Here is a 56259-nt window from a genome sequence, read left to right on the forward strand (position 1 = left end):
CCTTTCGCCCATTGGGCGTGGACCGCTGCGTTCTGGTCCAGCCCAGCGTGTATGGCTGCGATCACGGCCTTCTCAAGCAGACGCTGCGCCATGCCGAGGCGGGCCGCATGCGGGGCGTGGCCGTGATCTACGAGGACACGCCGGATACAGAGATCGAAGCGCTGCACGCCCTGGGCGTGCGGGGCGCACGGTGCAATGCGCTGTTTTCGGGCGGGGTCTCCGTCTCCAGCCTGCAGGCCGTGGCCGACCGCATCCGGGGCCTGGGCTGGCATGTGCAATTGCTGGTGAACGTGGATGAAGACCCTGGCCTGGCGCAGCGCGTGGCCGACATGGGCGTGGCCGTGGTGGTGGATCACTTCGGCCACCCGTCGCGCCAGCTGGGCGCCGGCGGGCCGGGCAGCCGAAACCTGCAGGCGCTGATGAAGGAAGGCCGGGCCTGGGTGAAGTTCTCGGGCGCCTACCGGATATCGGCAACGGCATCGGCCGTGGACCCGGCCGTGACTCCCATTGCACATGCCCTGGTGCAGGCCAATGCGCACCGGATCGTATGGGGGTCGGACTGGCCGCATCCCGGAATAAAGGCCCGTTCGAATTCTGTTGGCGAATTGGCGCAGGCATTGGTGGATTGGGTTCCAGAGGAATACAGGCACACGGTATTGGTCGATAACCCCGCGCGCCTGTATTGGGGTCATTGATTTTCAAATAGCAGGAGACAGAGAAAATGAATCGAATCACATCGGGCCGCAGAGGCTTTATCCGCACGGCGGTATCTTTCGCGGCGCTGGCGGCGGCATCGGCGGCATCGGCTGCATCGGCAGTGCAGGCGCGCGCATTTCCCGCCAAGCCGCTCACGCTGGTCGTGCCCTTTGCGCCGGGCGGCAACGTGGACATCGTGGCCCGCACGCTGGGCATTCCGCTGGCCCGGCATGCGGGGCAGTCCGTGATCGTGGACAACCGTGCGGGCGGCGGTGGTGCCGTGGGCTCGGGCTGGGTGGCGCGCGCCGAGCCGGACGGGCATACGCTGCTGGTGGCCACGCCGGGCCAGTTGGGCACCTTGCCCGAGATGATCAAGCTGCCCTACCGCGCCGACAGCTTTGCGCCCATTGCCGTGGTCAGCCGCACGCCTGTGGTCGTGGTGGTGCGCGCCAACGACGCGCGCTTCAAGACCGCTGCCGATTTCATCAAGGCGATGAAGGCCAAGGATGGCAGCGTGACCGTGGGCCATGCCGGCCCGGGCTCGCCCAATCACCTGGCCGTGCTGCAGCTGGAAGATGCGGTGAAGGTGCGCGTCAATCCCGTGCCCTACAAGGGATCGGGGCCGGCCCTGGTCGATTTGATCGGCGGGCAGATCGATGCCGTGGTGGACCAGATCACCAGCTCCACGCCGCATATCAAGAGCGGCGCCCTGCGCGCGCTGTTCGTGCTGGGGCCGCGCGCCGGGGGCGGGCTGGCCGATGTGCCCGACCTGGCCCAGCTGGGCCTGCCGGTGTTCGATGCCACCACCTTCGTGGGCGTGTTCGCGCCCAAGGGTGCGCCCACGGCCAGCGTGGACAGCCTGTATGGCTGGATCTCCCAGTCTGTGGCCGACCCGGAGTTCAGCCGCCTGATCCGCGAGCTGGGCAGCGAGCCCTTCCCGGCCAGCGCGGCCGTGCTGCAGCGCCTGGTCAGCGAAGAGGCCGCGCTGGCGGCGCGGCTGACCCGGCAGGGGCGTCTGCGCGCGGAGTAGCCGCCGCGCGCACTTTCCCTTTCCTCTAGTACCCGGCCGCCAGCCCGTCGCGGCGCGGGTCGCTGGCGATCTGGTAGCCCTCCACGGCGGGATCGCCCATGCGCCAGATGAACTGGCCGGCGCCGAAGTCCTGGTAGGGGTCGTGGATGACCTCCACCTGGTGGCCCAGCGCCTGCAGGCCGGCGATGGTGGCCGGCTCCATGCCGCCTTCCACGTTGATGGCCAGGCCTTCGTTGACGCGCCAGCGCGGCGCATCGCAGGCCGCCTGGGGCGACTGGCGGTAGTCCAGCATGCGCACCACAGTCTGCATGTGGCCCTGGGGCTGCATGTTGCCGCCCATGACGCCGAAGCTCATCACGGGCTGGCCGTCGCGGGTCAGGAAGGCCGGAATGATGGTGTGGAAGGGGCGCTTGCCCGGGCCCACCAGGTTGGCGCGGTTGGGGTGCTGGGGGTCGGTGCCGAAGCCGTGGCCGCGGTTTTGCAGGCTGATGCCGAAGGTCGGCTCCACCACGCCAGAGCCAAAGCCCGAGAAGTTGCTCTGGATGAAGCTGACCATCATGCCGTTCTCGTCGGCCGCAGTCAGGTAGATGGTGCCGCCGCGCACGGGGTTGCCGGCCTTGAAGTCCTGCGCACGGCGCGGATCGATGAGCCTGGCGCGCGAGGCCAGGTAGGCGTCGTCGAGCATCTGTGCGGGCGTCACCTCCATGTCCGCGTCGGCCACGTAGCGGTAGATGTCGGCAAAGGCCAGCTTCATGGCCTCGATCTGCAGATGCTGGGAGGCCACGCCATCCACGGGCAGGCTGGCCAGGTCGAAGTTGGACAGAATGCCCAGCGCGATCTGCGCGGCAATGCCTTGCCCGCCCGGCGGGATCTCGTGCAGCGTGTGGCCGCGGTAGTCCTTGGCCAGCGGCTGCACCCATTGCACCTCGTGCGCGGCCATGTCGGCCATGCCCAGGCAGCCGCCGTGCTGCTGCACGAACGAGGTCACGGCCCGGGCAATCTCGCCTTCATAAAAGGCCTTGCCGCGCGTGGCGCCAATGGCGCGCAGGGCGCGCGCTGCGGCGGGAAAGCGGAACAGCTCGCCCACTTCCGGCGCGCGGCCTCGGGGCAGGAAGCTTTCCCTGAACCCCGGCTGCGACTGCAGCTCGGGCGCGCCTGCGGCCCATTTCTGCTGGACCACGGGCGGCACCAGGTAGCCGCGCTCGGCGATCTCGGCGGCCGGCTCCATCAGCGCGTCAAAGGGCAGCTTGCCGAAGCGCTCGTGCAGGGCCACCCAGGCGCTGACGGCGCCCGGCACGGTGATGGAGTCCACGCCCCGGCGCGGCGGCTTGTCCTGGCGGCCATAGCGCTGGTGGAAGTACTCGGGCGCCCAGCCCTGCGGTGCGCGGCCGCTGGCGTTGAGCCCGTGCAGCTCCTTGCCATCCCAGAGGATGCAGAAGGCGTCCGAGCCCAGGCCGTTGCTCACCGGCTCGACGATGGTCATGGCCGCCGCCGCCGCAATGGCCGCGTCCACCGCGTTGCCGCCTGCCCACAGCATGCGCAGGCCGGCCTGCGCCGCCAGCGGGTGGGAGGTGGACACGGCATTGCGCGCGAACACGGGCACCCGCCTGGAGTCGTAGGGATTGCCGGGAGTGAAGGGAGAGGAAGAGGCGTGCATGAAAGAACCTGCCTCAGTCGGCGGTGATGCCCATGGTCTTCACGTCGCGGCTCCAGCGCGTCAGCTCGCGGTCGATCTGCTGCTTGAAGGACTTGGGGTCGCTGGTCTCGGGGTCCAGGCCCTGGGCCTCGAACTGGGCCTGCACTTCGGGGCGCTCCATGATCTTGCGCACTTCCTGGGCCAGCCGCTCGACGATGGCCGGGTCCGTGCCGCCCGTGGTGAACAGGCCGTACCAGGACGTGAAGGCATAGCCGGGCAGGCCGGCCTCGGCGACGGTGGGCACGTTGGGCAGGTTCTTGACGCGCTGCTTCGTGGTCACGGCCAGGATGCGGGTCTGGCCGGTCTTGGCCGAGGTGATGGCGGGCGGAATGCCCGAGAAAATGGCCTGCACCTGGCCACCCGACACATCGGTGATGGCCGGGCCGTTGCCGCGGTAGGGCACGTGCACCAGGTTCACGCCGGCCTGCTGCGCGAACAGCGCGCCGGCCAGGTGCAGCGTGGAGCCGTTGCCCGACGATGCGTAGTTGATGCTGCCCGGTGCCTTGCGCGCGGCCTCGATCATTTCCTGCACCGTCTTGTAGGGCAGGGCGGCGTTCACCAGCAGCGCGTTGCCGGACTCGGCCACCAGGGTGATGGGCTCCAGGTCCTTGCGCGGGTCGAACGACAGCTTCTTGGCCAGCACGGGCGCCACGGTGTTGCTGCCGATGGAGCCCAGCAGCAGCGTGTAGCCGTTCTTGGGCGCCTTGGCCACCACTTCGCTGGCGATCAGGCCGCCCGCGCCGCCGCGGTTCTCCACCACCACGCTCTGGCCCAGGCGCTGCTGCAGCTCCTTGGCCAGGATGCGGGCCACGATGTCGTTGGCGCCGCCGGCGGCAAAGCCCACCATGATCTTCAGCGGCTGCGAGGGCCAGGCATCGGCGGCGGGCGCGGCCCAGCCGGGCGTGGCGCAGGTCAACAGGGCGGCGCAGCAGACAAGCAGGCGGCGGGACACGGGTGCAGGCATGGAGATCTCCAGAAATCCGGGAAGTGGGAGGTTGCGATCAGGACGATCGGCTATCGGTTGCCAGCGATTTTGATGATAGAAACTGTTTGGTGAAAGCTGGAATTTCTTACGAATCTTGAAAGTAAAACTTTTATGCCAAGCCTGCGCATTCTTCGCACTTTTCTGGCCGTGGCGGCCGAGGGCTCCTTCACCGCGGCAGGCCAACGCGTGGCGCTGACCCAGGTGGCCGTGGGGCTGCAGATGCGCACGCTGGAAAACGACCTCAAGCGCAAGCTGTTCGCGCGCCAGGGCAAGCTGGTCACGCTCAATGAGCAGGGCCGGGCGCTGGTGCCCATAGCAACCCAGCTGGTGGCGCTGTACGAGCAGGCCAAGCACGGCACGCGGGCCGACGCACCGCTGGCCGGCACCGTGCAGTTCGGCTCCATCGTCTCGGCGCTGAGCCAGCTGGTGCGCGCCACGCTGGAGCTCAAGCGCCACCATCCGGCGGTGGACCTGCATGTGGTCTCGGGCAAGTCCAACCGGCTGATCGCCCAGGTGGAGAACCATGAGCTGGATGCGGCCGTGGTGGTCTACAACCCGGCCATCAAGCGCCCCTCGCTGGTCTGGACGCCGCTGTATGCCGAGCCCATGGTGCTGCTGGCGCCGCGCGCCGCCCGGCCCGCGGCGCCCGCCGACATGGTGGAGCGCTATCCCTTCATCCGCTTCGACCGCACCGAGCACACGGGCGAGCTGGTGGAGCGCACGCTGCGCCGCCTGCGTGCCAAGCCCCAGGAGTTCCTGGAGCTCAACTCCATCGAGACCATCGTGGAGCTGGTGCGCGACGGCATGGGCGTGGCCATGCTGCCCAATCTGGCGCGGCATGGCTGGGAGGGTGACCCGCGCCTGCGCGTGCTGCCCATTGCCCAGACTGCCGAGAGCCGGCAGATCGCCCTGGTGCAGCTGCGCACGGCGGCGCGCGCCGAGATCATCACCGCCGTGGGCCAGCAATTCGTGGCGGCGCTGGCGGTGCCGGCCTGAGCGCGGCGCTGTGAGCGTTGCGCCGATCCGCGTGTCCTAAGTTGCGTATTGCGCGAGCCCGTGGCCCATGGACCAGTTCTCCTTGTCCACCTCGACCAAGTTGACGAACACGTCCTCGGGCCGCAGGCCGGGGCTTTCGACCAGCAGCTCGGCGATGCGGCGGAACAGTGCCTTCTTCTGCTCCAGGCTGCGGGTGTTGCTGACCGTGAGCTGCACCAGCACCAGATCGTCGCTGCGCGCCACGCCCAGGTAGGAGGCGCCGTAACGGAAGTTGTCGCCGTCATGCTCGGTGATGGTCATGAACTGGTCGTCCTCCGGCACGTTGAAGGTCTCGCGCATGGCGCGGTAGAGGCTGTCGCAGATGGCCTGGCGGTAGGCGGGGGACTTGCCGGCGCGCATGTTGATCCGGGTCATGGGCATGGTGTGGCTCCTTTGCGTTGTGGGAGCCTCGAAGGTAGGCCGTGCCAGCTATTTTGAAAAGCCATGATTGCTGATATCAGTAATAATGGATTGAAATGATTCAACGACCCCTTGACCTGGATGCCGTGCAGAGCTTCGTGCACATCGCGGAGCTGGGCAGCTTCACGCGCGCGGCCGAAGCCATGCAGACCACGCAGGCCGCCGTCAGCCTCAAGCTCAAGCGGCTGGAGCAGAGGCTGGGCTGCAGGCTGGTCGAGCGCACGCCGCGCCACGTGCAGCTGTCGGCGCTGGGTGCCGACTTCCTGCCCCATGCGCGCGAACTGCTGCAGGCCCATGAGCGCGCACTGGCGCTGGCCGTCAGCACGCGCCAGCGGCTGACCATCGGCATCAGCGACCACGTGGCCGGGCCTGAGCTGCCGGCCCTGATCGCCCGCATGAATGCGCAGGACCCGCAGCTGCTGATCGACATCCGCATCGCATCGTCCGGCCCGCTGCTGCAGGGGTTTGACCGGCGCGAGTACGACACGGTGATCGTTCGCACGCATGCCGGGCGTGACGACGGCGAGCTGCTGGCCGAGGAGCCCTTCGGCTGGTTTGCCGCGCCCGGCTGGCAGCACCGCGCGGGCGAGCCCCTGCCGCTGGCCACGCTGGCCGAACCCTGCGGCGTGCGCGCAATGGCCGGGCAACTGCTGGATTCGGCGCGCATGCCGTGGACCGAGGTGTTCGTGGGCGGCGGCGTGGCCGCTGTCTCGGCCGCCGTCATGGCGGGGCTGGGCGTGGCCGCGCTGGCGCCGCGCATGCTGGCCCTGGGCGCCGTGGACGTGGGCCCGCGCCTGGGCCTGCCCACGCTGCCGCGCCTGCCCGTGCTGCTGCACACCCGCGTGCGCGAAGGCCGGCCGCGCGCGGCGCTGGATGCGCTGGGCGCCGCCTTCAAGTCCGCCGTGCGTGGCTAGCAGCCAACAATCGGCCCGGCATGGTGCGCAGCCGCTTGTGCCTGCGGGGCAACGGGCGATAGACTCGCACCCCTCCCATCCACCCTCACCCTTTCGAGGTGCACCATGCCCCGCCGCACAGCTTCCTGCTGAACGACTTCGTCACACGCTGATCCTGGCCTTGCCCCGGATGTCTTTTGCGTGTGCGCTGCGGTGCGTGGCCTTTTGAGGGCTTGCGGCTGACCGTCCGGTTTGCGGACGGCCCCGACAGTCCTGCCATCTTCCCCTTCGACAGCCTGCCGGCCCGGCCACCACGGGCCAGGCCGCGCTGTCGCTGCATCCCCTGCATTGCGGCGCCTGGCGTCGTCGTCGGCTTTTCCCGCTCCACGGCATGTCGCCGTGGGGTGCTGCATCGTTTTCGGAAAGCACGACATGACCCCATCCATTGCCCAAGGCGCTCACTTTCTTTCGAGCGTCGAGATCCTCAAATACCCCCGCACGCCGCACCTGCGCGGCTCGCGCCTGCAGTCCGGTGACCAGGACGACGCCGTGCCCTATGAGCGGCTGGCCGGCCGTCACATCGTCGTCGAGGAAAAACTCGACGGCGCCAACGCCGCGCTGAGCTTTGCCGGCGACGGCCAGCTGCTGCTGCAGTCGCGCGGCCACTACCTGGACAGCGAGCGGCCCGGCGGGCGCGAGCGCCAGTTCAACCTCTTCAAGCAATGGGCCCAGGCCCATGAGGGCGCGCTTCTGTCCCTGCTGGACGACCGCTACCAGGTGTTCGGCGAGTGGATGTACGCCAAGCACTCGCTGTTCTACGACGCGCTGCCCCACTGGTTCTGCGAGTTCGACATCTGGGACCGCTCGGTGCAGTGCTTCCTGGACACGCCGCGCCGCCATGCCCTGCTGGCCGGCGTGCCCGTGGTCTCGGTGCCCGTGCTCTACAGCGGGGCGGCGCCCCGGCGCATGCAGGACCTGCTGGCGCTGCTGGCCCCTTCGCTGGGCCGCAGCGCGCGCTGGCGCCAGGCCTTCGAGCAGGTGGTGGCCCGCCAGAAGCTGGACCTGCCGCTGTGCTGGCGGCAGACCGACGGCTCCGAGCTGGCCGAAGGCCTCTACCTCAAGGTGGAGGAGGACGGCCAGACCGTGGCGCGCTACAAGTTCGTGCGGCCGGACTTCGTGCAGGTCATCCTCGACTCGGGCTCGCACCACAGCGAGCGGCCCATCGTCCCCAACGGGCTGCGCGAAGGCGCAGACATCTTTGCGGCCGATATTTCAAAAAGCTGGTGAGGCCTGCAGCGCAGACCCATCGCAAGGAGATTTCCATGACGAACTGGAAACAGATCCAGTCCCTGGTGCCGCAGCCCGGCGCCGACCCCGACTTCGCGGCCTGCCTGGCCGCCTTCCCCCAGCTGGAGCAGGCCAAAACCACGCCGCAGGACCCCGTCTACCACGGCGAAGGCGATGTCTGGACACACACGCAGATGGTGGTGCGCGAGCTGCTGGCCGACCCCGGCCATGCGGCGCTCACCGCCACCGAGCGCGAGACGGTCTTCCTGGCCGCGCTGCTCCACGACGTGGCCAAGTGCTCGACCACCGTGGTGGGCGAGGACGGCCGCATCGGCCAGCCCGGCCATTCGCGCCGGGGTGCGCTGGATGCGCGGCTCATGCTCTGGGAAGCCGGCGCGCCCGTGGACCAGCGCGAAGCCATCTGCCGGCTGATCGCCGTGCACCAGGTGCCGTTCTTCGCCTTTGCCGATTCGCGCCGCGGCCTCTCGCCCGAGTTCATCGTGCGCGAGCTGTCCTGGCAGGTGGACCTGCACCTGCTTACCCTGCTGGCGCGGGCCGACATGCGCGGGCGCATCTGCCCGGACATTGCGTCCGTGCTGGTCAACATCGAACTGGTGCGCGAGTTCGCGCTGGAAGAGGGCTGCCTGCGCACGCCACGCCGCTTTGCCTCGGCCGAGACGGCGGTGCGCTACTTCCGCGGCGCGCAGCTGCATCCCGACTATGCGCTGCACGAGCAGGCCGGCTCCCGCGCCATCGTCATGTGCGGCCTGCCGGCCAGCGGCAAGAACACCTGGGTGGCCGCCCACCATGGCGACCTGCCCGTGGTCTCCTTCGACGATGCGCGTACGGAGCTGGGCCTGCGCCACGGCCAGAACGAGGGCGCGGCCGCCCACCATGCCGTGGACAAGGCCAAGGCCCTGCTGCGCGCGGGCCAGCCCTTTGTCTGGAATGCCACCCACCTGTCGCGCCAGATGCGCGGCAAGACCGTGGACCTGTGCCTGGCCTACGGCGCCCGCGTGGAGCTCGTGCACCTGGAAGCCAGCCGCCCAACCCTGCTGGCCCGCAACCGCGCGCGCGACACCACGCTGACCAACGCGGCCCTGCTCAGCCTGCTGCAGCGCTGGGACGTGCCTTTGCCTACCGAGGCACATGCGCTGTCGTTGCTGGTCAATGAGGGGTAGGTCGGGGGTGGGGGGAGGACCCGCCTTTCGCTCAGTCCCTTCGGATTCCGCGCTCCTTCACCAGCCGGCCCCACTTGGCGGCTTCGCTGTCGATGAAGGCGGCGAACTCCTGGCTGCTGCCGCCGCCGAACTCGTTGCCCTGGGAGACGATGCGTTCCCGGACTTCCGGATGGTCCATGGCCTTGGCGAACGCCTTGTGGAGCCGGGCCACGATCTCGGGCGGCGTGCCTTTGGGCGCCACATAGCCCATCCAGTTGGAGACGGTGACCTGGGGGAAGCCGGACTCGGCGAAGGTGGGCACGTCAGGGAGCATGGCCAGGCGCTGTGCCGAGGTCACACCCAGCGCGCGGATCTTGCGCGCCTGTATGGAGGGCGCGGCCGCACCGGTCTGCTCGAACATCAGGTCCACCTGTCCCGACAGCAGGGCGGTGGCGGCGGGGCCACCGCCCTTGAAGGGCACGCCGACCATGTCCAGGCCTGCCGCCGCCTCGAAAAGCTCGGCCGAGAGATGGTGCGCACCACCCGGCCCTGCATTGGCGATGTTCAGCTGCCCCGGCCTGTCCTTGGCGGCCGTCACCACATCGGCCACGCTGCGATAGGGCTTGTCGGCGGGCGTGACCAGCACCAGCGGGCTTTTCTCCAGCAGGATGATGGGGACAAAGGTCTTGGGATCGAAGTTGAGCTTGGGATAGATCCAGGGATTGACGGCCAGAGGCCCGAAGCTGCCCATGGCGATGGTGTAGCCGTCGGCTGCGGCGCGGCCCACGAACTCCATTCCGATGTTGCCGCTGGCGCCGGGCTTGTTGTCCACGATCACGGGCTGGCCCAGTATCTGCGCCAGCTGCCTGGCCACGAGCCGGGTCTTGACGTCGGTGTTTCCGCCGGCCGCGAAGGGCACGACGATGGTGACGGCGCGGACCGGGTAGCCGTCGGGGGCGGTCTGGGATCGGGCCGTGGCCGAAGCCAGGACCAGGATGGCGGCGGCCGTGGCGGCCAGTGCGGGATGAAGCTGCATGTCGTCTCCTGTGGTTTTCTGAAGGGAAAGGCAAATGCCGGGAAAGGGCGCGCGCCCTCACTCGGCCACGATGCGGGCCGAGGTCACGATGGCGGCGTACCTGGCGGTCTCGGCGGCGATGAAATCCTTGAACTGCTGCTGGGACATGGGGGCGGGCTCGCCGCCCAATTCGCGCAGGCGCTGCGCCAGCGCGGGATCCTTGAGCGCATTGACCACCGCCGCATGCAGCCGCGCCTGGACGGCCGGCGGCGTGGAGGCGGGCGCGAAGAGGCCGAACCAGTTGTCCAGGTCGTAGGAGGCCAGGCCCGTGGACTCGGCAATGGCGGCAATGCCGGGGGCGAAGCTGGCGCGCTGCGCTGAAGTCACCGCCAGCGCCTTGACACGGCCGCTCTTGATGAAGGGTGCGGCCCCCGCGTAGCTGACGAAGGCCAGTTCGACCACGCCCGAGGACACGTCCACCAGCTGGTTGGCCGCGCCCCGGTAGGGCACGTGGTTCAGCCGAATGCCGGCCAGCGACTGCAGCAGCTCGCCATTGAGGTGCTGGGGATTGCCCACGCCGCTGGTGGCGTAGCCGAGCTTGCCGGGGCTGGCCTTGGCCAGGCGCACCAGTTCATCGATGTTGCCGGCCGGCAGGCCGGGCGAGGCCACCAGTACGTTGGGCACGCGCGTGACCAGGGTCAGGGGCGCCAGGTCGCGGGACGGCTGGTAGGGCATGCGGCCCTGGTGCACCAGCGGGGCGATGGCGGTTTCGCCGGCCGAGCCCAGCAGCAGCGTGTGGCCGTCGCCCGCCGCGCGTGCCACGGCGCCTGCGCCCAGCATGCCGCTGGCGCCGGGCCTGTTGTCCACCACCACCGGCTGCTTGAGCGTCACGCGCAGCCGCTCGGCCAGCAGCCGGGCCATGGCGTCGACACCGCCACCTGCCGTGAAGGGAACCACGAGAGTGATGCTGCGCTGCGGCGCGTCCTGGGCCGCAGCGGGCAGGTTGCCGATGAGGCTGATGAGGCCAATGAGGCCGGCGAGCAGCGCGGTGCCCAGGTTGCGCAGCAAGCTGCGGCGGGAGGGAGCGGACATGTCAAAACTCCTTGGCGGCCTTGTGGCCGGGGTTTCAGGGAAAGCGAGATGAGGCGTTTGATTGCATTTTAGAAATTCAAAATGCAAAATATCAGCTATGGAAAACACCGAGAACCCCTTTTCCCGCGTCCTTGAACTGGACGGAGTCCGCTACCACGCCGCCGATGTGCCGGGCGTGCTGGGCGAGTGCCTGCCGCGCCTGCCCGTGGTGCTCAGGTTGTTGCTTGAGAACGTGCTGCGCCACATGGAGGGGCAGGAAAGGGACGCTGCCGTGGCTGCCTTGCGGGCCTGGCTGGATCACGGCAGCAGCGAGGCCGAAATCGCCTTCCAGCCGGGCCGCGTGCTCATGCACGACACCACCAGCACGCCGGCGCTGGTCGACATCGCGGCCATGCGCGACGCGCTGCACGAAGAGGGCGTGGATCCGGCCGTGCTCAATCCGGTGCTGCCCGTCGATGTGTCGGTGGACCACTCGCTGGCCGTGGAGGCCTATGCAGCGCCGGGCGCCGCCCAGGCCAACCTGGAGCACGAGATACGGCGCAATGCCGAGCGCTACCGCTTCCTGCGCTGGGCCTCCAGGGCACTGGCCCATGTGACCATCCACCCGCCCGGCACGGGGATCATGCACACCATCAACCTGGAGCAGCTGGCCACCGTGGTGGCTACCGAGGAGCGCGGCGGCAGGCTCTGGGCCGTGCCCGACATGATGCTGGGCACGGACAGCCACACACCCATGGTCAACGGCATCGGCGTGCTGGGCTGGGGCGTTGGCGGGCTGGAGGCGCAGACCGTGATGTTCGGCATGCCCACCATGCTGCGCATCCCCGACGTCATCGGCGTGCGGCTGACCGGCGCGCTGCGCCCCGGCGTGCAGGCCAGCGACCTGGCCCTGGTCGCCACCCAGCGGCTGCGCGCCCTGGGCGTGGCCGGCGAGTTCGTCGAGTACTTCGGCCCCGGCGTGTCCACGCTGACGGCGGGCCAGCGCAGCGTGGTGGCCAACATGGCGCCCGAGTACGGCGCCACCACGGGCTACTTCGCGGTCGATGGCCAGACGCTTGACTACCTGCGCGCCACGGGCCGCAGCCCACAGCGCGTCGCCCTGGTCGAGGCCTATATGCGTGCCCAGGGCCTGTGGTTCGATCCGCAGGCCCAGCCGCGCTACACACGCCAGATCGAGATCGACCTGGACACCGTGGGCTGGCACATTGCCGGTCCGCGCCGCCCGCAGGACCTGCTGGACTATGGCGACAGCGCCCGCGCGCTGCAGGCCGTGGGCTTTGTTGCGTCCGGCGCGAAGGCCGGGCTGCCGCGCCATGCCGTGGCGCTGGCCGCCATCACCAGCTGCACCAACACCTCGGATCCCGCGCTGCTGGTCGCCGCCGGGCTGGTGGCGCGCAAGGCGCGGGCGCTGGGGCTGAAGGTCCCCGCATGGGTCAAGACCTCGCTGGCACCGGGCTCGCCGGCGGCTGCCTCCTATCTGGCGCGCGCCGGGCTGCTGCAGGATCTGGAGGCCGTGGGCTTCGGCATCGTGGGCTACGGCTGCACCACCTGCATCGGCAACCCCGGCCCGCTGACGGAGCCGGTGCGCCAGGCCCAGCGCGCCGGCCAGGCCAAGGCCGTGGCCATTTTGTCGGGCAACCGGAATTTCCCGGGCCGCGTGCATCCGGACATCGAGCTGAGCTTCATCATGTCGCCGTCCCTGGTCATCGCCTTCGGCCTGGCCGGCGACGCGGCCCGCAACCTGCGCCTGGAGCCCGTGCAGCACCTGGCCGATGGCCGGCCCGTGTTCCTGGCCGACCTCATGCCCACCCGCGAGGAAGTCCAGGCGGCGCTGGCGCTGGGCCTGCACCCGCAGGACTTCGGCCGCGACTTCGCGCGGGCCACACTCAACCCGGCCTGGCATGCGCTGAAGGCGCCCGAGGGGCCGTTGTTTCCCTGGGACGCGCGGTCCACCGCGCTGCGCCGCCCGCCCTTTGCCGCGCTGTCCGAGGGCAGCCAGCTGGGCCGCTACCAGGCCCACCCGCTGCTGGTGGTGGGCGACGACATCACCACGGACCATATCTCGCCGGCCAGCGCCATCCCGCCCGACAGCCTGGTGGCCGATTTCCTGGTGGAGCGCGGCGACGACCGGGGTGATCTCAACGTCTTCGCGTCGCGGCGCGGCAACTGGGAGGTGATGGTGCGGGCGGCCTTTCACAGCAAGACGCTGAAGAACCTGCTGGCGCCCGGTGCCCCCGTGGCCCATGGCCTGCATGCGCCATCGGGCGAGATCGCGCCGCTGTGGGACATCGCGCAACGCTACCGCAAGGCGGGCCAGTCCGTGGTGCTGGTGGCCGGCGAGCGCTACGGCACGGGCTCCTCGCGCGACTGGGCCGCCAAGGGCCAGCGCCTGCTGGGCATACGTGCCGTGCTGGCCCTGAGCTTCGAGCGCATCCACCGCTCCAACCTCATCGGCATGGGCATCGTGCCGCTGCGCTTGCCTGCGGGCATGGGGCCGCAGGAACTGGCGCTGCAGCCGGGCGACCGTATCGAGATCGATGCACCGTCCGACGCCCTGGCGCCGCGCTGCGCCGTGCCCGTGCGCATACTGCGCGGCGATGGCAGCGTGCAGGCGCTGCAGGCCACGGCCGCCGTGGAGACGCAGCTGGAGGCCGGGCTGCTGCGCAGCGGCGGCGTGATTCCTTCCATCCTGCGGCAGGCGGCCGGGCGCTGATGTGGCATGGCATGACAATGGGGGCATGAAGACCTCCACCCAGCTGTGCTCGCAAATCCTGGCACTGGCCCGTTCCGAGCAATGGGACAGCGGAACCCACCTGGCCGCCCAGGGGCTGGCCGACCGGCTGCGCGTCTCCCGCCAGCCCGTCAACGAGGCCTTGCAGCAGCTGGAAGAGCAGGGTGTGGTGCGGCGCGAGCGCAACCGGGGGTTTTTCCTGGCCCTGCCGCATGACCGGATTCCGGCCGAACTGCTGGCCGAGGCGGCGGCCGGCGACCAGGACCTGACCGAGGCCATCTACTTTCGCATCGCCGAGGACCGGCTGCGCGCCAGCCTGCCCGAATCCGTCACCGAGGCCGCGCTGCGCACGCGCTACGGCCTGAGCAAGGCCCAGCTGGCGGCCGTGCTCAACCGCATCTCGCAGGAGGGCTGGATCGAGCGCAAGCCCGGCTACGGCTGGACCTTTGCGGCCATGCTGACCACGCCCGACAGCCTGCTGCAGTCCTACCGCCTGCGTATGGCGCTGGAGCCGGCCGCGCTGCTGGAGCCCGGCTACCGGCTGGACCGCGCCGTGCTGCAACGCTGCCGCGCGGCCGAAATCCACTTGCTCGAAGGCGGCATCGCCACCGACCCGGCCGACCGCATCCACGACCGGGGGGTGAACTTCCACGAGTCCCTGGTCGAGGCCTCGGGCAACGTGTTCTTCATCGACACCATCCGCCGCGTCAACCGCGTGCGGCGCCTGCTGTCCTACCGCTCCATGCAGGACCGGGCGCGCTACCGCGAGCACTGCGAGCAGCATCTGAACATCCTGGAACTGCTGGGGCGCGAGCGCAACGAAGAAGCCTCCCTCGCCATGCGCGAGCACCTGGCGAGCACCTTGCGCAACCTGGCCAGCATCAGCGATCTCCTCGGTCCCGGCGCAGCGTCCCCGGAACCTTCGCGTACCCCTTCGCGTACCTCTTCCACGCCCCGGCGGGCATCCCGTTGACCCTTGAAGCGAGCCATCCATGAACCTTTCCTCCCAGCTGCTGTCCACCCTCGCGCCGCTTGGCCGCATCCGCGCATCCATCAACATCGGCAATCCCATCCTTGCGCGGCTGCAGGCCGATGGCCAGCCCGCAGGCGTGTCCATTGACCTGGCCCGGCGCCTTGCGCAGCAGCTGGGGCTGGAGCTGGAACTGGTGGTCTTCGATACGGCCGCCAAGTCGGTGGATGCCGTCACGCGCGAGGAGGCCGACTTCGGCTTCTTTGCCGTGGACCCCGTGCGTGGCGCGGGCATCGGCTTTACCGCGCCCTATGTGCTGATCGAGGGCAGCTACCTGGTGCGCCAGGATTCGCCGCTGACCGACAATGCCCAGGTGGACCGGGCCGGGCACACCGTGGTGGTCGGCAAGGGCAGCGCCTATGACCTGTACCTGAGCCGCGAGCTCAAGCATGCGCAGATAGAGCGCGCCGTGTCCTCGCCCGCCGTGGTGCAGACCTTCGTGGAATCGACGGCCGACGTGGCCGCCGGTGTCAAGCAGCAATTGGAGGCCGATGCCGCACGCCTGCCCGGCCTGCGCCTGCTGCCGGGCCGCTTCATGGTGATCCAGCAGGCCATGGGCCTGCCCAAGGGGCGGGGCGATGAGGCCCTGCGCGTGCTGGCGGCCTTTGTGGAGGAGGCCAAGGCTTGCGGCTTTGTGGCCGAGGCGCTGCAGCGCCATGGCATTCAGGGCGCGGCCGTCGCACCGCTGGCGGGCACATCGGCATGAGCACCTGTGCGTCGCGCCCCCTGTACGCCTACGTGGGTTCGCGCACCACGCGCGAGCGCGACGCACGTGGCGAGGGCATCACCGTCTATCACGTGGACGAAGCCACGGGCGTCCTGCAGCATCTGCAGACCGTGGACGGGCTTGCCAACCCCTCGTTCCTGGCGCTCGATGCAGCCGGCACCCGGCTCTACACCGTGCATGGCGATGGCCATGAGGTCAGCGTCTTCGCACGCGATGCCGCAACGGGCCGCCTGGCGTTGCTGCAGACCCGGGACTGCGGCGGGCGCAACCCGGTGCACCTGGCCATCGCCCCGGGCGGACGGCAGCTGGTGGTCTCCGACCATCTGGGCGAGCCGGCTGCCAGCGACGGCCACCGGGGGTATGGCGGGCCAGGCGGTACGCTGGCCGTGATGTCGATCGCACCGGACGGGCGCCTGGGCTCCGTGCAGCAGCGGCTTGCGCTACCGGGCCAACCCGGGCCGCATCGCAAGGAGCAGCCGTTTGCCAAGCCCCACTTCAACCCCTTCTCGCCGGACGGGCGCTTCGTGCTGGTGCCTGACAAGGGGCAGGACCGGATCTTCATCTTCGCCTTCGAGCACGGGCGGCTGGTGCCTGCGCCCCAGCCCTGGCTGGACTGCCGCGAAGGCTCGGGCCCGCGGCATATCGCCTTCCATCCTGCGCTGGCCTGCGCCTATGTGGTCAACGAACTGGACAACACCGTGCTCACCTGCCGCTTCGATGCGGCCACCGGGGCGCTGCAGGGCTTGCAGATCCTGTCCACCCTGCCGGAGCGCTTTGTGGGCAACAGCCGGGCGGCGGGCATCGAGGTCTTGCGCGACGGCCGGCAGGTGCTGGTGTCCAATCGCGGCGCTGACGGCATTGCGGTCTTCGACGTCGATCCTTTGACGGGGCTGCTGCACGCCAGTGGCGGCTTCGCCTCGGGTGGGCGCACGCCGCGCTTTTTCACGTCCTCGCCCGATGGGCGCCTGCTCTATGTGCTCAACGAGGACAGCGACAGCATCGTCTGCCATGCCCGGGATGACGCCTGGCGCCCGCTGGCCAGCACCCACTGCGCCAGCCCGGTGTGCATGGTGTTCGCGCGGTAGCCGTCCACGCTGCCCTCCGGGGCAGGATCAGGCGCCGCGCAGCACCAGCAGGTCGACGCTGGCCGGCACGCCCAGGCGCACGGCAAAGCCGGCCCACAGGCCTGCGCCGGCGCTGACGAAGAGCTTCATGGCGCCGACCTCGTACTCGCCGCGCACAAAGCCGTCGTTGGCGGGCGCCACCAGCCATTGGTCCATGCCCAGGATCAGGCCGCCGTGCGTATGGCCCGACAGCTGCAGGCCCACGCCGTGGGCAGCGTTGTCGCGGGCGGTCTTGGGCTGGTGGGCCAGCAGCAGGTGGTATTGCGCGCCGGCCTCTTTGGCCTGGCGGGCCACGGTGTCGATGTCGGGCGGCACGCCTTCGGCCACGGAGGGGTCGGTGTTCTGGCGCGAGAGGCGGCCATAGGCCGGATCGCCGATGCCCGACAGCGCCAGGCGCGCGCCCTGCACATCGATCAGCTGCATGCGGTTTTCCAGCAGGTTCAGGCCCAGGCGGCGGAATTCGGCCATCCAGGCGTCGTAGCCGCTGTAGTACTCATGGTTGCCGGGCGCCGCCCACACGCCGTAGCGTGCCTTGAGCTGCGCCAGCGGCGCGACGTTGGCGCGGCCGCTGTCCACGTCGCCGTCCACCATGTCGCCGGGCAGCACGATGAGGTCGGGCCGCGCCTCCAGCGTGCGGTCCACGATGGTCTGCACATAGCGCGCGTTGTTGATGGGGCTGGCGTGGATGTCGGCCAGCACGGCCACGCGCAGGCCTTCCAGGCCGGTGGGCAGGCCGGGCAGGCGCAGCGTGCGTTCGTGCACCTCGGGCGGGCGCAGCGCATTGGCCACGCCCCAGGCCGACAGCAGGCCCGCCAGGGCCAGGGCGCCGGCCGTGAGCAGCGGGGCGTGCAGGCGCTGCTTCCAGTCCTCGCGCCGGGCCACGGCGGCCAGCGCCCAGAGGCCGTCGCGCAGCACGATGAAGACGGCCAGCATCAGCAGCAGGGCCAGCACCCAGCCGCCCGGCACCTGCAGATAGGCCAGCGTGCGGTACTCGACCGTGCCCTCGCGCAGCAGCACCAGCAGCAGGGCGGGCGTGCAGCCCAGGGCCGCCGTGGCGACGGCCGCCATCAGACGTGCCCGGCGCGGCATCAGGCGGACGGGCCACCACAGCCACAGGGCCAATAGCGGGATGACGAGGGCGGCAAGAGTAACCATGGGGAGCAGATCGAGGAAGGCGGGTGAGGCGGCCAGCGCCGGGCGCGGCCGGCAAGGCGAGCGCCGATTGTGCGCAATGCCTTGCATGCGGCCAGCCCGCACTGGCGAAGGCCCTGGCCTGCGGGGGTTTTCATGCGGGCGGCACAGGGCAGGCGTATGGAAATCTGCAGCCGCGTGGCGCCGCCGGCATGGCGCGGGGATAATCCAGCCCCTTATGCCTTTGAAGATCAGCTTCCCTGAATCCCTGCCCGTATCCGCCCGCCGTGAGGAAATCATGGAGGCCATGGACCGGCACCAGGTCATCATCGTGTGCGGCGAGACAGGCTCGGGCAAGACCACGCAGCTGCCCAAGATCGCGCTGGCGCTGGGCCGGGGCAAGGTCAACGCCACGCCCGACGACAAGGGCCAGGTGCGCGGCCACCTGATCGGCCACACGCAGCCGCGCCGCATTGCCGCCAGCTCGGTGGCCAAGCGCATTGCCGAGGAGCTGAACACGCCGCTGGGCGATGTGGTGGGCTACAAGGTGCGCTTCCAGGACCGGCTGTCCAAGGACGCCTCGGTCAAGCTGATGACGGACGGCATCCTGCTGGCCGAGACGCAGACCGATCCGCTGCTCAAGGCCTACGACACGCTGATCATCGACGAGGCCCACGAGCGCAGCCTCAACATCGACTTCCTGCTGGGCTACATCAAGCAGATCCTGCCCCGGCGCCCCGACCTCAAGGTGGTGGTGACATCGGCCACCATCGATGCCGAGCGGTTCTCCAGGCATTTCGAAGGCCCCAAGGGGCCTGCGCCGGTGATCATGGTCTCGGGCCGCACCTACCCCGTGGAGATGCGCTGGCGCCCCTTCGAGGAAAAGCGCGACCACGACCTCAACGATGCCATTGCCGAAGGCGTGGACGAGCTGTGGTCCGGCGGCGTCAGCGGCGACATCCTGGTGTTCCTGCCCGGCGAGCGCGAGATCCGCGAGGCGGCCGACCACCTGCGCAAGCACCTGGCACAGCAGCCCGTGCTGCGCCATGCCGAGGTGCTGCCGCTGTTCTCGCGCCTGTCGCAGGCCGAGCAGGACCGCATCTTCGACAGCCACACGGGCCGGCGCATCGTGCTGGCCACCAACGTGGCCGAGACCTCGCTGACCGTGCCCGGCATCCGCTATGTGATCGATGCGGGCACGGCACGCGTCAAGCGCTATTCCTTCCGCAGCAAGGTCGAGCAGCTGCTGGTCGAGCCCATCAGCCAGGCAGCGGCCAACCAGCGCGCGGGCCGTTGCGGCCGCGTCGCCAACGGCATCTGCATCCGCCTGTACGACGAGGCCGACTTCGGCACGCGCGCGCGCTTCACCGACCCTGAAATCCTGCGCTCCTCGCTGGCCGGCGTCATCCTGCGCATGAAGTCGCTGGGCCTGGGCGACGTGGTGAATTTCCCCTTCCTTGAATCGCCCTCGGGCCGCGCCATTGCCGACGGCTACCAGCTGCTGGGCGAGCTGGGCGCCGTGGACGAGCGCGGCGAGCTGCTGCCCATGGGCCGCGAGCTGTCGCGCCTGCCGCTGGACCCGCGCGTGGGCCGCATGATCCTGGAGGCGCGCACGCGCGGCGCCGTGGCCGAGGTGCTGGTCATCGCCTCCGCCCTGTCCGTGCAGGACGTGCGCGACCGGCCGCTGGAGGCCCAGCAGCAGGCCGACCAGCAGCACGCCAAGTTCGACGACGAGAAAAGCGAATTCAGCGGCTACCTGCGCCTGTGGAAATGGCTGCAGGATGCGCGTGGCGGCAAGGTGGTGGCCAAGAGCCGCAAGGAAATGGCCACGGCCCAGGCGCCTGCCGCCAAGCCATCGGCGCGCAATGCTGCCTTCCTGCCCGTGGCCCAGCGCAGCGGCGGGCAGAGCGTGGCCGCCCCGGCGGCCGAGGCGCTGGCGGCCTTCCATCCCCAGGACACCGGTCCCGGCACGGATGACGAGCCCTCGCACAAGCTCAGCAACCGCCAGTGGGAGCAGCTGCTGCGCCAGAACTTCATCAACATCCGCCGCGTGCGCGAATGGCGCGACATCCACTCGCAGTTGCTGACCGTGGTCAACGAGCACAAGTGGAAGATCAACACCGAGGCCGCAGGCTACGACGCCGTGCACCTGTCCATGCTGTCCGGCCTGCTGGGCAACCTGGGCTACAAGGGCGATGAAAGCGACGCCTACCTGGGCGCGCGCGGCATCCGCTTCTACCCGCACCCGGGTGCCCACCTGTCCAAGAAGCCGGGGCGCTGGATCGTTGCGGCCGAGCTGGTGGAAACCTCGCGCCTGTACGGCCGGGGCATCGCCGCCATCGATCCGCAGTGGCTGGAGGAAGTCGGCGCCCACCTGCTCAAGAAGCAGCTGCTCGATCCGCACTGGTCCAAGAACCAGGCCGACGTGGTGGCGCTGGAGCGCGCCACGCTCTACGGCCTGGTGGTCTACAACGGCCGGCGCATGAGCTATGGCCGCATCGATCCGCAGTCCGCGCGCGAGATCTTCATCCGCCAGGCCCTGGTGGAGGGACAGTGGGATACGCGCTGGCACTTCCTGCCCGCCAACCTCAAGCTGGTGCGCAAGGTCGAGGAGCTGGAGCACAAGAGCCGCCGCCAGGACGTGCTGGTCGATGACGAGCTGATCTACGCCTTCTACGACCAGCAGATCCCCAAGGACGTGTTCAGCGGCGCCACCTTCGACCATTGGTTCCGCGAGGCGGCCAAGGAAAACGCCGACCTGCTGCGCCTGTCGCGCGACGAGCTGATGCGCCACGAGGCGGCCGGCATCACCACCCAGGCCTTTCCCAAGGTGGTCAAGCTCGGCGGCGTGGACTGCACGGCCAGCTACCTGCACAGCCCCGGCGACGCGCGCGACGGCATCACCGTCACCGTGCCGCTGTTCGTGCTCAACCAGGTCAGCGACGAGCGCGTGGAATGGCTGGTGCCCGGCATGCTCAAGGACAAGCTCCAGGCCCTGCTCAAGAGCCTGCCGCAGCGCCCGCGCAGCCGCTTCGTGCCCCTGCCCGAAAGCGCCCAGCGCCTGGCCGAACTCTTCACCACGCCCGAGCGCTGGGGCCAGGGATCGCTCATCGATGCCCTGCTCAAGCAGGTGCGCGACGAGACCTCGCTGGACGTCAAGCGCGCCGACTTCAAGCTGGACATGCTCAGCCCGCACCTGTTCATGAACTTCCGCATCACGGACGAGCATGGACGCCAGCTGGGCCAGGGCCGCAACCTGGGCGCGCTCAAGGCCGAACTGGGCGCCAAGGCGCGCGGCGCCTTCCAGGCGCTGGCCGCGCTGAAGGTGGCGTCGGTCACGGAGGCCCCTTCTGCACCCGCTGCCACCGCGCCCGAAGCCGGCAGGAAGCCTGCGCCCGCTGCCAAGGCGGAAAAGCCCGACCAGGCCCCGCCTGCCAGGAATGCCAAGCCCAGCCAGCCCGCCGACAGCCGCTACAAGGAATGGAGCTTTGGCGAGCTGCCCGAGCTGATGGAGATCGGCCGGGGCGGGCAGACGCTGATCGGCTTTCCAGCACTGATCGACCACGGCGATGCCGTCGGCATCGAGGTCTTCGACGAGCCCGAGGTCGCGGCCGCACGCCACCGCGTGGGCCTGCGTCGCCTGTTCGCGCTGCAGATCCGCGACGCGCTCAAGTACCTGGAAAAGAACATTCCAGACCTGCAGAAGATGGCCGTCGCCTACATGCCGCTGGGCACGCAGGAGGAACTGCGCGAGCAGATCATCGACGTGGCCATAGACCGCGCCTTCCTGCAGGAGCCGCTGCCCACCAACGACGCGCAGTTCAAGCAGCGCGTGCAGGACGGACGCGGCCGGCTGACGCTGATCGCCAACGAGGTGGCGCGCATGGCCTCCACCATCCTGATCGAGTACGCGGCGGCGCAGCGCAAGATCAAGGACACCAAGAACGCGCCTGACGCCACGGCCGACGCCGCCCAGCAACTGCAGCGCCTGGTGCCCAAGAACTTCATCGCGGCCGCGCCCTGGACCCAGCTGCAGCACTACGCGCGCTACCTCAAGGCCATCACCAGCCGGCTGGACAAGTACCGCGCCGACCCTGCGCGCGACGCCAGCCGCCTGACCGAGCTGCGCCCGCTGGAGCAGCGCTACTGGCGCCTGGTGGCTGAGCGCAAGGGCCACATCGATGCGCGCATGCAGGAGTACCGCTGGATGCTGGAGGAGCTGCGCGTGAGCTTCTTCGCCCAGGAGCTGCGCACGCCGTACCCGGTCAGCATCAAGCGGCTGGACAAGGTCTGGCAGCAGCTGCAGAACTAGCGCCGTGCCGGCCTGCGGCCCTTTCTTGAGCGGGAGGGCCGCAGGCCATGTTTCAATGCGGCATCGCCACCTTCCCGGCACGCGGCGGGTTGGAGCGATGCAAGGCCCAAGGCCGTATGCGCCATCACAGAGATGGGGCATTTTTCAAAGCACGGGCGATCTGTGCAGAACCTGCACAGATGCTGGCCGCTCCATGGCGTTGCGGCGGGGCCTGTGCGTTTCTAGACTGCAGGCATCAACCACTTCCCGTTTTCAGGAGCACTGCATGTCACTCGCAGAACAGGCCAGCCAGGCCACCCAATCCACCAGCCATCCCACCCTCCGCGCCCTGTCCGGCGCGCCGGGGCGCAGCCAGTTGCCACGGGGTGCCACGGCGCTGCTGGTCATCGACTTCCAGAACGAGTACTTCAGCGGCCGCCTGCCCATCCCGCGCGGCCCGCAGGTCCTGGAGCAGGCCCGGCGCCTGCTGCAATGGGCCGATGCCGGGCAGGTTGCCGTGTTCCACATCCAGCACATTGCCCCTGAAGGTGCGCCCGTGTTCGCCGTCAATGGCAGCGCCGTCCAGTTCCACCCCGGCCTGCAGCCGCGCGCGGGCGACACCGTGGTGCAAAAGCGCAGCGTCAGCGCCTTCGTCGGCACCGACCTGGCCGACCAGTTGCGCGCGCGTGGCATCACCACCTTGGTCATCTGCGGCCTCATGACCCACGCCTGCGTGGCCGGCGCCGCACGCGATGCCGCGCCGCTGGGCTTCGAGGTCATCGTGGCCAGTGATGCCGTGGCCACACGTGCCATCACGCGCAGCAATGGCGAATCCGTGGACGCCGACAGCCTGCACCGTGCCGCGCTGGCCGAGATCGAGGATGTGTTTGGCGATGTGCTGCCCACGGACGGTATCCTGGAGCTGGCGCTGCGCTGAGCGGGCTGGTCGGCATCAGCGGTCCATGCTCCACAATCCCCGCCAAAGGAGTGCATGAGCAATGGACAGATGGCAAGCCATGCGGGTGTTCTGCGGCGTGGTGGACGCGCAGGGTTTCACGGCGGCCCAGGACCGGCTGGGCATGACGCATTCCACGGCGTCGCGCCATGTCAAATGGCTGGAGTCGGAGCTGGGCACGCAGCTGCTGCAGCGCAATTCGCGCGGGCTGAGCCTGACCGATGCGGGGCGCAGCTACTACCTCAGTTGTGTGCAGTTGCTGGAGCAGCTCGATGCGGCCGAGGCCGCACTGGCGCAGCGCCGTGCGCGCGTGGCGGGTGTGTTGCGCATCACGCTGCCGCTGGCCGTGGGCGCCATCGAGCTGGGCGACTGGCTGCCCGAGTTCGAGCAGCAATTCCCCGATCTGGAGCTGCAGCTGCTGTGCACCGACCGGCTGGTGGACCTGGTGGCCGAGGGCGTGGATGCGGCCGTGCGCATCAGCCGCCAATTGCCGGACAGCGGGCTGCAGGCGCGGCTGCTCACGCATTCGCCGCTGGTGCTGGTGGCGTCGCCCGCCTACCTGATGCGCCAGGGCGTGGTGCAGGCGCCCGGGCAATTGGCCGAGCACCGCGCCCTGGCCTTTGCGGCGGGCCCGGCCCCATTGCGCTGGAGCGTGGTGTCCGGGCAGGGCGCCGTGACCGAGGTGCAGCCGCACACGGCGCTGCGCACCGATTCGGTGGCCACCATCTTCGAGGCCGCACGCGCGGGCCGGGGCATTGCGGCGCTGACTTGGCATACCGTGCGCTCGGCCGTGGAGCGCGGCCAGCTGGTGCGGGTGCTGCCCTGTTTTCATCTGGGGCAGTACAGCTACCACGCGCTGTATCCGCGCACGCGGCATCTGCGCCCGGCCGTGCGCGCGTTTGTGGATTTCATGGCGCGGCGCTATCGGCAAGGGCCAGGCGGCTGAGCATGGTCTTCTGGAGCCGGCCACTGGATGCGCAGGAGCAGGCCTTTGTGCGCACGCATTTCGGCGCCTCGCTCGATGCGCTGCTGCCGCGCCTGCGCGTGTACCAGCGGCGGCTGGGCGATACGCGCAGGGCGCTGTCCATGAATGGCGGGCGCATCTTCATGCCGCGCGCCTTCTTCACGCAGTCCGATCCGCACCAGCCGTTGCGCCTGTCGCATCCGCAGATCGCAGGCATCTTTGCCCATGAGCTGCTGCACCAGTGGCAGCGCCTGCAGGGCATGCCGGTCACGCGGCAGGCCGCCTGGCTGCAGTTCAAGGCGCTGTGCACGCGCGGCGATCCGTATGCCTATGAGCGCTGCGACGATCCCCGGCGCATGCTGCAGCGCTTTGTCCATGCCCAGGTGGAGCAGCAGGGCCAGATGTGGGAAGACCATGTGCGCGCCTGCGTGGCGGGGCAGGGCGATGCGGCGGGCGCCCTGATCGCGGCCCACGTGCGGGGCGCGTGAGTCAGCTGGGCTGGGTGTTCAGTGCTTCGATCAGGTCATGGGCCGACACATCGCGCGCCGCGCCAAAGCCCGCCACGTGCCGGGCGATGGATGGCGTGATGCAGACAAAGCGGAAGTCGCCCAGATCGGTCATGAACGCGGCTTCGGGGAAGCGCAGCACATAGCTGTCACGCGCGCCATCGGCCAGCACGCTGCCGGGCGGCGGTGTGCTGGCCACGCCTTCAATGGCCACGCGCTCCAGTGCATGCACGCCCTCGCCGCCCACTTCGGCCGCGCATACCAGCAGGCTGACGGCCGGGTGCAGCTCCATGGCCCGCGTGTGCGCTGCCAGTGCGCTGACGTGCAGCACAAAGCAGCCAAACTGCGCATTCCAGGCCCAGGGCACCATGGACAGCCGGGGAGCGGGCAGTGCATCGCCAGCCCCGGGGGCAGGGGAGTCGGCGGGCTGGGTGGCCAGGGCCGCGCTGCGGTGGCGGGCCAGCAGATCGCGCAGCGACAGCTGCAGGCGGGACAGGTGGGGCATGGCGGGCGTGGAGGGCATGGCGCCATCGTACCTGTGGCGTACTTAAGGCGTGTCCGTGGCCGGCTTGCGAAAGCACAAGGCGAGTTGCGGTGGCATCGGTATGCCATGGGCGCTCAAGCGTCACTTTGGCGACGATCTCCTGGGGCCTTCCCCAATGCCGGGAAGCGGGTGTGGGCCTAGCCTCGCTGGCAAGGCGGATTGCCGCCGTCCCTTCCACTCACCGACACTTCAAAGCCCATCCACCCATGCCCTCCCAGCCCGCGCACCACGCTTTCTGGCCCAGCCGCCTGCCCCATTCCATCACCGTGCCCGCCACCAGCGTCTGGGACAACCTGGCCGTCAATGCGCGACGCTACCCGGACAAGGCAGCCATCCGCTACTTCGGCAGCTCCATCAGCTACCGCGAGCTGTGCGAGGGCACGGAGCGCATGGCGGCCTACCTGCACAGCCTGGGCGTGCAGCGCGGCGACCGCGTCATTTTGCTGATGCAGAACACGCCGCAACTCATCCTGGCGCACTACGCCATCTTCCGCGCCAATGCGGTGGTGGTGCCGGTCAACCCCATGAACATGGCCGAGGAGCTCAGGCACTACATCACCGACGCCGACGCCAAGGTCGCCATCACCACGGCCGACCTGGCCCCCGAACTGGCCAAGGCCAGCAATGCGCTGGCGCCCGGCCAGCGGCTGGAGCACCTGGTCGTCACCCAGTTCACGGACGCCTTCGATGCCGGGGTGCAGGGCGACGACGCCCCGCCCGTGCAGTGGCACGACTGGCTGCTCACCCGGCGTGAGCCGGCCGTGCTCGATGGCGGCAGCGTCCACACCTGGCAGCAGGCCATGGCCTGTACCGACGCCGCGCCGCCCCATGTGGTGGGCCGCGACGACATGGCCGTGCTGCCCTACACCAGCGGCACCACGGGCCACCCCAAGGGCTGCATGCACCCGCACCGCTCCATCAACCACAACGCCGTGGCGGGCAGCTACTGGGGCAGCGGCACCAGCGAGACCGTAGTCCTGGCCGTCGTGCCCATGTTCCACATCACGGGCATGGTCTCGGTGCTGCACACGGCCATCTTCGTGGGCGCCACCCTGGTCGTCATGCCGCGCTGGGACCGCGAGCTGGCGGGGCGGCTGATCTCTCGCTACCAGGTCACCAGCTGGACCAATATCCCTACCATGGTCATCGACCTGCTGGGCAGCCCCAACTTTGCGCAGTTCGACCTCACCAGCCTCAAGTACATCGGCGGCGGCGGTGCGGCCATGCCACAGGCCGTGGCCCAGCGCCTGCTGGAGCAATACGGCCTGCGCTTCAGCGAGGGCTACGGCCTGACCGAGACGGCCGCACCCACGCACAGCAACCCTTTCGAGCATCCCAAGCAGCAATGCCTGGGCATTCCCTTCATGAGCACCGAGGCGCGTGTCATCGACCCCGAAACCGGCGCCGATGTCCCGCAGGGCGAGCAGGGCGAAATCGTCGTCCACGGCCCCGAGGTCTTCGACGGCTACTGGAAGCGACCCGACGCCACGGCCCAGGTCTTCATGGAGATCGACGGCAAGCGGTTCTTTCGCACCGGCGACCTGGGCCACGTGGACGAGGACGGCTACTACTTCATCACCGACCGCCTCAAGCGCATGATCAACGCCAGCGGCTTCAAGGTCTGGCCAGCCGAGGTCGAATCGCTGATGTTCCGCCACCCCGCCATCCAGGAAGCCTGCGTGATCTCCACGCGAGACGCCTACCGCGGCGAGTCGGTCAAGGCCGTCGTCGTGCTGCGCGCCGGCAAGGAAGACACCACGGCCGAGGACATCATCCAGTGGTGCCGCGAGAACATGGCCGTCTACAAGGCGCCCAAGATCGTGCAGTTCGTCAAGGCCCTGCCCAAGAGCGGCAGCGGCAAGGTGATGTGGCGGCAGCTGCAGGAGGCGGAGGCCCAGGCCTAGGAGCAGTCACAGTCCACAGGCACAATGTCCGGGACCATGGTCTGCGACTTGCCCCTGATCCGCCGCTACGCCCCAGCCGACCTGCGGGGTGCCTATGAACTGCTCATTTCCAATGGCTGGGGCCATCGCATCGCCAGCCAGGACTATCTGGAGCGCCTCATCGGTGCGTCCCAGGCCGTGGAGGTGGCTGTGGCGGGCAACCAGGTGGTGGGTTTTGCGCGCGCCATCACGGACGGGCTGTCCAATGGATACCTGTCCATGGTGGTGGTTGCCCCCGGTTACCGGGGGCAGGGCACGGGGCGAAGGCTGGTCGAGGCAGTGACGGGTGCCGATCCCGGGATCACCTGGGTGCTGCGGGCCGGCCGTGAACAGGCCCCGCAGTTCTTTGCCAGGCTGGGCTTTGTCGCATCCGAAGAGGCGATGGAGCGCCGACGGGCTCGCGGCACATGACGGATTTCCAGGGCCTCAGCCCGTCTATCATCGCGCGCCAGTCCCTCATGAAACATTGATCAATGCGCCGATTCCTTCCCGTGGCTGCCGCAGTGGTGGCCGTGGCCTTTTTCTGCATTCCGGCCACCGCGCACGAACTGTGCACCATCGTCGCCGACGCCGACACGGGCCAGTCCCTGGTGCACAGCGGCCCGGCCTGCGCCGAGCGGGTCACGCCGGCCTCCACCTTCAAGATCGCCATCAGCCTGATGGGCTATGACGCCGGCATCCTGCAGGACGAATCCCGGCCCGCGTGGCCGTACCAACCGGAGTATCCGGACTGGGGCGGCGATGCCTGGCGGCGCGAGATCACGCCCCAGGCGTGGATGAAGGACTCGGTGTTCTGGTACTCGCAGCAGGTGGCGCGGGAGCTGGGCCAGCAGCGGTTTGGCGCCTACGTGAGGGCCTTCCAGTACGGCAACGAGGATGTCTCCGCCGTTGCCGTGGCCCATCCCGGCCACAACGGCGCGTGGGTGGTGTCCTCGCTGCGCATCTCGGCGGCCGAGCAGGTGGCCTTCATGCGCAGGATCGTGCGCCGGGAACTGTCTGTGAGCAGTCAGGCCATCGACATGACTGCGCGCATCACCCGGCACCCCGTGCCTGTGGACGGCTGGACCGTGCATGGCAAGACCGGCACCGGGTCGCCCGGCAGCGACAACCGCTACGATGCCAGCCGGGCCTACGGCTGGTATGTGGGCTGGGCCACCAAGGACCAGCGCAGGCTGGTGTTCGCCACGCTGATCCAGGATGAGCAGGCGCAAAAGCCCAATGCCGGCCTGCGCGCACGCGATGCCCTGCTGCAGCGATTGCCTGCCGCGGACCGCTGACAATGCACGGGCGTTTTCCTTTCCGCACCTTGCCCACATACCTCCCACACATCTCCCGCACCTCTCCCGCATATCTCCCGCACAAGAGCGACAGACCGACACCCGATGAAGACCATTGACGAAATGCTGAACCTGGACCTGCTCACCCCCGAGCAGCACGTTGAGATCAGCGACTGGATTGCCCGCGCGAACTCCCCCGAGGAAATACTGCAGATGCCCGCCCCGCTGTGGCAGGCCGTGGAGCGGGCCAGCGAGGCCATGGGCGTCAATGCCGATCTTCTGCGGCCGCCCTCGCTGGATGCGGGCGGCGCCATTTTCGGATAGACCCAGCAGCGGGGATGGGCCGGCCCACCAGGCAACCGGCCCACCTGCGCACTCCCATGGCGTGCCGGCCAGGTCAGCTGGCCGGTGCCGGTGAGTCCTTGGTGTCCTGATGCGCCGGCTTGTCGCGCGGCGCGGACCACACACTGTCCCGCGGGCCGCTGCGCGTGCGCCGTGCCGTGGCACGCGCCATCCAGGCCAGGGCCAGCACGCCGGCCACGGCCGTCAGGTCCAGGCCGATCAGCGAGGTGTCCACCCACGCGCCGGTGCCTGGCGCCAGCCAGCCCACCAGCGATGACAGCGCGATCGCGGCCGTGCAGGCGGCGGCCAGCCACAGCAAGGCCGGGGCCGCGCGCGCTGCGCCGCGCACGAAGGCCCAGGCCATGCTGGTGAAGAACACGGCGTAGTAGATGCCCATGTGCCATGCGGCCAGGTCATCGACGCGGCCCGGCAGCCACTTGGCGGCGGCAATGGTGGCGGAAATGCCGGCCACGCAGCCCAGGCAGACGCCGACGGTAGCCGAGGCCATGAGGGCCGTGTCGCGCCGCTGCACGGGCAAGTCTGCGCTCTTGCGCTGGGCCTTGCGCCGCGTCTCCACCCACAGCAGATTGCCGCCGTAGAACAGCCATGCGCCCGCCAGGCCCAGCAGGAAGTACAGCCACCAGACCGCGAGTCCGCCGAAGGAGGCCATGTGCAGCGCGAAGAAGCTGCTGATGAACAGGTTGGGCGTGCTCTGTCCGCCTGACAGGTAGTCGGCCGAGATCAGCTTGCCGCTGTACGGATCGAGCATGGCAAAGCCGCCCACGGCGCGCGGCGATACGGCCTGGGGATTCCTGCCCCAGACGCGCACGGTGGGCTTGGGGCCGGTGACCTGGGCGTACTGCAGTCTTTCGGGCTCGAAGCCGGGCGCGGCGGCCCTGACGATCTCCACCAGCTGCGAGGGTTTGAGCATGTCGGCGGGATTGCGTGGCGGCGCGTCCGGGGCCTTGCCCGAGGGGCGCGCAAAGGTCTGGGCCCATTGGCCTTCGTGGATCAGCCTGTCCTGCACGTCGAAGATCTGGTCGTGGTAGGCGAAGACCACGGCGCTCAGGGCCATGACGATGTGAAAGGGCAGGCTGACGATGCCCACCACGTTGTGCGCGTCCAGCCACATGCGCTTGAGGTTCCTGCCCACGCGCAGTGCGAAGAAGTCCTTGACCAGCGAGGGCAGCAGGATCACCACGCCCGAAACCAGGGCCAGGAAGTACAGGGCCGAGATCGCGCCCATGATCCAGCGGTTGGGGTCCGAGTCCACGGGCAGGCCGACCACGCGGTGCAGCACGTCGATGAACTCCACCAGGCGGGACGGACGCTGCTCGCTGATCTGCACGCTGCCGTCGGCCGACAGCTGGGCCGTGTAGTGGCGTACGGCGCTTTCGTCATGGTCGTCGGCCTTGGGATCGCGCACCTGCCATTGCAGGCGCGGGATGGCGTTGTCGCCCTGCAGCTGCACGATGGCGCCGCGCGCGGCCGCCGGCGTGCTGGCCAGGGTCCGGGCGATCAGCGGCTGCACCTCGTCCATGGGCACGGCCTGCACCACGGCGGCAGGCGGCGTGGACCATCGCCGGATGGGTTCCTTGAACACCGTCAGCGCACCCGCGTAGAAGGCGATGAACAAGGCCATGCCGCTGAGGATGCCCGTCCAGGTGTGTACGGATTTGTAGATGCGGATGTAGTCGGCTCTCATGACAGGCCTCCTGCGCTGCTGTGCATTGCCGCGCGCACCAGCCACCAGGCGGCCAGGGCCAGCGCGTTGGCCCCGCCCAGCCAGGCCCAGGCGCGCAGGCCGCTGGAAAAGAAATACACCAGGGACTGCACCAGCAGCCAGACCGGCGGCACTAGCCACATGACCAGCTGCCCGCTCACCGCCAGCGGCATGCCGTGCAGCAGGGCGGCCAGCAGGCCACTGGCGCTGATCGCCAGGCCCGGGCCCAGCAGCAGGCCGGCCAGGGTCTTGGAGATCCAGTCCGGCCGGATGGGGGCCGGCTTGCGCGGGCGGGCCTCAGGGTGTGCGTCGGCCATGGAACAGCGCTCCGATATAGGGCAGCAGGGCGAAGGCCAGCATCAGCAGGGTGAGCCAGGTGAACGTTGCGGCCAGCGTCCGCATGTCCTGGGCGAATGCCAGCCAGCCCGCTGCGAGCAGGCCGCCACCGGCCAGGAGGGCAGGCTGGCGCGGCCAGGCGGCCGCCCATAGCCGCTGGTTGGGCGAGGCGGCGTAGATGCACAGGCAGGCCAGCGAGGTGGCAAGCAGGCCGGCGACGGTGAAGAGCGGCATGGAAATTCGATCGTGGGAAGCAAAAGACCCGGCAGGACACATGCGCCCCGCCGGGTGGCCCGCGCAGTGCGTCAGGCGGTCAGAACGACACGGTGGCCGACAGCCGGAAGGTGCGCGGTGCGCCGGGCATGACGAAACCGTCGGTGAACATGCCGATCCAGTAGTTCTTGTCCGTCACGTTCTCCACGCTGGCATTGAAGCGCACGGGCGTGGCGCCGAACCTGGTCTCGTACTTGGCCATCAGGTCGAAGCGGTTCCAGGCCGGGGCGCGCAGCTTGTTGCCGGAGTCCACCCACTGCGAGCCGGTGTACAGCACGCGGCCGCCGACCGACAGGCCCTGCACGGGCGTTTCCCAGTCGATGCCGATGCGCGCGCGCAGCTTGGGCACGCCGTAGTTTTCACGGCCGGAGTTGATCTGGCGCGACTTGATGTACTCCACCCCGCCCAGCAGCGACAGCGTCTGCGTGAGCTTGCCGAAGGCGCTCCACTCCAGGCCCTTGAGGCGCTGCTCGCCATCGAGCACCTGGGCATTGCCGCTGTTGGTGATGATGGACGGCTTTTCGATGCGGAAGGCGCTCAGCGTGTGCGTGGTCTGGCCCGCCTGCAGCTTCACGCCCACCTCGCCCTGCTTGGTCTGCATGGGCGCCAGGGTCTCGCCGGTGTTGGCAAAGCCCGCGCCCACGGTGCGGCCGGGCTCCAGGCCTTCGGTGTAGTTGGCGTACAGCGAGACGTTGTCGCCCCAGGGCCGCACGACCAGGCCGGCCATGGGCGAGACGCGGCTCTTGCTGTAGTTGGACGACACGCCGTTGACCAGCGGCGTCTTCACCGTCTGGTGGCGTGCGCCCAGCGTCAGCAGCACCTTGTCGTTGGCGAAGCTCATCACGTCGGCCAGGGCAAGCGAGCGGAATTCGTTCTCGGTGGTGTAGCCCTTCCACTGCGGCGCGCCCGGGAAGGTGGGCGTCGTCGGCTCGTACATGTTGGTGGTGTAGCAGTAGTTGCAGGCCGTGTTGTAGGTGCCTTCCTTGTGCTTGAGGATGTTGAACGACAGTTGCAGACGGTGCTGCACGCTGCCCGTGCTCAGCTTGCCGATGACGCCGGCCTCGGCCGTGCGGCGCTCGGACTCGGTGTGCACGTTGTAGATGGCGCCGCGCGTGGTGCCATCCAGGCCCGTGACGATGGCGCGGGTGCCGAACAGCAGGCCCTTGCCCTGCGCCTCGGAGGCGCCGAAGGCGAAATAGCCCTGCCAGTTCTGCGTGAAGTCCACCTCGGCACGCGCCAGCAGGCCGCTGTTGTCGTACTGGCCGTGGGTGCCGCGGAACATGTTCACGTCGCCGCTGGGCGGTGCCAGCAGCCGGCCCACGCCGGGGATGGCCGCGCTGCCCAGGAAGCTGAACATGCCCGGGCTGCCGCCGTCGATCTTGGTGATGCTGTTGTACAGGTCCAGCGAGAAGCGGGCCCTGTCGCCCAGGTAGTCCAGGCCCAGGGCGCCCACGCGGCGCTTCTGGCTCTCGTCCTTGGCGCCCATGTCGCCCGAGCCGTAGACGCCGTTGAAGCGCAGGCCCAGCCGCTGCTCGGGGCCGAAGCGCCTGCCCACGTCGGCATGCATCTGCAGGTAGGAGTCCGAGACGTAGGTGGCCGTCAGGTCCGCCATGGGCTGGGCCAGCGCGCGCTTGGTGACCATGTTGACGGAGCCGGCCACGCTGGCCAGCGGCGGCATGCCGGACAGCAGCACGTTGGGGCCGCGCATCACTTCCACGCGCTCGAACATCTCGATGGGCACCGAATTGGCCGGCGCCACGCCGTACAGGCCGTTGGTGGCGATGTCCATGGCCGTCACATCCAGGCCGCGCAGGTTGAAGTTCTGCAGCAGGTGTCCCTTGTTGGTGGTGAAGACCACGGCCGCATCGTTTTCCAGCACATCCTGCAGCGACAGGGCGGACCAGTCCTCGGCCAGCTCGCGGGTGTAGGCGTTGACATGCACCGGCGCGTCCACGATGGAGGTGGCGCCCAGAATGCCCAGGCGTGCACCCTTGGCGGCCTTGCGCCCCGGTGCCAGCGTGGGCAGGTCCTCGCGCTCGTACTTGTCGCGCACGTCGATCTGCGACAGCGTCGGCGTCGTTGCGGTCGGCGCCTGCGCTGCATCCTGTGCGATCGCCGTGGACCCTGCGCCGGCGGCCAGCATGGCCAGAACAATGGAGTTGAACCGCAGCGTGCGGCCGTTGGTGGTGTGCATGGACTGGACTCTTGATTTGTAGATGTCAATGAGAATCAGTCTTAATTATATTTACGGATTTAGTTAGCATGGGAAGTTGTTGTATCCACGCATCGTCCGGCGGGCAGTTGATCTGCGTCCATGCACGGGCCCGAGGCCCGCCCCATCACCACCCCATCACCACCCCATCACCACCCCATCACCACCCCATCACCACCCCATCACCACCCCATCATCGACCGGTGCGCGCCAATGCCCGCCATGGCGCCATCGCTCACCGCCATGGCCACGTTGCCGGCCGCGCGGGCCGCGTCGCCACAGGCGAACACGTTGGGGACGCTGGTCGCCTGGCCTTCCGCGACCTTGATGAAGGTGCCCATGGGGCCTTCGTCCAGGGCGCAGCCCAACTGCTCGGCCACGGGGCTGGCGATGCGGGTGCGCGGCTGGGTGAACAGGCCGTCCATCACCAGGCGGCGGCCGTCCTGCAGCACCACGTCGGCCCGGCCTTCCAGGCGGGCGATGGGCGTGGCCTCCACCTGGGTGCCCCGGTGCGCAAGGGTGGAAAGTTCTTCGGCGCCGGGCGTGTAGGCGCCGTTGAGCAGCAGCGTGGTCTGGCCCCAGTCGGGCAGCATGACGGCGTGGTGGTGGGCCAGGGCCGAGCTGGCGATGATGCCGATGCGGCCCGCATTCATCTCGTAGCCGTGGCAGTACGGGCAGTGAAAGACGCTGCGGCCCCAGCGCTCGGCCAGTCCCGGCACGGGCGGCAGGCTGTCATGCACGCCCAGCGCCAGGACGAGGCGGGCGGCGCTGATGGCCGTGCCCGCTGCACGGAACTCCAGCCGGCCATCGGTCGCCACGCGGGCGTCTTCGGCCGTGCCGTCCAGCCACTGCACGGTGGGATAGGCCATCAGCTGCTGCCGGGCCTGGGCGGCGATCTGGGCGGGGGCCACGCCATCCTGGGTGAGAAAGCCGTGCGATGTCTCGCCGGCCTGGTCCACGAAGCGGTTGCGCCGCAGTCCGGCATCGACCACCAGCACCTGGCGGCGCGCACGCGCCAGTTGCAGCGCGGCGGACAGGCCTGCATAGCTGCCGCCGATGACGGCGAAATCAACGTGTTTCATGTGTGTGCTCCTGCAGTTGGTGCCAACCCTGGCCGCCTGCTGCGCGATGGCGGGCCAGGCGGGCGTGGAAGTCTTGGGACAGGGCAGCCAGCGTCACCGTGCCCAGGCGTGCGAGCAGGGCGGCCTCGGCCTGCTGCACCGCGTTGCTCAGGGCTTCGTTCACGGCCTGGGCGACCAGGCATTCGGGCCGGTCTTCCCTGAAGCCTAGCGCCACCAGGCCGGGCGCGCCCAGGGCCTCATGCACGTCGCGCAGCGTGGTGCGGTCCAGTTCGCAAGAAAGCACCCAGCCCCCGCCATGGCCCTTGGCGGAAGTGACAAGGCCTGCATCGCGCAGGCCCGACATCAACCGGCGCAGCACGACCGGGTTGGTCTGCAGCGCGGCGGCGAGCATGTCGGAGGTGGCAGGTCCATCGCCCTCGGCCATATGCAGCAGCACATGGAGGACGTCCGAGAATTGGCTGTTCTGTTTCATGCAACATTATTTGTTGCATGAGTGTGGCCTTGTCCCGTGAAGGGGAATGGGCCTGCCGCCGACTGATCAGGACTCGCCCGTGAACCCGATCTGCTTGACCAGCGAACTCCAGCGCTCGAACTCGGCCTGCTGGTCGGCCGCCATTTCCTGCTGCGTGCTGCCACGCGCCAGCAGGCCCAGGGCGGCCAGCCCGTCGATCACGGCCTTGTCCTTGAGCGCGGCCGTGATGGCCGCGTTGGCGTTGGCAATGGTGGTGGCCGGGGTCTTGGCGGGAGCGTAGAAGCCGAACCATTCCTCCACCGTGACATCGGGAAAGCCCAGTTCGGTGAAGGTGGGCACGTCGGGCAGGAAGGGCGAGCGCTGCCTGCCCGAGGTGGCCAGCACGCGCAGGCGGCCCGCCTTCAGGTACTGCAGGTAGTCGCCGCTGGGGTTCATGGTGGCCGCGACCTGGCCGCCCACCAGGTCGGTGATGCTGGGCACGGTGCCGCGATAGGGCGCGTGCTTGAGTTCCACCCCCGAGCGCAGGCTCAGCAGCGCGCCCAGCAGGTGCGGCATGGAGCCCGCGCCCGGCGAGCCGAAGTTGGCCCGGTCGGGGTGCGCCTTGGCCCAGGCCAGGAAGTCCTTGAGGGTCTTGACCTCGGCCGGCACGGCAGGCCCCACGGCCAGGCCGTGGTAGATGACGGCGCCGATGGAGACGGGGATGGCATCCTCGGGCTTGTAGGTCAGCTTGGGGTAGATGTGCGGGTAGACCGAGAAGGCCGACACGGGCGCCAGCGCCAGCACCGAGCCGTTGGGCGGGGCGTTCTTCAGGGCCTCCACCGCGATGCGGCCACCGGCGCCGGGCTTGTTTTCCACAAAGCCCGGCCCTTTGCTGTAGGGCGTGCCGCCCAGCCGCTCGGCCACGCGGCGGGCCACGCTGTCGCCCGAGCTGCCTGCCGGAAAGCCGTACATGATCTTGACCTGGTCCAGCGCCTGGGCCAGGGCATGCAGTGGCGACAGCGACCCCAGGGCGGCGGCGCTGCCCAGGGCCTGGACGAAATGACGGCGATGCATCTGCATGGATGTCTCCTGGTGAAATCGAAAAAAGGAAAAGCTGGAAAGAACAGGCTCAGAACATGTGGCGGATGCCGACGTTGATGCCAGTCTGCGAGCGGCCCGGCGCGGTGTTGCTGCCCGGGGCGCCGCCGCTGACCGAGACGGTGGCCAGGCGGTCGTTGCGGATGTGGCCGAGCTGGGTGTAGACCGCCGTGCGCTTGGACAGGTTGTAGATGGCGCGTGCCACCAGCAGGTCGGAGTCGTAGCCCGAGACGCCGCGGTAGCGCAGCGTCAGCCACTGGGTTTCGAGCACCAGCGCCTCGGTGACCGGGTACGAGGCGCCCACATACCAGAGGTTGCTGCGCGGCTTGACGGCATCGCCATCGTTGTCGCGGCGCAGCAGGCCGCCGCCGACCTTCACGCCGGCCAGCTTGAAGTAGCCGCCCAGGTGCAGGCGCTCGTCATGCTTGGCGCTGGAGGTCATGCCGCCGAACACCGGGTCGGTGGACGAGGCCGGCGTGCGGCCGTTTTGCTGCTCGTAGCCCAGCGCCAGGCCCCAGACGGGCGTGTCGTACTTGGCGTACAGCGACCACTGGCGGCAGGCCTGCGTGTCCGATCCGCTCTCGCCCGGGCAGTTGGTGCCTGCCGGGCTGGGGCCTGCGTTGACGGCATCGCGCCCGAAGCTGTAGCCCGCGCCCAGTGCCAGGCCGCCGAAGTTGCCGCGCCAGGCCAGCATGTTGTCGGCGCGCGAGTTGGGAATGTAGGCGTCCAGCGAGCCCATGGCGAAGACGGCCGGGCCGATGATGTCCGAGTCCAGCAGCGACCAGAACAGCATGGAGTTCTGGCGGCCCATGGTCAGGCTGCCCCAGTTGCCGCCCAGTCCCACCCAGCTTTGGCGCCCAAAGCCGCGCCCGCCCTGGTTGAAGGTGCCCTGGTCGGGCGCAAAGCCCGACTCCAGCGTGTAGATGGCCTTGAGGCCGCCGCCCAGGTCCTCGCTGCCGCGCAGGCCCCAGCGCGAGGGCACCAGGCTGGTGGTCGATGGCATGCGGCTGAGACCGCCGCCCGCCGCCACATTGTTCACGTGCTCCACGCCCACATCGACGATGCCGTAGAGCGTGACGCTGGAGGTGCCTTGCGCGAAGGCGCCGAAACTGGTGCTGGAGCCGGCCAGGGCCAGCACGGCGGCGGCCGCCAGGGTCAGCGGGGACGGGGTTTTTTGCATGGTGATGTCTCCTCTGGTTTGAAAAATCGTTGCCGTCTTGGCGTGGGTGTCCGCACGCCTTTTTTTCAGGCGCAGCGGGGCCCGGCCCCGCCGGGGGGCGGGACTGCGGACAAGGGGTGGATGAGGGCGGAAGGGGGCGGGCCGTTCAGGCGCCGCCCGCCTTCAGTGCACGGTCAGCGGCAGCTGAAGCTGGCAGCGCTTTCCATGTCGCCGCTGCCGTTGTAGCGGGCGGCCAGCGGATGGGGGCACAGCGGCCGGGTGCGCGTGGGCGACCAGGTGGCGGGCAGGTCGGCGTTGGCGCCGCCCGCATTGCCTGCGCCGCGCGCACTGGCGATCACGCGGTCTGGGGCCTGGCCTTTCTCCACCCAGGCCACGAGGGAGCTGAGCATGTCGAACTGCTCGGTGGCCGGGCCGCCGCTGCAGTGGTTCATGCCGGGCACCAGGTACAGGCGGGCGAAGTCGGCTGCGTCGCCATGGTTGCGGCGCAGCGTGTCGTACCACTGCACGGTGTCGTCGCTGGAGAAGATGGGATCGGCCGTGCCGTGGTAGACCATGAGCTTGGCGCCCCGGTTGCGCAGCACGGGCAGCTTGCCGTAGTCGGGCGGGAGCATGAAGGACAGCGCGCTTTCGGTGTACAGCGCCGTCGTGGCCTGGACCTTGGCCAGCATGCTGTCCACGCTGCCTGTCAGCGCGAACTGCGGGCCGTTGAAGCTGGCCGGGTTCTCGGGTGGCGCCTGCCAGACCAGGCCCACGGCGCCGGTGTCCAGGTTCAGCGAGTTGGAGAATTTCCAGCCGGCCCAGCCGGCCGTATCCAGCCCTGCGTCATACGGGAAGCTGCTGTAGATGCGGCTGCCGCCGCTGGTGGTGGCACCCTTGAACAGGCCGGCAATGGTGCTCTTTTGCTCGGCGCTGAGGCAGCTGCCGTCGCGCGCACCGCCGCAGGTGGGCACGTCGCGCGCCAAGTCGAAGCTCGCCTGGCAGGCTGCGCCGGCCTGCACCATGCCGTCGGTGGCGCCGTCCAGCGCATCGCACCGGGCCAGCACGGCCTGACTGACCAGGCGGCGCTCGGCCTGGGTGAAGCCCGTGCCCAGGTCGGCGGGCGTGGTGGCCAGCTTCGCATAGCCCTGGGCGCCGGCAATGTTGGCAATGGCCGCCAGCGGCAGGCGCGTGCCGGGGTTGCCGGCAATGATGCCGTCGTACTGGTTGGCATAGCGCGAGGCGGCCACCATGGCGTGGCGCCCGCCGTTGGAGCAGCCGCCCAGGTAGGAGCGGTCCGGGCCCTTGCCATAGGCCGTCTGCAGCGCGCTGCGCGCCATGGGCGTGAGCTTGCCCACGGCCTGGTAGCCGTAGTCCAGCCGCGCCTGCGGGTCCAGGCCGAAGAAGGGCCCCAGGCTGCCTGCATGCCCGGCGTCGGAACTGAGCACGGCAAAGCCCATCTGCAGCGCATTGCCCAGCGGCCCGCCGCCCAGTGCGCCCACGGCCGTGCTCACGCTGCCGTCCAGGCCGCCGTTGGCCTGGTAGAAAAAGCGCCCGTTCCAGTCGCGCGGCAGGCGCATCTCGAAGCCCACGGCGTAGTTCTGGCCATCGACGGTGCTGACGCGCTCGTGCATGCGGCCGGTCACGCGGCAGTGCTCGGCAATGGGCTTGCCTGCCACCGTCAGCGTGCCGGCGGCCACGGTCTCGGCGGCGGTGATGCGGGTGTTGGGGAAGGATATTTTCGCGGCCAGGTCCGTGCACGACAGCAGCGTGGCGGGGCGGGCCTCGGCCAGCTGCGCGATGCCGTCGCTCGAGCCGCCGCAGGCCGACAGCAGCAGGGCGGGAAGGGCGGCGGCCAGCGTGGCCGGCAAGGCGCGGGAACGGGTCTTGTGGATCTTTCTGTCCATGTCTGTCTCCTCGGAAGGTGGTGTGAAGCCTCAGCGCGAAACCGTTGCGTGGCAGCCGTTGCCCGCATCCGCATCGCTTTCTGATGGCCGCGATTTTGGTTATATTTAATAACCAATTCAAGCGGCCTTTGCGAATTTCTTATTGGGACTTCCCCTTGATGCCGGGGCAGGCAGCAGGCCGCACAGGAGACAGACATGGACCACGAAAAACTCATTGCCATCGACATCCACACGCATGCCGAGGTGAGCTGCTGGAACCCGTTCGACAACTACGGCGAGGAGTACGACCGCGCCGCCGACAAGTACTTCGGCAACGGCAGGCGCCCGACCATCGCCGAGACCGTGGCCTATTACCGTGAGCGCAACCTGGGCCTGGTGATGTTCACGGTGGACAGCGAGTCGCAGCTGGGCCGGCGCCGCATTCCCAACGAGGAGATCGCCGAGGCTGCGCGGGCCAACAGCGACATGATGGTGGCCTTCGCCAGCATCGATCCGCACAAGGGCCGCATGGGTGCGCGCGAGGCGCGGCGGTTGATCGAGGAAGAGGGCGTCAGGGGCTTCAAGTTCCACCCCACGGTGCAGGGCTTCCATCCCTACGACCGCATGGCCTGGCCGATCTACGAGGTGGTGGCCGAGTACCAACTGCCGGCCATCTTCCACACGGGCCACAGCGGCATTGGCAGCGGCATGCGCTGCGGCGGCGGCCTGCGCCTGGCCTACAGCAATCCCATGCACCTGGACGACGTGGCCATCGACTTCCCCGACATGCAGATCGTGATGGCCCACCCCAGCTTTCCCTGGCAGGACGAGGCCCTGTCCGTGGCCCTGCACAAGCCCAATGTCTGGATCGATCTGTCGGGCTGGAGCCCCAAGTACTTTCCCCGGCAGCTGGTGCAGTACGCCAACACCCTGCTCAAGGACCGCGTGCTCTTCGGCAGCGACTATCCGCTGATCACGCCCGAGCGCTGGATGAAGGATTTCCAGGAAGCCGGCTTCAAGCCCGAGGTGATGCCCGGCATCCTCAAGGGCAACGCGGTGCGGCTGCTGGGGCTGGAGCAGCCGGCAGCGGAGAAGGCGGACTGAGCGCGCTCAGTTGTAGATCTTCTGCAGCAGCTGGATCAGCGTCCTGCGCTCGGCGTCGGTCAGGCGGTAGGTGGCATCCATTTCCAATTCCGCCGCCGTTCTTTCCGCCCGGGCCGTGAGTTCGGCGCCAGCCGGCGTCAGGTGCACGCCCACGGCGCGGCGGTCGGTGGGGTGGGTGCGCCGCTCGATCAGCTTGCGGCGCTCCAGCGCTGCGATCAGGCCCACCAGGTTGGGCGGCATCACATCCAGCGCCGCGCACAACTGGCGCGAGGTGATGCCGGGGTTGTGGGACACCAGGGAGAGCACGGAGAACTCCACCATCTTGAGATCGTGGGTGGCCATGCGCTCCACGAACACTTCGATGATGGACAGCGAGGCACGCCGGGCGTTGTAGCCCACGAGGGTGTGCAGGAAGGAGGCGTCGATGGACGTCCCCGGCGCTGCAGTGCTGGACGGGGCTGTGTTCTCTGCGGCAGGAGCGGGCTTGGGTGTGCGGGCGCGGGGCATGTGGACAAGGAACTGAAAGCCGAATCATAGTGGGGCGCGGCTGCCATGTCCCGATGCCGGCGCAGCGGACTTGCCTTGGTGCTAGAAGTCGAAAAGATCGGAGAGAAAGCCTTCGCGCTTCTTGCGGCGGTAGCCATCGTGGCTGGAGTGCTCGCGCCGGTCATGGGATCCGTCAGGGCCCGCGCGCCGTTCCTGCGGGCGTTCATAGGCTGCTGGCGCTGTGGGTGCCTGGGCGGCGGAGCGCTCGATGAGCTTGTCCAGCTCTCCGCGGTCCAGCCAGACTCCGCGGCATTGGGGGCAGTAGTCGATCTCTATGTTCTGGCGCTCGGAGATGATGAGCGTGGCATCTCGGCAGGCGGGACATTGCATGACAGTTTCACCTTTGCCTGTTCAGGCAGTGGCTCCATCGGCAACGATGGAGTGTGGGCCGGGCTGTTATGCGTTGAGGTCTCCAGCGAAGGTCGTTCGACTGCGGGGGCGATGGATAGTTCCGTCGCTCCAAGCGCCATCACCATGTCGTGCCAGTTCATGCCGCCCCCGGGGCCGAGGGCCGTGGCGACTGGCCGCGTTCGCCTTCAGCCTGTCTTCAGGCGCGCTTCAGCGCCCCTTCATCCCCCCTTTAGCCCCCCTTCAGCTTACGCGTGCGCCATGCGCCCGGACGGTCCTACATTGCGGCCTGCCCCCTTGCGGGCATGACTGCATCAGCAACCAGGAGGACCATCCATGATGACTTTTCGCCATTCCCGCGCCTGGCTCGGCGCGGCCGGCATCGCCACCCTTGCCCTGGGCCTTGCGGCCTGCGGCGGGGGCTCTTCGGGCAGCACCAACCCCGGGCCGCGCATCTGGGGCTACATCCAGCTGCCTGACGGCAACAAGATGCGCTATTCGGTGGTCTTTCCCAAGGGGCCGGGGCCGTTTCCCGTGCTGATGGAGTACGACGGCTACGGATCGGGCTCGGTCACGGAACAGACCACCCAGGAGTGGACCAAGGAAGGCTATGCCGTGATGGGCCTGAACGTGCCCGGCACGGGCTGCTCCACCGGCGAGAACCAGTGGGCGGACGCCTCCGTGGGCGCGGCCGGGGCGCATGCGGTGGAGTGGGCGGCACGCCAGGCGTGGTCCACGGGCAAGGTGGGCATGGTGGGCTATTCGTACTCGGGCTACGACCAGCTGTGGGTGGCGGCCCAGCGTCCGCCCAGCCTCAAGGCGATCGCGCCGGGCAAGAACGTGGCCGATCCCTACCGCGACGTGGCCTATCCGGGCGGCATCCAGAACATCGGCTTTCCCGCCAACTGGTGGCGGCAGTTCCCCGCGATATGGCGCAAGGCCGCCGACGACGCCAGGGCGCTGGATGGCGATACCGGATGCGCCCAGGTCGTGGAAGACAACATCCGCAAGATCCAGCGCCCCGACCTGGACATGGCGCGCTGGCTGGACGAGGACCGCTTCTTCGGCGCCCGCTACGCGCTCAAGAGCGCCATGAACTCCACGCACCGCATCGACATCCCCACGCTGGGCACCCAGTCCTGGCAGGACGAGCAGGTGGGCACCCGCATGGGCTACTACGAGGACAGCATCGCCCCGGACAAGATGTGGCTGATCAGCTCCAACGGCGACCACCACACCGACAACGCCCCCTTTCTGCGCGAGACCATGAAGCGCTTTTACGCGCGCTTTCTCAAGGGCGAGAGCAACGGCTTCGAGCACACGCCGCGCGTGCTGCTGGCGCAGGAAATGCAGTGGATGAACGGTGGGGGCGACTATGGGCAGCTGCGCCCCTCGGCCGTGGCCAGCTTTGACCGGCTGCCCGTGCGCGTCACGCCCATGACGCTGTGGCTGCAGCCGGGCGGCGGGCTGGGCGATGCGCCCCCGCAGGCCGAGCGCCAGTCGGCCAGCTACCGCTACCCGCTGCCGGGCGCCGAGGCCAATCATCCCGATGCGGACACCGAGTCCGGCGCGGGCCAATGGACGGCCAGCCCCGCCGGGCAGGGCCTGCTGCGCTTCACCACGGCCCCGCTGCCGCGCGCGCTGAGCTTTTATGGCGAGGCCTCGCTGGACCTGTGGCTCAGCGCCACGGCCGGCGACACTGATGTGCAGGTCACCGTCTCGGAGGTGCGTCCCGACGGCCAGGAGATGTTCGTGCAGCGCGGCTGGCTGCGTGCTTCCATGCGTGCGCTGGACGGCCAGCGCTCCACCGCCTTGCGGCCCTGGGGCGATTTCACCGAGGCCGCCGTGCGCCCGCTGCGCCCCGGCGAGCCCACGCTGATGCGCGTGGAAATCCAGAAATTCGCCCATGTGTTCCGCGCGGGCTCCAGCCTGCGGGTGACCCTGGACACGCCTTCGCAGACCGGGTACTGGGCCTTCGACCATCTGTCCACGCCTTCGACCAACACCGTCTGGCTGGACCGCAGCCGGCCGTCGAAGATCGTGCTGGGCCACATCGCCTATGCCCATGAGCGGCAGCTGCCGGACTGCCGGCGCATGCTGCGCCAGCCCTGCAGGCCCAACGAGGAGGCCGTTCCTTCCGGCGTGGGCCCCCAGCCGCCGCTGTGATTCCATGCCCCGGTGTTGACTATGAATGAACGTTCGTTCATCATTCGGGCATGAAAAAGAAAGAAGACATCAGCGAGCGCCGGGCCGTCATCGTGGAGGCCGCCCTGCAGTGCTTCGTGGAGCGCGGCTTTCACTGCACCAGCATGCGCGACATCGCGCAGGCTGCCTCGGTGAGCCTGGGCAATCTGTACAACCACTTCGACAGCAAGCAGGCCTTGATTGCCGAGGTCGCCACGCAGGAGCAGACCGAGCTGCTGCCCTTGCTGCAGGCGCTGGAGCGGGCCGCAGCCCCTTCGCTGCCTGTGGTGGCGCAATTCCTGGCCGCCTACCAGGCGCTGTGCCGCCAGCGGGAATGGGCCGTGCTCAGCGCCGAATGCCTGTCCGAGATCGCGCGTTCGCCCGGGCTGGCGCCGGCCTTCGAGGCCAACCGCAGGCGCATGCTCGACGGCCTGGCAGGCTTCATGGAGCGCGGGGCGCAGCAGGGCCTCTTGCGGCCCGCCGTGCCCGTGCGCCTGGCCGCGCAACTGCTGCTGGATGCCGTGGAAAGCGATGCGCTGCGCTTTGCGCTGGCGGTGACGCCGCAAGAAGACGCGGGGGGGGATGAAGGGGTCGATGTGCTGCATCCCGCCTTGCTGGCCTGCCTTCTTGGAGGCGAGGCACGGGGGGACGCGACATGAGGCACGCCACCGGCAGAGGCGCCCGCCTGGCGGGGCTGGACCTGGCGCGCTACCTGGCGCTGGCAGGCATGGTGTTCGTCAACTTCAAGCAGGCCATGCATCCCGCGCTGCAGGAGCCGGGCTGGCTGCTGTCGTTCTTCCATTTTCTGGAGGGCAAGGCCTCGGCCACATTCGTGGTGCTGGCAGGCCTGGGCCTGGTGCTGGCCACGCGCTCGCTGGAGCCGGCCACGGCGCGCCTCTGGACACTGCGCCGCGCGCTGTTCCTGCTGGTGGCCGGTGGCATGAACCTGCTGATCTTTCCGGCCGACATCATTCACTACTACGCGGTGTATTTCGTGCTGGCCATCGCCTGGCTGCAGGCCGGTGCACGGGCGCTGCTGGCCGGCATGGCGGCCGTGGCCGTGCTGTCCGTCTGGGCCTTGCTGCAGCTGGACTACAGCCAGGGCTGGGACTGGGCGAGCCTTTCCTACCAGGGCCTGTGGGAGCCGGCCGGCTTTGCGCGCAACCTGCTGTTCAATGGCTTCCATCCGGTGCTGCCCTGGTTTGCGTTCTTCCTCTGCGGCATGCTGCTGGCACGCCTGCCGCTGGCCGAGCCGCGCGTGCAATGGGGTCTGGTGGCTTGCGGTGTTGCGATGGTGGGCTTGGCCTGCGCCGTCTCGGCACTTGCGGCACAGAGTGAATGGGCTGCCTGGCTGGCCACCGGCCCCATGCCGCCCGGCCCAGCCTACCTGCTGATGGGCCTGGGCTGCGCCAGCATTGCCATCGGCGCCTGCCTGCGGCTGGCCGACCGCTGGCCCGCCGGACCGTGGCGCGGCCTGCTGCCGGCCGGGCGCATGACGCTGACCCTGTACCTGGCACACATCCTCATCGGCATGGGCCTGCTGGAGGCCATGGGCGCGCTGGACGGCTCACGCAGCCTGCGCGAAGTGGCCGTGGCCGCCGCGCTGTACGTGATCATCGCCAGCCTGGCCGCCTGGGCCTGGAGCAGGAAGGTGGCGCAGGGGCCCGTGGAGTGGGTGATGCGGCGGCTGACGGCCGTGGGCTGATGCGGCCCGCAGCAGGATTGTCCCGGTCCTGCACCCTTGGCGACCCTGCTGTAAGATAGCCCTCCGCTCCGGGGTGCACGCCAGTGCTGAGATCCACACCCGAGAACTTGAACCGGGTCATTCCGGCGGAAGAAGAGCTTGCACCCCTGCGTGGCCGCCCATGCGCCACGGGCGGGGAGCCTTCGGAGCATCACGTCCCAGCTCTCGAAGGAATTCCATGGACAAGGCCCGGCCCCAGGCGGCTTCTCTGGTCGCAGACCTGCTTGCATTCATCGCCATGGACGGCTGCACCGACGAGCAGTTCGACGCACTGGCCCTGCGGCTGTTCGCCTACCAATACGAATCGAATGCGCCGTTTCGCAGCTTCTGCCAGCGGCGCGGCGCCACGCTGCGCAATGTGAAGAGCTGGAGCGACATTCCCGCCGTGCCCATCGATGCGTTCAAGGCCATGGAGCTGCGCAGCGAGCCGGCCTCGCCCGCGGAGCGCGTGTTCATGACCAGCGGCACCACGGGCCAGGCCAAGGGACTGTCTTCGCGCGGGCGCCACTTCCATCCCGCGCTCGATGTCTACGATGCGTCGATGACGCGCAACTTCGCGCAGCGCTTCATGGCCGGGCACGAGCGCCTGCCCATGGGCATCCTCTTTCCCGACGAGCAGGCCATGCCCAACTCTTCGCTGGCCCACTACCTGGCGCTGGCCAAGACGGAATTCGGCACTCCCGACAGCCGCTACTTCCTCACCCCCGACGGCCTGGACATGCCCGGCCTGTGCGCCGTGCTGGAGGAGTCCGAGCGCAGCGGCCGCCCCTATGCGCTGCTGGGCGCCAGCTTCAGCCTGGTGCATGTGATGGATGCGCTGCGCGAGCAGGGCCGCAGCTTTTGCCTGCCGTCGGGCAGCCGCATTCTGGACACGGGCGGCTACAAGGGCCAGTCGCGCGAGCTGCCGCTGGAGGATTTCTACGCCGACCTGTCTCGGTTGCTGGGCGTGCCCCGCAACCATTGCATCAACATGTACGGCATGACCGAGTTGAGCACGCAGTTCTATGACGACGGCAATGCCACGCTGCCCTCGGTCAAGTCGGGGCCGCACTGGATACGCTCGCGCCTGGTCGAGCCCGTCACCGGCCGCAGCGTGGCGCCCGGCGAGCGCGGCATTCTCGTGCACTGCGACCTGGCCAACTACAACGCGGTCACCACCATCCTCACCGAGGACGTGGGCCTGTGGGCCGGCCATGGCGAGAACAGCGGTTTCCTGTTGCTGGGGCGTGCCGAGGGCGCAGCGGCCAAGGGCTGCTCGCTGGCGGTCGATGAATTCGTGAAGGCCGCTGCTGCATGAACATCGAGCGGATCACGGCCGGCTACCTGCCCGAACTGCCTGGTTTGCGCGAGGACGAGGTGCAGTGGCATGTGCTGCCCTTCGAACGCGGTGGCGTGCGGCTGGAAGTCTCCGTGCCCCTGCTGACCGGCCCGCAGATGCATGCGCTGGCAGCCCATGTGCGCCGTGCCGCCGACCGCCACCTCAGGGCCATGCCCGTGGCCGAGATCATCGACGCCATCGACCGTGCCATCGCCCGCCTGCTGGACCGCAGCGATCCCTATCGGCGCCAGGCCGAGACCTGGCTGCCCGTGGTCAGCGGCTATGACGCCGACATGGTGCGCCTGGGGCTGACGGGCTTCTTCAAGACCTTTCGCGCCGCGCAGCTGCGGCGCTTCGTGGCCGAGGACTTTGCCAACCCGGCCGTGCTGGACGGCTTCCAGCCCGCGCCCAAGGGCGGCGCGGTGCGTGCCTTCGGCCCCGACCTGCTGATGCACAGCTGGGCCGGCAATGTGCCTGCGCTGTCCCTGTGGAGCCTGGTCTGCGGCCTGCTGGTCAAGGCGCCCGCCATTGGCAAGCTGGCCAGCGCCGAGCCGCTGTTCGCGGGCTGGTTCGCACGGCTGCTGGCCGAGGTGCACCCGCCGCTGGCCGATTGCCTGGCCGTGGTGTGGTGGAGCGGTGCTGGGGGGGTGGATGGGGCGGATGGCGCGAATGGAGATGCCGCCGCCGCGCTCCACGCCGAGGCCGACACCGTGCTCGCCTACGGCGGCAACCAGACGCTGCAGGCACTGCGCCAGCGCCTGCCCGTGACCACGCGCTTTCTGCCGCATGGCCACAAGCTGGGCTTCGGCATGGTGGGCGCTGCCGCGCTGGACACGCTCAAGGCGCCCGCCGTGGCGCGGCTGGCGGCCTGGGACGTGATGCGCTACGACCAGCAGGGCTGCTACTCGCCCCATGTCTTCTATGTGGAGCGCGGCGCCCCCGTCTCTGCGCGTGCCTTTGCCGACTATCTGGCGGCCGAGCTGGCCAACCTGCAGCGGCGCTTTGCGCGCCGGCCGTTGGAGCTGGAGGAGGGCGCCGCCGTGGCCCGCTGGCAGCAGTCCGTGGAATGGTCGGGCGACGCGCAGCAACTGCTGGGCCCCGTTGACGCGCCCTGGAGCGTGGCGTATAGCGACAGCCTGCAGCCGCTGGCGCCCACGGCCCTGTACCGCACGATTGCCGTGGTGGGCGTGGACCGCCTGGATGACGCCGTGCCCGTGGTGGCCGCGCAGCGCGAATACCTGCAGACGGCCGGCATTGCCGCCTCGCCCGAGCAGCTGTACCGCCTGGCCGGCCTGCTGGGCGCGGCCGGCGTCACGCGCATCAGCGCCATCGGCTCCATGAGCATGCCCGAGGCCGGCTGGCACCATGACGGCCGCTTCAACCTGCTGGACCTGGTGCGCATGACCGAGATCGAGCAATCTGCCGAGGCGGCGGCGCAGCCGTTCGCCCCGTATGCGGATTGACATCCATGCACACCGGCACGACGGGCATGACGGGCATCACAGACGGGGCTGACGGCATGGCGTTTCTCGATATCGAACAGGTGGTGTTCACCTACCCGGGCCGCCCGCCGGTGGTGGACGGCGTGGACTGGCGCGTGCAGGCCGGTGAGATCCACTGCCTGCTGGGCCGCAGCGGCTGCGGCAAGACCACTTTGCTCAAGCTGGCGGCGGGGCTGCTCAGGCCGCAGTCGGGCCGCATTCTGCTGCGTGGCGCCGAGCTGGCCGAGCCCGGCCCGCAACTGGGCTTCATGTTCCAGGCGCCCACGCTGCTGGAGTGGCATACGGCGCTGGGCAATGTGCTGCTGCCCGTGTCGCTGCAAAGGCGCCCCGCGCCGCAGGACGAGCAGCGCGCCCTGGCGCTGCTGGAGCAGCTGGGCCTGGTCAGCCACGCGCAGCGCCATCCGCGCCATCTCTCGGGCGGGCAGCAAAGCCGCGTGGCGCTGGCACGGGCGCTGGTGCTGGACCCGCCGCTGCTGCTGCTGGACGAGCCCTTTGCCGCGCTGGACGCCATCACGCGCGCCGAGCTGCAGGACGACCTGCTGCGCACCTGCCGCGAACGCGGCACCACGGTGCTCTTCGTCACCCACGACATCAACGAGGCCGTCTACCTGGGCGACCGCATCGCCCTCATGCACGGCGGGCGCATCGTGGCCGACATGGCGGTCGATCTTCCCGCGCCGCGCACCCAGGCCATGCGCCACGGGCCGGTGTTCAACGAGCACTGCGCCCGCGTGCGCGTAGCCATGGACAGGACGGCGGCATGACGGTGTCCTTGTTCCATGCCCGCCTGCTGGCCGCCGCGCTGGCGCTGGTCCTGCTGGGCCTGTGGGAGCTGCTGGTGCGGCAATGGGGCCTGTCCGCCCTGGTGCTGCCGGCGCCCTCGGCCATTGCGGCATCGCTGTGGACAGGGCTGGCCACGGGCTATTTCTGGCCGCACATCCGGGCGACGCTCCAAGCCCTGCTGCTGGGGCTGGCGGCCGGCAGCGCGATCGGCCTGCTTGCGGGCATGGCCCTGGCTGAATCCGAGCTGCTCGAGCGTGTGCTCAAGCCCTATGTGGTGGTCAGCCAGGTCGTGCCCAAGCTGGCGCTGGCGCCGCTGTTCGTGCTGTGGTTCGGCTTCGGCATGCTGCCCACGGTGCTGATCACGGCGCTGATCTGCTTTTTCCCGCTGATGGAAAACACCTTGACTGGCCTGCGCCAGGTCGATGCCCAGCGCCTGCAGCTGTTTCGCATGCTGGGCGCCACGCGGCTGCAGACGCTGCTGCGCCTGAAGCTGCCCACGGGTCTGCCCGCCATTCTTGCGGGCCTGCGCGTGGCCGTGGTGCTGGCCCTGGTCGGCGCCGTGGTGGCCGAATTCATGGGCGCCAGCCGGGGCCTGGGCGCCGTGGTCATTGCCGCCCAGGGAATGATGGACACCACCCTCATGTTTGCGGCCCTGGTGCTGATCGCCGCCATGGGCCTGCTGCTGTACCAGGCCTGCCTGGTGCTGGAGCGCCGGCTGCTGCGCTCGCGCGCCGCCTGACCACCCTGAACACTTCCGAAACCTTTTCCCAAGCGCCATGCACATACCGCAATCTCCCTTCCTCACCCGCCGCAGCCTGCTGGGCGCCACCGCTGGCCTGGCAGGCTTGGCTCTGGCCGGCACCTCGGCAGCCGCCGCGCCCGCCCAGGGCAAGATCCGCCTGGCCGGCTGGAGCAAGCCCATCAGCGAGATCACCAACATCCTGGCCGAGCCCGACAAAGGCTTCTTCAAGGCCCAGGGCGTGGAGCTGGCCTACCTGCCCGGCGCAGGCGGCGGCGACGCCATCCGCAACATGCTCAGCGGCCAGGCCGATGTGGCCTTCACCGATCCCGGCTCCTTCTTCATGGCGCTGGACAAGGGCGAGAAGCTGGTCGCCATCTACGACATCTATCCGCAGAACGTGTTCAACGTGGTCTCGCTCAAGTCGGCCGGCATCCGCAAGCCGGCGGACCTCAAGGGCAAGAAGATCGGCGTCTACAGCCTGTCCAGCGGCACGCGCCAGAACCTGCTGGTGATGCTGCACCAGGCCGGCCTCAAGGAGTCGGACGTGACCATCGTCGTCACCGGCCTGCTCAACTTCGCGCCGCTGATGCAGGGCCAGGTCGATGCCACGGCCGCCACCGACACCGGCCTGGCCGTGGGCCTGCGCAAAGGCATTGGCGAGGTCGATGTGATGCAGGTGCGCGACCACCTCAACATCTCCAGCGACATGTTCGTGGTGCGCGAGGACACGCTGCGCGACAAGAAGGACCTGCTGCGCGCCTTCCTCAAGGGCTACCGCGACAGCGCCGCCTGGATGATGGCCAACCCCGAGGAAGCCGCCACGCTGGCCGGCAAGCACGCCATCGACGGCACGCAGCGCGATATCAACCTGGATGTGATCCGCCTGCGCAATGCGTCTTCGCAGCCGCTGCAGGCCGGCAAGCCGCTGGGCAGCTTCGACCTAGCCGCCCTGCAAAAGGGCGCCGACGCCTACCGCGCGCTGGGCATGGTGCAAAGGCAGATCAAGGTGTCCGACGTGGTGGACACCAGCCTGCTGCCCGGGGCCTGAGATGGCACAGCCGTCTTCCCTGGGCCTGCGCGGCAAGGTGGTGCTGGTCACCGGCGCTGGCCGCGGCATAGGCGCGGCCATTGCCATCGCCTTTGCGCGCGAGGGTGCCCTCGTGGCGGTCAACCACCTGTCCAACGATGCTGCCGCCGCGCAGACCGTGGCGGCCTGCCAGGCTGCGGGCAAGCAGGCCGGAGGCGATGCCTGGGCCATCAAGGCCGATGTGGGCTCGCAGCCTGCGGTGCAGGCCATGACAGAGGCCATTGCGCGCGAGGCGGGCGCCATCGACATCGTGGTCAACAACGCCTTCAAACCCTACGCCTTCGACCCCGAGCGCCGCCGCCTCTTCGACGACCTGCAATGGAGCGACTACCAGGCCCAATACGACGGTGCCGTGGGCGCGGCCTTCAACGTCTGCCGCGCCGTGCTGCCGCAGATGCGCCAGCGTGCGCGGGGCAGCATCGTCAACATTGCCAGCAACCTGGTGGAGCACCCCGTCGTGCCCTACCACGACTACACCACGGCCAAGGCCTCGCTGGTGGCCTTCAGCCGCAACCTGGCCAGCGAGCTGGGGCCCGTGGGCATACGTGTCAACTGCGTCGCGCCGGGGCTGGTCTATCCCACGCAGGGCACCCAGGACACGCGCGAGTCCTTCCGAGAATCGCTGATGGCCGCCACGCCGCTGCGCCGCCTGGCAAGCCCCGAAGATGTGGCGGGGCCGGTGCTGTTCCTGGCCTCGGAACTGAGCGGCTTCATGACGGGACAGGTACTGTTCGTCGATGGCGGCCTGGTGATGCGCTGAGCCTGTTCTAGAACTGCTCCCACTCATCGGTCTCGGCCATTCCGGCCGCCGTGGCGCGGCGGGGGGGCGCCGCTTTGGCGGGCAGCGCCACAGGCGCGCTGGAGGCCGCAGCCGTTGCCGCGCGCAAGGGCTTGGCGGGGCGGGGCACGGCAGGGGCCAGCGCAGGAGACGGCCTGGCGGTCTGTGCGCGCGCCAGCCCGGCCGCTGCAACCGGCGCGGACACGGCCTGTGCCCGGGCCTCCCTTTCATCCAGGCGGAACACGCTGACCAGCTGCACCAGCTGCGCCGCCTGCTTGTTCAGGCTGTCGGCGGCAGCGGCAGACTCTTCCACCAGGGAGGCGTTTTGCTGCGTCACCTGGTCGAGCTGCTGCACGGCGTCGCTGACCTGGGTCACGCCCTGGGACTGCTCCTGCGTGGCGGCACCGATGTCGGAGATCAGTTCGGCCACGCGGTGCGTCTGGGTGACGATGTCGTTCATGGTGTTGCCGGCCTCGGCCACCTGGCGGGAGCCGGCAGCGACCTTGCCCACGCTCTCGCTGATCAGGCCCTTGATCTCCTTGGCCGCGTTGGCGCAGCGCTGGGCCAGGGAACGCACCTCCGAGGCGACCACCGCAAAGCCCTTGCCCTGTTCCCCGGCACGCGCGGCCTCCACGGCGGCGTTGAGCGCGAGGATGTTGGTCTGGAACGCAATGGCGTCGATCACGCCGATGATTTCCTCGATCTTGCGCGAGCTGTGCGTGATGTCCTCCATGGTGCTGACCACGCCATGCACCACCTCGCCGCCGTGCACGGCCGTGGCGCTGGCCGACTGGGCCAGGCCCGAGGCACTGCGCACCGTGTCCACGTTCTGCTGAATGGTGGCGGTCATCTGCTCCATGGAGGCTGCCGTCTCCTCCAGGTTGGCGGCCTGCTCTTCCGTGCGAGCGCTCAGGTCCGCGTTGCCCGAGGCGATCTGGCTGGCGCCCGTGGCAATCGATTCGCTGCTGTGGCGCACCTGGCTGACGATGTCTGCCAGGCTCGCGCGCATGGAGTTCAGCGCAGCCAGCAGGCTGGTGGTGTCACCGGGCCGCAGCGCCACGGCCACCGCCAGGTTGCCCCTGGCGACTTCCTGCGTGATCTGCGCCGCGTAGGCGGGCTCCCCGCCCAGCAGGCCCGTGATGCGCCGCGTGATGGCCCAGCCCACCAGCGCGCCTATGGCCAGTGCGGCCAGCGCCAGGGACAGCATCAGCCGCCCGGCAGCCAGGGATTTGTCCTCGGAGGCCTGCGCCGTTTCCGTGGCGCGCACCTGCTGGTGGGCAAGGATGTCATTGATGGAGTTGAAGAACGCGTCCTGGCGTTTGCGGAACTCCCCGCTTTCGCCGAGCATGGCCGAGACGGCCTGCAGGTCGTGGCGCGTGGCCGCCTCCATGAATTGGTCGAGCAGCGGCAGATAGGCAATGCGCGCGTTCTTCATGTTGTCGTACAGCGCAACGCCCTGCGGGGTGCTCAGGCCTTCGCGGAATTTCTCCATCAACTGGCTGATCTTCTGGCGCTGTGCATCCAGTGCGGCCTTGGCCAGCTTCTTTTCCCCGGCGTCCTCCATCAGCGCCATGCTGCGCACGCCGCGAAAGATGAACTCCACCGAGCCCTTGATCTCCACCAGCCGGAGCAGGCTGGTGATCCGCTTGTCGGCCAGGTAGGCCACATCATCGGAGGCCTGTACCAGCTGGGCGCGGCCATACAGCGCAATCGACAGCGCGATGGCAATCAGAATCGAAAATCCCAGACCCAACATGGAGCCCGTCTTCATGTTTTTCAGGTATTTCATGCGTATTCCTTTCAGTATTCAATATGGCTGCGTGCCACACAATCGGGCCGCATCGCATAAAAATCCGGATCACGCCAATCGATGATGGCGCACCCAGACAGACGGCGGTATTCCATAATGTCCGGAGAAATCTCTGGAAAATGATGAGAGCGAGGAATAACCAAGCTGCGAGGAAATCTGTCCTATGCTCTGGTCGGTGGTCAGCAGCGATTCGGCCGCAAGATGGATACGGCTTTGCCTTATATATTCACCGATACTGCACGACCGGCTATTGCGAAAGGAAACCTCCAAAGTGCGCCGGCTGACGCGGCAATGGTCGGCAATTGTCTGGATCGGTAGTTTCTTGTCCAGGTTTTCTTGTATGTATTGGAGGGCGCGCTTGACATAGGCGGGTTCCAGATCGTGCAGCCGTGCCTCGTCCATGGCCGTGAATCTGGATTTCTCCAGATAGGGGCTGATGGCCATGCTCTTGAGCCGCATGATGTTCAGCGCCTTCAGCGTGGACAGGGCGCCTGCAAAATCGCCCTGCGTTTCCTGTATGTGGTACTCGTAGACCAGGGCATTGCGGCACAGGCCTTCGAGCTGGTAGGTCTGGGCCGTGGACTTTGCCAGCATCACCGCCTGCAGGGCCTGGGCATATTGGCGCTTGCTGCAGTGCACCAGTGCGCTGCTCAGCCAGGCCCAGCCGGCAATCGGCGGGTTCTTGATCTGGTGGCGGACGCCGATGCGTTCAATGGCACGGATCACGCCAGCGGCTTCGCGGCGGCCCGCATCCAGCCCTTTGACCGAGAGCTGCAGCAAATCGCTGTAGGGCCAGGCCAGGCCCGTTGGCAGCTGGCGGCCGACCCGCTCCAGCAGCGCCTGCAGGTCGGCGCTGTCGGGTGCCGCGGCACCGAGCTGGACCAGGCCTGAATCCGGGGGCGGCCCGCACCACAGATTCTGGTGATTCTTGTAGAGATAGATCTTCCACAGAATCTGCGCTCTGGCCCAATTGATCAGGGCGGACAGCCAGGGCGTGATGCCCGGCGCCATCAATGCGAAATCATGGTCCTTGCCTTCGATCAATTGCAAGGCGGTATCGAGCTCGCCCAGCCGGCTGTGCGCCAGCGCCCTCACATAGGTGGCGCAGGCCATGGATTCCGGCTGCAGCAGTGCGGGATTGGCCATTGCGGCAGTGGCCAGTGCAATCGCATTGCGCTCTTCGCCCAGCTGGCAATGGATGAAGGCGGCTGCAATACGGCATGAGACCACGCGGTCGGGCATGCGGTGCAGCTCGAAAATGGCCTGCGCTTCCTGCACATATCTGAGCACCAGCAGGGGATATATGGAAGGCTCTGGCCATTTGCAGGCCTGTAGCAATTCCTCGGCCCGGCTGATTTTGTTATATCCAGTATCGGCTTGCTGGTGATGGGCGGATATTATTCTCCATAATCTGGATGCGCTCTCATCTTGGTGGCCGTGGATGTGGTGCGTCAAAAGATTGAATGAGTAAGAATTCTTATATGAAAAAATCAATGGCCAGGCAGGTGCGATGCATTTTCCCGATGAATGCATCGGCGAGGTGCTTCACAACACCCTCCTGGGGAAACACTGATTGACTGGAAGAATCTTACAGGCCAGATAAACAATTGTTTACATTTGGATTTTATTTTTCTTGCCGGATCACGCAGGCACTTGTCTTTTTGCGAAACTTTCTCTCTTGCAAATCTCCTAATTCGCTGATTGGACAGACTTTTTCTGATTGGAAAAATCCATTCAAATAGGCGAATATTCCCTGGATTTCATGGGGTTGTTACAACGGCCAGACTCCAGCCGGGCCGCCCTGTCGGCATGGCAGGCGCTGGCCGCGCCTGCCCCGGCAATCAGAAGGCGTGCGATATGCCAAGCACCACCGAGCTGGGCCGGCTGCCTGCCTGGACCACCGGCCCCGCATTGCTGGCGGTGTTGATGGTGAAGGCGGCACCCGCCTCGTTGTGGATGCGGCCCACGCCCGCATAGAGCTTGGTGCGCTTGGACAGCGAGTGGTCGTAGCGCACGCTCAGCGCACGCGCATCGCTCTGGGCGCGAGCCTGTCCGTGGTAGGCACCATAGGACAGCAGCCATTGGCCCGCCATGCCCATGGGCACGGTCACGCTGGCCTCGTAGAAACGGCCCTGGCCGCTGGTGGCGGCAGGAAGGTCGTCGCGCCGCGTGGACAGCAGCAGCGCGGCGCGCGCCACGCCGAAGTCATAGGCTGCGCCCAGCAGCGCATAGCGGTCGGTATTCACGGCCGTGGTACGCCGTTGCATCCACGATGCACCCAGTGCCCAGGGCCCGGCCGCATAGTCCACGGAGCCGCCGTACAGGCTGGCCACGCTGGAGCCCGCCGCCTCGCCGAACGAATACATGCCGCGCACCGTGAAGCCGCCCATGTTCGGCGACTGGTAGCGCAGCGAATTGCTGGCGCGCAGCACCGTGCCGTCGCGGAAATAGTTGGCCGCGTTGCCCCAGATCAGGCCGGTGAGCGCATAACTGGCCAGCGAGGTGTGCAGCGTGGTGTAGTGGCGCCCGGCCGTGAGCTGGCCCCAGCCGCCGCCCAGGCCCACGAAGACCTGGCGACCAAAGGCGAGGCCGCCCTGGCCGCTGGCACCCGTGTCGCCGTTGAAGCCGGCCTCCACCACATAGAGCGCGCGCTGGCCGCCGCCCAGGTCCTCCGTGCCGCGCAGGCCCCAGCGCGACCCGGCGATCACGCCGCTTTCCAGCCGCTGCAGGCCGCCATTGCCCGTGCGCGCCGACTCCACCGCCATGTCCACGACGCCGTACAGCGTCACGCTGCTGCTGGGGATCGCGGGCGGGGCCGATGTCTGCGCTTGTGTCTGCGCCTGAGTCTGTGTCTGCGCATGCACCTGGCTTGCCAGGGCCAGGGCTGCGGCGCCCACGGCCCAGCCTCCTCGTTGCAAGGTATTCATGATGTCTCCTCTATGGGGTATGGAAAAAATGGGGCGCTGGCCGTTGCCTGCTGCCAGGTGCTGCCAGGTGCTGTCCCGTGCCGCCTCGGCTGGCGTTGTCCGCTCAGTCGAGCCGGATGTTCTTCTTGGCGATCAGCGCGCCGTAGGTGCGGTTGTCCTGCGCCATGCGTGCGGACAGGGCGGCGGGGCCGACATCGTCCACGCGCCAGCCCTGGGCCAGCAGCTTGTCGCGCACTTCGGGTGAATGCAGGATGCGCTCCAGCGCCTGCGACAGCCGGGCACGGTGGGCTGCGGG

The 56259-nt window shown here is 68.7% G+C and carries 50 protein-coding genes (2 of these 50 cut by a window edge); 28 read left to right on the forward strand and 22 right to left on the reverse strand.

Annotated features, from left to right (window positions below; all coding sequences use genetic code 11):
* Positions 1-695: the 3' portion of an amidohydrolase family protein gene (locus AC57B5_RS29260; protein ID WP_496400817.1), read on the forward strand. The gene continues 190 nt to the left of window position 1, outside the view; 695 of the gene's 885 nt are visible here — the last part of the coding sequence; its start codon lies off the left edge, out of view; it ends in the stop codon at positions 693-695.
* 26 nt (positions 696-721) lie between these two features.
* Positions 722-1726, forward strand: a complete 1005-nt coding sequence (locus AC57B5_RS29265) for a tripartite tricarboxylate transporter substrate binding protein (RefSeq protein WP_496400818.1) — start codon at positions 722-724, stop codon at positions 1724-1726.
* A 25-nt stretch (positions 1727-1751) separates the two neighbouring features.
* Here the strand turns inward: AC57B5_RS29265 and AC57B5_RS29270 are convergent, their stop codons facing one another.
* Together AC57B5_RS29270 and AC57B5_RS29275 are read right to left on the reverse strand one after the other, a co-directional pair.
* On the reverse strand, positions 1752-3383 hold the full coding sequence (locus AC57B5_RS29270; protein ID WP_043822809.1) for a gamma-glutamyltransferase family protein: 1632 nt from the start codon (positions 3381-3383) through the stop codon (positions 1752-1754).
* 13 nt (positions 3384-3396) lie between these two features.
* Positions 3397-4386, reverse strand: coding sequence for a Bug family tripartite tricarboxylate transporter substrate binding protein (locus tag AC57B5_RS29275; protein ID WP_013801719.1), 990 nt, complete (start codon positions 4384-4386; stop codon positions 3397-3399).
* A gap of 132 nt (positions 4387-4518) precedes the next feature.
* On the opposite strand from AC57B5_RS29275, the gene AC57B5_RS29280 reads away from it, so the two are divergent.
* Positions 4519-5403 carry a LysR family transcriptional regulator gene (locus tag AC57B5_RS29280; RefSeq protein WP_043822811.1) on the forward strand — a complete coding sequence of 295 codons (885 nt, stop codon included), beginning with the start codon at positions 4519-4521 and terminating at the stop codon, positions 5401-5403.
* 36 nt (positions 5404-5439) lie between these two features.
* On the opposite strand, the gene AC57B5_RS29285 is transcribed toward AC57B5_RS29280, so the two are convergent.
* Positions 5440-5823, reverse strand: coding sequence for a tautomerase family protein (locus AC57B5_RS29285; protein WP_013801721.1), 384 nt, complete (start codon positions 5821-5823; stop codon positions 5440-5442).
* Between the two features lie 95 nt (positions 5824-5918).
* Between AC57B5_RS29285 and AC57B5_RS29290 the strand changes: the two genes are divergently transcribed.
* The 3 genes from AC57B5_RS29290 to AC57B5_RS29300 all read left to right on the forward strand — a co-directional run bounded on the left by AC57B5_RS29290 (position 5919) and on the right by AC57B5_RS29300 (position 9223).
* Positions 5919-6776 carry a LysR family transcriptional regulator gene (locus AC57B5_RS29290; RefSeq protein ID WP_013801722.1) on the forward strand — a complete coding sequence of 286 codons (858 nt, stop codon included), beginning with the start codon at positions 5919-5921 and terminating at the stop codon, positions 6774-6776.
* Between the two features lie 411 nt (positions 6777-7187).
* The gene (locus AC57B5_RS29295; RefSeq protein WP_496400819.1) at positions 7188-8042 is read left to right on the forward strand and encodes an RNA ligase family protein; all 855 of its coding nucleotides are present in this window, start codon (positions 7188-7190) and stop codon (positions 8040-8042) included.
* A 35-nt stretch (positions 8043-8077) separates the two neighbouring features.
* On the forward strand, positions 8078-9223 hold the full coding sequence (locus AC57B5_RS29300; RefSeq protein ID WP_496400820.1) for an AAA family ATPase: 1146 nt from the start codon (positions 8078-8080) through the stop codon (positions 9221-9223).
* Between the two features lie 31 nt (positions 9224-9254).
* On the opposite strand, the gene AC57B5_RS29305 is transcribed toward AC57B5_RS29300, so the two are convergent.
* Both AC57B5_RS29305 and AC57B5_RS29310 read right to left on the reverse strand, forming a co-directional pair.
* The gene (locus AC57B5_RS29305) at positions 9255-10238 is read right to left on the reverse strand and encodes a Bug family tripartite tricarboxylate transporter substrate binding protein (RefSeq protein ID WP_192366510.1); all 984 of its coding nucleotides are present in this window, start codon (positions 10236-10238) and stop codon (positions 9255-9257) included.
* Positions 10239-10295: 57 nt separating this feature from the next.
* Complete coding sequence (locus AC57B5_RS29310; RefSeq protein ID WP_185070663.1) at positions 10296-11309, reverse strand: Bug family tripartite tricarboxylate transporter substrate binding protein; 1014 nt, start codon at positions 11307-11309, stop codon at positions 10296-10298.
* Positions 11310-11406: 97 nt separating this feature from the next.
* Between AC57B5_RS29310 and AC57B5_RS29315 the strand changes: the two genes are divergently transcribed.
* From AC57B5_RS29315 to AC57B5_RS29330, 4 genes are read left to right on the forward strand one after another with little or no spacing between them, the layout of a single operon-like run.
* Positions 11407-14022: an aconitate hydratase AcnA gene (locus AC57B5_RS29315; protein WP_192366512.1), complete on the forward strand. Its 2616-nt coding sequence runs from the start codon at positions 11407-11409 to the stop codon at positions 14020-14022.
* A gap of 25 nt (positions 14023-14047) precedes the next feature.
* Positions 14048-15013 carry a GntR family transcriptional regulator gene (locus tag AC57B5_RS29320; protein WP_192366513.1) on the forward strand — a complete coding sequence of 322 codons (966 nt, stop codon included), beginning with the start codon at positions 14048-14050 and terminating at the stop codon, positions 15011-15013.
* A gap of 19 nt (positions 15014-15032) precedes the next feature.
* On the forward strand, positions 15033-15776 hold the full coding sequence (locus tag AC57B5_RS29325) for an ABC transporter substrate-binding protein (protein WP_496400821.1): 744 nt from the start codon (positions 15033-15035) through the stop codon (positions 15774-15776).
* Positions 15773-16882: a lactonase family protein gene (locus tag AC57B5_RS29330; RefSeq protein ID WP_496400822.1), complete on the forward strand. Its 1110-nt coding sequence runs from the start codon at positions 15773-15775 to the stop codon at positions 16880-16882. Before AC57B5_RS29325 ends, AC57B5_RS29330 begins: the two co-directional genes overlap by 4 nt.
* A gap of 27 nt (positions 16883-16909) precedes the next feature.
* Here the strand turns inward: AC57B5_RS29330 and AC57B5_RS29335 are convergent, their stop codons facing one another.
* Positions 16910-18076: a metallophosphoesterase gene (locus tag AC57B5_RS29335; protein ID WP_496400823.1), complete on the reverse strand. Its 1167-nt coding sequence runs from the start codon at positions 18074-18076 to the stop codon at positions 16910-16912.
* A gap of 214 nt (positions 18077-18290) precedes the next feature.
* Between AC57B5_RS29335 and hrpA the strand changes: the two genes are divergently transcribed.
* From hrpA to AC57B5_RS29355, 4 genes are all read left to right on the forward strand, one after another.
* Complete coding sequence (gene hrpA, locus AC57B5_RS29340; RefSeq protein ID WP_496400824.1) at positions 18291-22364, forward strand: ATP-dependent RNA helicase HrpA; 4074 nt, start codon at positions 18291-18293, stop codon at positions 22362-22364.
* A 265-nt stretch (positions 22365-22629) separates the two neighbouring features.
* Positions 22630-23280 carry a cysteine hydrolase family protein gene (locus AC57B5_RS29345; RefSeq protein ID WP_496400825.1) on the forward strand — a complete coding sequence of 217 codons (651 nt, stop codon included), beginning with the start codon at positions 22630-22632 and terminating at the stop codon, positions 23278-23280.
* 61 nt (positions 23281-23341) lie between these two features.
* A complete protein-coding gene (locus tag AC57B5_RS29350) occupies positions 23342-24244 on the forward strand; it encodes a LysR family transcriptional regulator (protein ID WP_071956316.1) in 903 nt (300 codons plus the stop codon).
* A 2-nt stretch (positions 24245-24246) separates the two neighbouring features.
* On the forward strand, positions 24247-24750 hold the full coding sequence (locus AC57B5_RS29355; RefSeq protein ID WP_496400826.1) for a hypothetical protein: 504 nt from the start codon (positions 24247-24249) through the stop codon (positions 24748-24750).
* Between the two features lies 1 nt (position 24751).
* Here AC57B5_RS29355 and AC57B5_RS29360 read toward each other — a convergent pair whose 3' ends face one another.
* Positions 24752-25291, reverse strand: a complete 540-nt coding sequence (locus tag AC57B5_RS29360; protein WP_496400827.1) for a pyridoxamine 5'-phosphate oxidase — start codon at positions 25289-25291, stop codon at positions 24752-24754.
* Between the two features lie 227 nt (positions 25292-25518).
* On the opposite strand from AC57B5_RS29360, the gene AC57B5_RS29365 reads away from it, so the two are divergent.
* From AC57B5_RS29365 to AC57B5_RS29380, 4 genes are all read left to right on the forward strand, one after another.
* A complete protein-coding gene (locus tag AC57B5_RS29365) occupies positions 25519-27216 on the forward strand; it encodes a long-chain fatty acid--CoA ligase (protein ID WP_096913489.1) in 1698 nt (565 codons plus the stop codon).
* Positions 27217-27240: 24 nt separating this feature from the next.
* Positions 27241-27666, forward strand: a complete 426-nt coding sequence (locus AC57B5_RS29370; protein WP_225613955.1) for a GNAT family N-acetyltransferase — start codon at positions 27241-27243, stop codon at positions 27664-27666.
* A 62-nt stretch (positions 27667-27728) separates the two neighbouring features.
* Positions 27729-28532 carry a class D beta-lactamase gene (blaOXA, locus tag AC57B5_RS29375; RefSeq protein ID WP_496400828.1) on the forward strand — a complete coding sequence of 268 codons (804 nt, stop codon included), beginning with the start codon at positions 27729-27731 and terminating at the stop codon, positions 28530-28532.
* A 105-nt stretch (positions 28533-28637) separates the two neighbouring features.
* Complete coding sequence (locus AC57B5_RS29380; protein ID WP_013801743.1) at positions 28638-28856, forward strand: hypothetical protein; 219 nt, start codon at positions 28638-28640, stop codon at positions 28854-28856.
* 73 nt (positions 28857-28929) lie between these two features.
* Here the strand turns inward: AC57B5_RS29380 and AC57B5_RS29385 are convergent, their stop codons facing one another.
* From AC57B5_RS29385 to AC57B5_RS29425, 9 genes are all read right to left on the reverse strand, one after another.
* Positions 28930-30579: a PepSY-associated TM helix domain-containing protein gene (locus AC57B5_RS29385; RefSeq protein ID WP_496400829.1), complete on the reverse strand. Its 1650-nt coding sequence runs from the start codon at positions 30577-30579 to the stop codon at positions 28930-28932.
* Positions 30576-30914, reverse strand: coding sequence for a hypothetical protein (locus tag AC57B5_RS29390; protein WP_013801745.1), 339 nt, complete (start codon positions 30912-30914; stop codon positions 30576-30578). Before AC57B5_RS29390 ends, AC57B5_RS29385 begins: the two co-directional genes overlap by 4 nt.
* Positions 30895-31167: a hypothetical protein gene (locus tag AC57B5_RS29395; RefSeq protein WP_496400830.1), complete on the reverse strand. Its 273-nt coding sequence runs from the start codon at positions 31165-31167 to the stop codon at positions 30895-30897. The genes AC57B5_RS29390 and AC57B5_RS29395 overlap by 20 nt, the downstream gene beginning before the upstream one ends.
* 79 nt (positions 31168-31246) lie before the next feature.
* Positions 31247-33400: a TonB-dependent receptor gene (locus AC57B5_RS29400; RefSeq protein ID WP_099733263.1), complete on the reverse strand. Its 2154-nt coding sequence runs from the start codon at positions 33398-33400 to the stop codon at positions 31247-31249.
* Between the two features lie 200 nt (positions 33401-33600).
* Positions 33601-34500 (reverse strand): NAD(P)/FAD-dependent oxidoreductase, encoded by a 900-nt coding sequence (locus tag AC57B5_RS29405; protein ID WP_486641575.1) that lies wholly within the window; start codon positions 34498-34500, stop codon positions 33601-33603.
* Positions 34487-34972, reverse strand: coding sequence for an Rrf2 family transcriptional regulator (locus AC57B5_RS29410; RefSeq protein WP_216294649.1), 486 nt, complete (start codon positions 34970-34972; stop codon positions 34487-34489). The genes AC57B5_RS29405 and AC57B5_RS29410 overlap by 14 nt, the downstream gene beginning before the upstream one ends.
* 66 nt (positions 34973-35038) lie before the next feature.
* Positions 35039-36031, reverse strand: a complete 993-nt coding sequence (locus AC57B5_RS29415; protein WP_071956311.1) for a tripartite tricarboxylate transporter substrate-binding protein — start codon at positions 36029-36031, stop codon at positions 35039-35041.
* 49 nt (positions 36032-36080) lie between these two features.
* Positions 36081-37229 (reverse strand): porin, encoded by a 1149-nt coding sequence (locus tag AC57B5_RS29420; protein WP_123695144.1) that lies wholly within the window; start codon positions 37227-37229, stop codon positions 36081-36083.
* A 173-nt stretch (positions 37230-37402) separates the two neighbouring features.
* On the reverse strand, positions 37403-39112 hold the full coding sequence (locus tag AC57B5_RS29425) for a tannase/feruloyl esterase family alpha/beta hydrolase (protein WP_496400831.1): 1710 nt from the start codon (positions 39110-39112) through the stop codon (positions 37403-37405).
* Positions 39113-39307: 195 nt separating this feature from the next.
* Here AC57B5_RS29425 and AC57B5_RS29430 point away from each other — a divergent pair, with 195 nt between their 5' ends.
* A complete protein-coding gene (locus tag AC57B5_RS29430; RefSeq protein WP_013801753.1) occupies positions 39308-40195 on the forward strand; it encodes a 4-hydroxyphenyl-beta-ketoacyl-CoA hydrolase in 888 nt (295 codons plus the stop codon).
* A 6-nt stretch (positions 40196-40201) separates the two neighbouring features.
* Here AC57B5_RS29430 and AC57B5_RS29435 read toward each other — a convergent pair whose 3' ends face one another.
* Together AC57B5_RS29435 and AC57B5_RS29440 are read right to left on the reverse strand one after the other, a co-directional pair.
* Positions 40202-40702 carry a MarR family winged helix-turn-helix transcriptional regulator gene (locus AC57B5_RS29435; protein ID WP_496400832.1) on the reverse strand — a complete coding sequence of 167 codons (501 nt, stop codon included), beginning with the start codon at positions 40700-40702 and terminating at the stop codon, positions 40202-40204.
* An 81-nt stretch (positions 40703-40783) separates the two neighbouring features.
* Positions 40784-41071, reverse strand: a complete 288-nt coding sequence (locus AC57B5_RS29440; RefSeq protein ID WP_012206334.1) for a TFIIB-type zinc ribbon-containing protein — start codon at positions 41069-41071, stop codon at positions 40784-40786.
* 354 nt (positions 41072-41425) lie between these two features.
* On the opposite strand from AC57B5_RS29440, the gene AC57B5_RS29445 reads away from it, so the two are divergent.
* The 9 genes from AC57B5_RS29445 (at position 41426) to AC57B5_RS29485 (ending at position 51209) form a co-directional block, all read left to right on the forward strand.
* Positions 41426-43255 carry a CocE/NonD family hydrolase gene (locus AC57B5_RS29445; RefSeq protein WP_496400833.1) on the forward strand — a complete coding sequence of 610 codons (1830 nt, stop codon included), beginning with the start codon at positions 41426-41428 and terminating at the stop codon, positions 43253-43255.
* Between the two features lie 50 nt (positions 43256-43305).
* Positions 43306-43932, forward strand: a complete 627-nt coding sequence (locus AC57B5_RS29450; protein WP_496400834.1) for a TetR/AcrR family transcriptional regulator — start codon at positions 43306-43308, stop codon at positions 43930-43932.
* Positions 43929-44978 (forward strand): DUF418 domain-containing protein, encoded by a 1050-nt coding sequence (locus AC57B5_RS29455; protein WP_496400835.1) that lies wholly within the window; start codon positions 43929-43931, stop codon positions 44976-44978. Before AC57B5_RS29450 ends, AC57B5_RS29455 begins: the two co-directional genes overlap by 4 nt.
* Before the next feature lie 217 nt (positions 44979-45195).
* Positions 45196-46314 (forward strand): LuxE/PaaK family acyltransferase, encoded by a 1119-nt coding sequence (locus AC57B5_RS29460; RefSeq protein WP_496400836.1) that lies wholly within the window; start codon positions 45196-45198, stop codon positions 46312-46314.
* Positions 46311-47798: an acyl-CoA reductase gene (locus AC57B5_RS29465; RefSeq protein WP_496400837.1), complete on the forward strand. Its 1488-nt coding sequence runs from the start codon at positions 46311-46313 to the stop codon at positions 47796-47798. The genes AC57B5_RS29460 and AC57B5_RS29465 overlap by 4 nt, the downstream gene beginning before the upstream one ends.
* Positions 47799-47824: 26 nt before the next feature.
* Complete coding sequence (locus tag AC57B5_RS29470; RefSeq protein ID WP_496400884.1) at positions 47825-48601, forward strand: ABC transporter ATP-binding protein; 777 nt, start codon at positions 47825-47827, stop codon at positions 48599-48601.
* Positions 48598-49359 carry an ABC transporter permease gene (locus tag AC57B5_RS29475; protein ID WP_012206326.1) on the forward strand — a complete coding sequence of 254 codons (762 nt, stop codon included), beginning with the start codon at positions 48598-48600 and terminating at the stop codon, positions 49357-49359. The genes AC57B5_RS29470 and AC57B5_RS29475 overlap by 4 nt, the downstream gene beginning before the upstream one ends.
* Before the next feature lie 37 nt (positions 49360-49396).
* A complete protein-coding gene (locus tag AC57B5_RS29480) occupies positions 49397-50410 on the forward strand; it encodes an ABC transporter substrate-binding protein (RefSeq protein ID WP_496400838.1) in 1014 nt (337 codons plus the stop codon).
* A gap of 1 nt (position 50411) precedes the next feature.
* Positions 50412-51209: an SDR family oxidoreductase gene (locus AC57B5_RS29485; RefSeq protein ID WP_496400839.1), complete on the forward strand. Its 798-nt coding sequence runs from the start codon at positions 50412-50414 to the stop codon at positions 51207-51209.
* A 7-nt stretch (positions 51210-51216) separates the two neighbouring features.
* Here the strand turns inward: AC57B5_RS29485 and AC57B5_RS29490 are convergent, their stop codons facing one another.
* The 4 genes from AC57B5_RS29490 to AC57B5_RS29505 form a co-directional block, all read right to left on the reverse strand.
* Positions 51217-53016 (reverse strand): methyl-accepting chemotaxis protein, encoded by a 1800-nt coding sequence (locus AC57B5_RS29490; protein WP_496400840.1) that lies wholly within the window; start codon positions 53014-53016, stop codon positions 51217-51219.
* A gap of 69 nt (positions 53017-53085) precedes the next feature.
* Positions 53086-54570 (reverse strand): helix-turn-helix domain-containing protein, encoded by a 1485-nt coding sequence (locus AC57B5_RS29495; RefSeq protein WP_249320488.1) that lies wholly within the window; start codon positions 54568-54570, stop codon positions 53086-53088.
* A 308-nt stretch (positions 54571-54878) separates the two neighbouring features.
* Positions 54879-55964: a porin gene (locus AC57B5_RS29500; RefSeq protein ID WP_496400841.1), complete on the reverse strand. Its 1086-nt coding sequence runs from the start codon at positions 55962-55964 to the stop codon at positions 54879-54881.
* Positions 55965-56067: 103 nt separating this feature from the next.
* On the reverse strand, positions 56068-56259 hold the 3' portion of the coding sequence (locus AC57B5_RS29505; protein WP_496400842.1) for a Bug family tripartite tricarboxylate transporter substrate binding protein. Its footprint extends 825 nt past the window's final position; only the last 192 of its 1017 coding nucleotides appear in the window; the start codon falls outside the window, past its right edge; its stop codon occupies positions 56068-56070.

This window comes from Delftia sp. BGA-UO-ETr-SB1, from assembly GCF_059567865.1.

Coding starts and splice junctions, on each gene's coding strand:
- AC57B5_RS29265 (WP_496400818.1), top strand. CDS start 722: ATGAATCGAATCACATCGGGCCGCAGAGGCTTTATCCGCACGGCGGTA.
- AC57B5_RS29270 (WP_043822809.1), bottom strand. CDS start 3,383: ATGCACGCCTCTTCCTCTCCCTTCACTCCCGGCAATCCCTACGACTCC.
- AC57B5_RS29275 (WP_013801719.1), bottom strand. CDS start 4,386: ATGCCTGCACCCGTGTCCCGCCGCCTGCTTGTCTGCTGCGCCGCCCTG.
- AC57B5_RS29280 (WP_043822811.1), top strand. CDS start 4,519: ATGCCAAGCCTGCGCATTCTTCGCACTTTTCTGGCCGTGGCGGCCGAG.
- AC57B5_RS29285 (WP_013801721.1), bottom strand. CDS start 5,823: ATGCCCATGACCCGGATCAACATGCGCGCCGGCAAGTCCCCCGCCTAC.
- AC57B5_RS29290 (WP_013801722.1), top strand. CDS start 5,919: ATGATTCAACGACCCCTTGACCTGGATGCCGTGCAGAGCTTCGTGCAC.
- AC57B5_RS29295 (WP_496400819.1), top strand. CDS start 7,188: ATGACCCCATCCATTGCCCAAGGCGCTCACTTTCTTTCGAGCGTCGAG.
- AC57B5_RS29300 (WP_496400820.1), top strand. CDS start 8,078: ATGACGAACTGGAAACAGATCCAGTCCCTGGTGCCGCAGCCCGGCGCC.
- AC57B5_RS29305 (WP_192366510.1), bottom strand. CDS start 10,238: ATGCAGCTTCATCCCGCACTGGCCGCCACGGCCGCCGCCATCCTGGTC.
- AC57B5_RS29310 (WP_185070663.1), bottom strand. CDS start 11,309: ATGTCCGCTCCCTCCCGCCGCAGCTTGCTGCGCAACCTGGGCACCGCG.
- AC57B5_RS29315 (WP_192366512.1), top strand. CDS start 11,407: ATGGAAAACACCGAGAACCCCTTTTCCCGCGTCCTTGAACTGGACGGA.
- AC57B5_RS29320 (WP_192366513.1), top strand. CDS start 14,048: ATGAAGACCTCCACCCAGCTGTGCTCGCAAATCCTGGCACTGGCCCGT.
- AC57B5_RS29325 (WP_496400821.1), top strand. CDS start 15,033: ATGAACCTTTCCTCCCAGCTGCTGTCCACCCTCGCGCCGCTTGGCCGC.
- AC57B5_RS29330 (WP_496400822.1), top strand. CDS start 15,773: ATGAGCACCTGTGCGTCGCGCCCCCTGTACGCCTACGTGGGTTCGCGC.
- AC57B5_RS29335 (WP_496400823.1), bottom strand. CDS start 18,076: ATGGTTACTCTTGCCGCCCTCGTCATCCCGCTATTGGCCCTGTGGCTG.
- hrpA (WP_496400824.1), top strand. CDS start 18,291: ATGCCTTTGAAGATCAGCTTCCCTGAATCCCTGCCCGTATCCGCCCGC.
- AC57B5_RS29345 (WP_496400825.1), top strand. CDS start 22,630: ATGTCACTCGCAGAACAGGCCAGCCAGGCCACCCAATCCACCAGCCAT.
- AC57B5_RS29350 (WP_071956316.1), top strand. CDS start 23,342: ATGGACAGATGGCAAGCCATGCGGGTGTTCTGCGGCGTGGTGGACGCG.
- AC57B5_RS29355 (WP_496400826.1), top strand. CDS start 24,247: ATGGTCTTCTGGAGCCGGCCACTGGATGCGCAGGAGCAGGCCTTTGTG.
- AC57B5_RS29360 (WP_496400827.1), bottom strand. CDS start 25,291: ATGCCCTCCACGCCCGCCATGCCCCACCTGTCCCGCCTGCAGCTGTCG.
- AC57B5_RS29365 (WP_096913489.1), top strand. CDS start 25,519: ATGCCCTCCCAGCCCGCGCACCACGCTTTCTGGCCCAGCCGCCTGCCC.
- AC57B5_RS29370 (WP_225613955.1), top strand. CDS start 27,241: ATGTCCGGGACCATGGTCTGCGACTTGCCCCTGATCCGCCGCTACGCC.
- blaOXA (WP_496400828.1), top strand. CDS start 27,729: ATGCGCCGATTCCTTCCCGTGGCTGCCGCAGTGGTGGCCGTGGCCTTT.
- AC57B5_RS29380 (WP_013801743.1), top strand. CDS start 28,638: ATGAAGACCATTGACGAAATGCTGAACCTGGACCTGCTCACCCCCGAG.
- AC57B5_RS29385 (WP_496400829.1), bottom strand. CDS start 30,579: ATGAGAGCCGACTACATCCGCATCTACAAATCCGTACACACCTGGACG.
- AC57B5_RS29390 (WP_013801745.1), bottom strand. CDS start 30,914: ATGGCCGACGCACACCCTGAGGCCCGCCCGCGCAAGCCGGCCCCCATC.
- AC57B5_RS29395 (WP_496400830.1), bottom strand. CDS start 31,167: ATGCCGCTCTTCACCGTCGCCGGCCTGCTTGCCACCTCGCTGGCCTGC.
- AC57B5_RS29400 (WP_099733263.1), bottom strand. CDS start 33,400: ATGCACACCACCAACGGCCGCACGCTGCGGTTCAACTCCATTGTTCTG.
- AC57B5_RS29405 (WP_486641575.1), bottom strand. CDS start 34,500: ATGAAACACGTTGATTTCGCCGTCATCGGCGGCAGCTATGCAGGCCTG.
- AC57B5_RS29410 (WP_216294649.1), bottom strand. CDS start 34,972: ATGAAACAGAACAGCCAATTCTCGGACGTCCTCCATGTGCTGCTGCAT.
- AC57B5_RS29415 (WP_071956311.1), bottom strand. CDS start 36,031: ATGCAGATGCATCGCCGTCATTTCGTCCAGGCCCTGGGCAGCGCCGCC.
- AC57B5_RS29420 (WP_123695144.1), bottom strand. CDS start 37,229: ATGCAAAAAACCCCGTCCCCGCTGACCCTGGCGGCCGCCGCCGTGCTG.
- AC57B5_RS29425 (WP_496400831.1), bottom strand. CDS start 39,112: ATGGACAGAAAGATCCACAAGACCCGTTCCCGCGCCTTGCCGGCCACG.
- AC57B5_RS29430 (WP_013801753.1), top strand. CDS start 39,308: ATGGACCACGAAAAACTCATTGCCATCGACATCCACACGCATGCCGAG.
- AC57B5_RS29435 (WP_496400832.1), bottom strand. CDS start 40,702: ATGCCCCGCGCCCGCACACCCAAGCCCGCTCCTGCCGCAGAGAACACA.
- AC57B5_RS29440 (WP_012206334.1), bottom strand. CDS start 41,071: ATGCAATGTCCCGCCTGCCGAGATGCCACGCTCATCATCTCCGAGCGC.
- AC57B5_RS29445 (WP_496400833.1), top strand. CDS start 41,426: ATGATGACTTTTCGCCATTCCCGCGCCTGGCTCGGCGCGGCCGGCATC.
- AC57B5_RS29450 (WP_496400834.1), top strand. CDS start 43,306: ATGAAAAAGAAAGAAGACATCAGCGAGCGCCGGGCCGTCATCGTGGAG.
- AC57B5_RS29455 (WP_496400835.1), top strand. CDS start 43,929: ATGAGGCACGCCACCGGCAGAGGCGCCCGCCTGGCGGGGCTGGACCTG.
- AC57B5_RS29460 (WP_496400836.1), top strand. CDS start 45,196: ATGGACAAGGCCCGGCCCCAGGCGGCTTCTCTGGTCGCAGACCTGCTT.
- AC57B5_RS29465 (WP_496400837.1), top strand. CDS start 46,311: ATGAACATCGAGCGGATCACGGCCGGCTACCTGCCCGAACTGCCTGGT.
- AC57B5_RS29470 (WP_496400884.1), top strand. CDS start 47,825: ATGACGGGCATCACAGACGGGGCTGACGGCATGGCGTTTCTCGATATC.
- AC57B5_RS29475 (WP_012206326.1), top strand. CDS start 48,598: ATGACGGTGTCCTTGTTCCATGCCCGCCTGCTGGCCGCCGCGCTGGCG.
- AC57B5_RS29480 (WP_496400838.1), top strand. CDS start 49,397: ATGCACATACCGCAATCTCCCTTCCTCACCCGCCGCAGCCTGCTGGGC.
- AC57B5_RS29485 (WP_496400839.1), top strand. CDS start 50,412: ATGGCACAGCCGTCTTCCCTGGGCCTGCGCGGCAAGGTGGTGCTGGTC.
- AC57B5_RS29490 (WP_496400840.1), bottom strand. CDS start 53,016: ATGAAATACCTGAAAAACATGAAGACGGGCTCCATGTTGGGTCTGGGA.
- AC57B5_RS29495 (WP_249320488.1), bottom strand. CDS start 54,570: ATGCATTCATCGGGAAAATGCATCGCACCTGCCTGGCCATTGATTTTT.
- AC57B5_RS29500 (WP_496400841.1), bottom strand. CDS start 55,964: ATGAATACCTTGCAACGAGGAGGCTGGGCCGTGGGCGCCGCAGCCCTG.